The sequence below is a fragment of the Massilia sp. Bi118 genome, from assembly GCF_918697865.1.
Classification (GTDB): domain Bacteria; phylum Pseudomonadota; class Gammaproteobacteria; order Burkholderiales; family Burkholderiaceae_D; genus Telluria.
Window position 1 is genome coordinate 1 of sequence record NZ_CAKKMV010000024.1, and the last position, 54,731, is coordinate 54,731.

Genomic DNA, 54,731 nt, shown 5'->3' on the forward strand with positions numbered 1-54,731 from the left:
GCCCACGCCGTCCACCGCCGCCCAGGACCTGTACTCGGCCGCCAGGGGCGACCTGCTGCAGATCCGCATGCTGCTGAAGAATGGCCGCAGCCAGTCGACGGTGGGCTCGGGCTTCCTGGTCGGCACCGGCAACCTGGTGCTGACCAATTACCACGTGGTGTCGCAGATGGCGCTCGACCCGGACGTCTACATCGGCGAATACGTCGACACCGACGGCAAGACCGGCCCCGTGGAGCTGATGGCGGTCGACGTGCTGCACGACCTGGCCGTGGTGCGCGTGAACCGCGCCGGCACCGGTTTCTTCCAGGTGCCCGACCATCCGGTCAAGCTGACCCAGGGCCAGTACCTGTACTCGCTCGGCAACCCGCTCGATCTCGGCTTCGCGATCTCGGAAGGGTCGTACAACGGCGTGGTCAGGCGCAGCTTCTACGACCAGCTGGTCTTTACCGGCCCGATCAACTCCGGCATGAGCGGCGGCCCGAGCGTGACGGTGTCCGGCACCGTGGCCGGCGTGAACGTCTCCAAGCGCCTGGACGGCGAGTCGGTCAGCTTCCTGGTGCCGGTGCGCTATGCCCAGGAACTGCTGCGCAAGGTCGCCACGCAACCGCATCCGCCGAAGAACTTCAACCCGCTGATCGCCCAGCAGCTGCTGGCCCACCAGCGAGAGATGATAGCCCGCCTGCTGGCCGAGCCCTTGTCGATCAAGACCATGGGGCCTTATCACGTGCCGGTGCGCGAGTCGCAGCAGTTGCGCTGCTGGGGGCGCTCGAACTTCCGCCTGGAGGCCGAGTACACCGGCGATTCCGTCAGCTGCGCGATGGAGGTCGCGGTCTACGTTTCGGACAGCCAGCAGACCGGGCACGTGTCCATGTCCCACCTCTACCTGCGTTCGGCCGGCATGCATCCGCTGCAGTTTTCCGCGCTGGCCAGCGGCCGCTTCCGGGTCGACCGCATCGGCGCCTCGCGCGATACCCGCCTGACCCGCCCGTCCTGCACCGAGATGTTCGTGCACACGGCCAGCCTGCCGCTGCGCGCCGTCACCTGCGTGCGCGCCTACCGCAAGTTTGCCGGCCTGTACAACTTCACCCTGCTCACCGCCAGCACCGGCGACGCCCAGGCCAGCCTGCAGAGCCGCCTCGACCTCGCCGGCGTCTCCTTCGACAACGGCATGCGCGCCACCCGCGCCTTCCTGTCCGCGCTGGGAAGGCGTCAGCAAAAAGGACGGGCACAATGAGCAGGCGGATACAATGAGCTGGTTCATCGAGACCGTGGCGCGCAACGGCGACGTACTGCAGCGCCACTGCATCGACGCCCTGCCGATCCGCCTGGGACGCGGCTACGACAACGACTTCATCATCGACGACGACTATGTCGCCGCCAGCCACGCGCGCATCGAACTGGACGCCGCCGGACGCCTGGTGCTGCGCGACCTGGGCAGCAGGAACGGCCTGAATCACCGCGGCAAGCGGCTGCAGGAAGTGGTGCTGTCGGGCGACACCGTGGTGCGCATCGGCCATACCTCGCTGCGCGTGCGCGCGGCCAGCTTTCCGGTCGCGCCCGAACTCGAGGACCGCACTTTCCACCGCTGGGAAGGCGCGCTGCCCGGGGCGGCGGGCATCCTGCTGACCGCGGGCTTCGCCCTGTTCGCGCGCTGGCTCAGCGACACCCAGTACTTCGAATTCGTGCGCTACTTCGAAGCCCTGGCCTGGGGCGCCGGCGCGGCCCTGCTGTGGAGCGGCGGCTGGGCCTTCGCCAACCGCCTGTTCGGGCGCCACGCGCGGCTGGGCCGCCACCTGTTCGTGTTCGGCTGCGGCCTGGCCGCGCTGGCCGCCACAAGCCTGCTGGCGGCCACCATCGCCTATGCCTTCTCGCTCGAAGCCTTCACACGCTACGCCTCGCATGCGGCAACGCTGCTGGTGGCCGGCATGGTCTACTTTCACCTGGGCACGGTCGATCCGCAGAACCGGCGCCGCTACCGCTGGATCGCGGCCGGCATGGCCATGCTCGGCTCCGGCCTGATCCTGGCCTACAACCTCCAGCGCACCGGCCGCCTGTCGGACGAGCTGTACATGGCGGTGCTGCTGCCGCCCGCGGTGCGGGTCAGCCAGGACCACGGCATCGACGAATTCATGCGCGAGGTCGAAGGCATGAAGCCGGCGCTCGACCGCGGACGGGGGCGCAAGCCGGGCGAAGATGAACTCGAGAACTGAATATTGCAAAGCCTGTAAGCAGCTGTCAGGCGCGTAAGTGTTTGTAAAGTGCGTCAACAGACGGTAGCGGGCTCACGTTTGACGAAGAGTGATACCTACCGATAAACAGCTGAGGACCCTTCACCATGAAAAAAACCATCGTTACCGTGATTGCCGGCCTGTTCGCCACCGCAGCCTTTGCCCAGACGCCCGCCCCGGCCACCGCGAAACCGGCCGCCAGGCAAGCCGTGCTCGTCAACAATGCCGACCTCAAGGCTGCCAAGGCGGCGAAGGCCGATGCCAAGGCTGCACGTGCCGAGACGCCGCCGGCCCAGGCCGACATGAACATGGCGCAGGAGGACACGAAGGCGGCGAAGGCACCTGCCAAGGCGGCGAAGACCAGCGCCAAGCACACGAAGAGCAAGGCCAGGCACGTTGCGAAGGCCGACACCATGAAGGACAGCGAGGAGTCCGCCGCCCCGGCGCCGGCCATGACGCCGACGCCTGAAGCTAGCCCGGCTCCGGTTGACGCCGCCGCGCCGGCGCCCAGCCCGATGCCGACGCCGGCGCCTAGCCCGATGCCGGCGCCGGCGCCGGAGGTGACGCCGGCGCCTGCCACGCCCCCGGTCACTAACGCTACCCCTGCCGCCCCCATCACCCAGTAAGCCAGCCGTTCGCCAGTGATGAAATTGGCGCGGAGATTTTGACAAAGTAACAAGGATGGCAGATGATCCTGCCATGCCGAATCTCCGCCGCAACTTCATCTTCATCCTGGCCTGGACCCTGTTCTGGACCCTGATGGTGCTGGTGGCCATCCAGGACTTCCAGCGCAACGAGCACAGTCCCGACCTGTGGAAGCCCATCCTGTGGGAAGGCTCGTCGGCGCTGGTGGCGACGCTCATGGTGCTGCTGCAGCTGCGCTTCTCGCGCAGCCATGAGCACCTGCTCGGCAGCCCGCTGCGCTGGTTCGCGCGCGAGGCGCTGTGGCTGCCGCTGTGGTGGCTCGTGTTCACGCCGCTTGCCTTCGGCATCCGCCACGCCGTGTATGCGCTGGCCGGCGACACCTACCGGCACGACCCGTGGCCGCAGCTCTTCCTTTATGAGTCGATGAAGATCTCGATCTTCGTCGGCCTGTTCACCGCGGTCCGCTTCGGCATCAAGTCCTACCAGGCCCTGGTCGAAGCCCAGCTGCGCGCGCAGCAGGCGATCGCCCTGCAGCAGCAGGCCCAGCTGCAGCGCCTGGCCCAGCAGATGCAGCCTCACTTCCTGTTCAATTCCCTCAACACGATCTCCTCGCTGATGCACGTGGATGTCGAAAAAGCCGACGCCACCCTGATGCAGCTGGCCGGCGTGCTGCGCACCACGCTATCCCTGGGCGAGGCCATCGAGGCGCCGCTGCAGGCCGAGCTCGACATCGCGCGCGGCTATGCCGGCGTGATGGCGGAACGCTTCGCCGGCCGGGTCGAGATCGCCTGGCGCATCGACGAGGCCCTGCTGGCCCAGCCGCTGCCGGTGATGAGCCTGCAGCCGTTGCTGGAGAACGTGTTCAGGCACACGGTCGAAAAACGGCGCGGGATGACGCATATCGAAGTCTCGGCGCAGCGCGAGTCCGACAAACTGGTGCTGCGCGTCGATGACGACGGCCATCTCGACGACAGCCCGGGCGATGCCGGCAAAGGCTGCGGCATCGGCCTGTCCAACCTGCGCGCGCGCCTGGCGGCGCTGCATGGGCCGCGCGCCTCGCTGTCCCTGGCGGCCCGCGATGGCGGCGGCGTGCGTGCCGAGCTGAGGCTGCCATGCGCATCCTGATCGTCGACGACGAGAAGCCGGCGCGCGACAAGCTGCGGCGCCTGCTGGCTGCGGAAGCCGGCGTCACCGCCATCGATGAAGCGGCGGACGGCATCGAGGCGCTCGAACGGATAGCCGCATCCGAGCCGGACGCTCTCTTCCTCGACATCGCCATGCCGGAACTGTCGGGCATCGAGCTGGCGGCCTCGCTGCCGGAACCGGCGCCCGCCATCGTGTTCGTGACGGCCTGGGACCAGTACGCGATCCAGGCTTTCGACGCCGGCGCCATCGACTACCTGCTGAAACCTTATGACGCGGCGCGGCTGGCGCGGGCTGTGCAAAGACTACGCGAGCGTATGCAGTCGCCGGCGCCGCAAGCCTTGCCGGCCCTGCCCTTGCACCAGCTGCTGGTGTCGGAGCGCGGCGCCACGCGCGTGGTGCCGGTGCTCGAGATCGGCTGGATCGAAAGCGCGGACAACTACGTGGTGCTGCATACGCCGTCGGGCAGCCCGCTGCTGCGCCAGACCCTGGGCGGCCTGGCCGAGCGCCTCGGCCCCGCCTTCCTGCGCTGCCACCGGCGCGCCGCCGTACAGCTGGCCTGCATCGAGCGCGTGGTCCCGCTCGACAAGGGCGATTGCGAACTGGTGCTGCGCGGCGGCGCCCGCGTGCCCTGCAGCCGCCAGTACCGCGCCGCCGTGATGGAACGCCTGGGGATCCAGGCGACTTAAGGCTTAATGCGTGGTCGCGCCGCGTTCGCCGCGCTCGCTACGCTGGCTGGCCTGGCTGGCGGGCGGCTGCGCGCCGCTCTGGGCATGCTGCTGCCCTGCCTGGGCATCGCCGGCGCCGCCCTGGGCGCCATCGCCGCTGCGGTACTGCGAAGCGGCGCCATTGCCGGTGCGGGCAAACGGATCGGTAAACTGGCGCACGGTTTCCTGCTGGGCGCGCAGGCTGCGCTCGGTCTGCTCGGTGGCGTCGCGCGCGACTTCGTCGGCCAGGGCGCGTGCGGTACGGGCGGTGGTCTGCACGTGCTGCTCGGTGACCTTGGTCAGCTCCACCTGGGCGTCGGCGGCCAGGCGGGTGATGTGCTGCTGGTAGGCGCGCAGCTTGTCGCTGGTCGGCTGGGCGCGTGCGGTGGCGGCGCTCAACAGCTCGGTCTGGCGGTCCGCGCTCAGCATGTGCTTGCTGGCCAGCGTGGACTCCTCGATCAGGGTCTGCATCAGCTGGATGTTCAGGTCGCACATCTGCGAGAAGGACTTGAACAGCGATTTCGACATGTCGTTCAGGAAGGCAGTCTGGGCATCGACGTGGGTGCGCACTGCCGGGGTGACGTTCTGCGGAAACGGATACATAAGCTTGCCTCGTATGGTGTGGTTGGACATGAAGGTAGAAGCCTAAAGACCTGAGGCTATGCGCGTTTGATATGCGCCAAGGGTGAAGGGCTTGAAAACCCTGCGTTCAAAAAGCCGCGCCGCAGTCCTTGCAGAAGCGGGAGCTAGCCTCATGGCCGCTGCTGCCACAGGACGGGCAGTCGCGCGCGGCCAGGATGCGCGCCGCGCCATGGCGGCGGTCGGCACGGCGCGCCGACAGTTCGGCCGTCACGATGCCGGTCGGTACCGCCAGGATGCCCCAGCCCATCAGCATCATGAAGGACGCGATCGCCTTGCCGAGGTGGGTGTGCGGTGTGATGTCGCCGTAGCCGACCGTGGTCATGGTCACGGTGGCCCAGTACATCGCCACCGGAATGCTGGTGTAGCCGTTCTGCGGCCCTTCGACCACGTACATCACGGTGCCGAGGATCAGGATCGCCATCAGCACCACCGACAGGAACACCATGATCTTGCGGCGGCTGGCGGACAGGGCTTCGCCCAGGCGCGTGTATTCCTCGATGTAGAGAGTCAGCTTGAAGATGCGGAACACGCGCAGCAGGCGCAGGATGCGGATGTCGAGGAACAAATTACTGCCCGGCACCAGCAGGGAGAAATAAGTCGGCAGCACGGCAAGCAGGTCGATCACGCCGTAGAAGCCGGTGGCATAGCGCCAGGGCCGCTGTACACAGATGACGCGCGCCAGGTATTCGATGCTGAACAGCACCGTGAAGCCCCATTCGACCAGGTTCAGGGTCTTGCCGTATTCGCTGTGCAGGCCCGGCACGCTGTCCAGCACCACCACCAGGATGCTGAGCATGATGGCGAACACCAGTGCGATGTCGAAGCGGCGCCCGGCGGGGGTGTCGGCCTCGAAGATGACGTCGAACATGCGCCGCCGCAGACCCGGCGGCGGCTTGCCGTAGGAATTCGGGACTTGGGAAACGTAGTGCTGGTCGGCGCGCTGTTGCGGCTTCACTTTGCGGCAGGCCCCTTCAGTTCGATCATGTTGCCCTCCGGGTCGTGCAGGTAGATCGACGGCCCTTCACCCTCGGCGCCGAAGCGCGATTCGACCGGCCCCGCTTCCACCCCGTGCGCCGCCAGGTGAGCACGGATCGCGTCAGGGTCGAACGGCTCGACGCGGAAGCAGACATGGTCGACGTTGCGTCCTTCCTTCCCGGGCGCGGCGCCGCCTATGCGGCCCAACTTGCTGTCCACCGGCATCAGGTCCAGCATGGCGCTGCCGGCGCGCAGCTGCACCAGGCCAATCTCATCCTGGCGCCTCACCTCGGCGCAGCCCAGCACCTCATGGTAGAAGCGCTGCATGCGCGCGAGGTCGATCACGCGCAAGACCACGTGGTCGATCTCGCGGATGGCGATCGGTCCGCGCGCCGCAGTCTGCGCGTCAATCGGCATGGCGCTCGACCCAGGTGGCGAAGCATTCCATGAACTGCTGCAGGAAGCCGTTCAGCGATTCGTCGGTGAGCTTGTCGCCATCGAACTTGTTGCCGATGCCGCCGATATAGGCCTCCGGCGACTGCATGCAGGGCATGTTGAGGAACACCAGGCATTGGCGCACCGCGTGGTTGGCGCCGAAGCCGCCCAGCGCGCCCGGCGAGTTGCTGACCACGGCGCAGGGCTTGCCGCTCCAGACCGCCTTGCCGTAGGGCCGCGAGCCGACGTCGATGGCATTCTTCAGCGCGCCCGGCAGCGAGCGGTTGTACTCGGGCGTGCAGAACAGCACGCCGTCGACGTCGCGGATGCGGTCGCGGAACTCGGTCCAGCGCGGCGGCGGGGTATCGGTCTCGTCATCCTGGTTGTACATCGGCAGCCCGGCGATGTTGACGATCTCCAGCTCCAGCGTGGGCGGGGCCACCAGCATCAGCTGCTTGGCCAGCTTGCGGGTGAAGGACTCCCTGCGGAGGCTGCCGACCAGTACTGCAATCTTGCGAGTTGCCATGACGATCCTCTTGTGTTTGCGGAATGGCTACATCATAACCGTGTTGCTCCATGCAAGCTGCCGGCCTTGTGCGCCCGGCCCGGACCAGGCCTTGAATGCGCGCTCGATCAGCAGGGTCTCGCGGGCATCCAGCACCTCGTCCGCATGCACGATGTCCAGCATCGCCTTCATGACCGAGATGCGCAGCGCCGGGTCCTCGACTTCGCCGAGCAGGGTATCGAGCAGGCGGCCGTCGATCTCGACCTCCGCGCTGCAGCGCCGTGCGGCGGTGGCGAGCAGGTCTTCGCACAGGTCGCGGACCACGTCGTCGAACTCGTCCTCGTCGAGCGCGGCCCGCGGCAGCACGCTCGAGGCGCGTATGGCCTTGAGCTCCGATGGCGCCAGATGGCCGTCGACGATCATGGTCAGGGCCAGCAGTCTCGATACCGCTTTGGTGCTGTTGGTGGGATACGAACGCATTGCATGCACTCCTCAGATGTTGGAAGCCTCAGAGTAATGCCTGACTCACAAAGTTAAAACCGCAGAAACCTTGATCGTTTCTCTGGTTTTTTCGAAGTCTTATTAATGCCGCTCAAATCCGCCGGCGCCGGTATTCATCCAGGAAGGATTCCAGCTCGCGGCCCGCCAGCACCTTCACCGCATCGCCGTGATGCGCATACAGGTAAGGCGCCCCGCCCTGCCGGTCGGTCAGCTTGGCGCGGATCAGGAAGCGTGTCCCGGCCGGATACAGGTCCGGATCGCGCAGCGTGCGCGCGCACTGCACCCGCATCGAGGTCGCGTAGGCCTGGCCCGCCATCGGCCGGATCCGCAAGGCGCCGCTGCGCGGGTCGATGAAGGACTCGACAGCGACGTCGCGGTAGGCCCAGGGGTCGCGCGCCATCTCAGGCTTTCGCTGCGGCTGCGGCGGCCGTGCTGTGCGGGACCGCTTCGCGGATCGGCAGGTTGACCAGGGCTGCTGCCAGGGCCAGCAGGATGTCCGCGTACCACATCCACGAATAGTCGCCGAAGTGCACGAAGGCCAGTCCGCCCAGCCAGGCGCCGAAGAAGCCGCCGACCTGGTGCGACAGCAGGGTCAGGCCGAACAGGGTCGACAGGTAGCGCGTACCGAACAGCTTGCCGACCAGCCCGGCCGTCGGCGGCACGGTCGCAAGCCAGCTGAAGCCGAGCGCCGCCGCAAAGATATAGAAGGTCAGCGCGGTCTTCGGCGCCAGCAGGTAGATGGCGATGATGAGGGCGCGGCCGCCGTAGATCGCGGCCAGCAGCCACTTCATGCGGTAGCGCTGCCCGAGCGCGCCGGCCACCAGCGAACCGGCGATGTTGAACAGGCCGATCAGGGCCAGCGCCGTGGCGGACACGCCGGCCGGCAGGCCGCACAGGCCAACCTCGCCCGGCAGGTGGGTGACCAGGAAGGCGATGTGGAAGCCGCAGGTGAAGAAGCCGGCGTGCAGGCATAGATAACTCTTGTCGCGCATGGCGGCGCGCACCTGGCGGCCGAGCGTGAACTCGTCGGCGGCAGTCGTGGATGCATGCGCCGGCGCTTTCTGGCCGCGCATCAGGAAAGCCAGCGGGATGGTCAGCAGCGTGGTCGCCGCCAGCGAGACCATCGCCACCACCCAGCCGCTGGCCTGGATGATCGCCTGCACCAGCGGCGAGAACACGAATTGCCCGAAGGAGCCGCCTGCATTGATGAAGCCGGCCGCGAAGGGACGGCGCTCGGCGGGCAGGCGCTGGGCGGTGGCGCCGATCAGGATCGAGAAGCTGCCGGCGCCGGCCCCGGCCGCGGACAGCACGCCCAGGGTCAGCATCAGGCCGAACTGCGAGGACACGAAGGGCGTGGCGGCCAGGCCGATGGCCAGCATCACGCCGCCCAGCACGATCACGCGCGCCGGACCGTACTTGTCCGCGACGGCGCCGAAGATGGGCTGCGAGGCGCCCCACATGAACTGGCCGACCGCCATCGCCAGGCTGATCGAGGCGACGCCGAGGCCGGTGGATGTGTTGATGGGCGAAAGGAACAGGCCGGTGGTCAGGCGCGCCGCCATCGTGAGCATGAGGATCGCGCTGGCGGAGAGGATCAGGAGCCAGGCTGCGCGCGGGCTCATCGGGGTCTGGGTCGTCATTTCGACAGTGTCGCATGGAGCGGAGGATGTTGCAGACGAGACCCCAAAACCGTCGTCCCCGCGAAGGCGGGGACCCATATTGAGGAACAGAATTCGGTACATTTGAAGCAGCCGCGGCTCTTCAAACCGACTGAATCCGGAAGCCCAGCATGGGTTCCCGCTTTCGCGGGAACGACGATTTACATCTTCACCAGCAACGCAGTCGCCTGCGCCGCCATCCCCTCTTCGCGCCCGAGGAAGCCCAGCTTTTCGTTGGTCTTGGCCTTGATGTTCACCTGCTGCGGCGAGACGCCCAGGTCCTCCGCAATCCGCGACACCATCTGCGGAATATGCGGCGCCATCTTCGGCTGCTGGGCGATGATGGTGGCGTCGATGTTGCCGATGGTGTAGCCGGTGGCGATCACGCGCGAGGCGACCTCGCGCAGCAGGGTGCGCGAGTCGGCGCCGGCGAACATCGGGTCGGTATCCGGAAAGTGCTTGCCGATGTCGCCGAGCGCGGCGGCGCCCAGCAGGGAGTCGATGATGGCGTGCAGCAGCACGTCGGCATCCGAGTGGCCCAGCAGGCCGAGGCGGTGCGGGATGGTGACGCCGCCGACGATCAGCTTGCGGCCCTCGACCAGGGCGTGGCAGTCATAGCCGGTCCCGATGCGGAACGGCGGAGTGGGGTTATACGATGCAAGAGCCATGGTGTTCACACGAGTTCAGGTTGGGACACTGCCAGGTACAGCTCGGCGATCCGGATATCGTCCGGCAGCGTCACTTTCAGGTTGCGGGGATGCCCTTCGACCAACTTGGGGGTCAATCCGAGGGCTTCAACCGCACTGGCGTCATCGGTAATCGTATTCGGGTCCGTCGCCGCCGTCAGGGCTTCGCGCAGCAATTGATAGCGGAACATTTGCGGCGTTTGCGCCAGCCACAGGCCGTTGCGCGGAATGGTGCCGCAGGCTTCGCCTTCGATGCAGCGCTTGACGGTGTCGACCACCGGCAGGCCCAGCAGGCCGCCGACCGGGTGCTCGCCGGTCGTGGTGATCAGCTTTTCGATCAGCTCGGCGGTCAGGCCGGGACGGGCGGCGTCATGCACCAGCACCCAGTCCGTGGGCGCCAGCGTATTCGCCAGCACGGCCAGGCCGTTGCGCACCGATTCCATGCGGCTGTCGCCGCCGCAGCGCAGCACGGTCACGCCATGGTGCGGGGCAACGCTGTCGATGTAGGGATCGTCCGGGCTCACCACCACGAAGGTGTGGGCGATCAGGTCGCTGGACTGGAAGGCGTCCAGGGTGTGGCGCAGCATCGGCTTGCCGCCGAGTTTGAGGTACTGCTTGGGGCTGCCCGCACCCATGCGGGCGCCGACGCCCGCGGCGGGAATTAAGGCAAAGTAACGTGGTGCTTGGTTCATTTATGGGCTTGATGTTGAAGGTTCGCGTCTTGTCGATCCAATAAGAGACTGTACCTCACCTTGGCAAACTTTGCTGAGACGCGCGTACTCGCCGGGACTGTCGATGCCTGTCTGCAGAGCCTTGGCCTTGCCCATCTCCCGCTTGATGAAGGGCATCCAGCGACCGTCCAGTTCCGCCTGCACGCGCGTCAGCGCCTGGCCGCGCGCAGCGTACACCGGCCGGCCATCGAAGCGCAGTCCCAATGTTTCCCGCACCCTGCTTTCCACTTTCGGCAGGTAGGCTATGTAGGCCTTGAGATGGCGCATCTCATGCGCAAGTATCTCGCGATACGTACAGCTGCCCTGCGCGAACTCGCTCCCAACGTAGATAACGATCGGCAGGTAGGAAAGGCTGACGCCAAGTTGCGGCAGCATGCATTCTTCGCCCGTGTCCGGGTCGCTGACGATGGCCCCTTCGAGACTGATCGCCACGCGCGACTCGGCGCGCGTCAGGCCCAGCACGAAGTCGCCGGCGCGGCCGCGCTTGATGCGGGTGAGGCTGCGCCAGGACAGGCTGTTGTCGACGCGGTAGCCGCTGTCATGCGCTTCGACCCGGACCCAGGTCGGCCGGCTGTCGGTATCGAGTCCCAGCTGGCGCGCCTCGCAGCGTGCCTGGAAAGGCGTGCGCGCCGCCGCTTCGTCCGCCGCCGTGAGCAGCATCAGCGCAAGCAGCAGCGCACGTAGTCCCATCTCAGCCTGGGGTCCAGGTGCCGGCGGCGTATTTCTCCAGCCAGAAAGTGCCGATGATGGTCTTGACGTCGGTGATCTGGCCGCTGCGCACCATCTCCAGCAGCTCCGGAACGGTGGCGCTGAAGAGTTCGAGGAACTCGCCTTCGTCCAGCTTCGCTTCGCCCTTGGTCAGGTCGCGCGCCAGGAAGATGTCGAGGTGCTCGTCCGAGTAGGCGATGGCGTTGTGGATGGTGCAGACGAAGTTCCACTCTTTGGCGCTGTAGCCGGTTTCCTCTTCCAGCTCGCGTTTGGCGGTGGCCAGCGCTTCCTCGCCCGGGTCGATTTTACCGGCCGGGAATTCGATGAAGACGCGGTCGTTCGGATAGCGGAACTGGCGCTCGAGCAGCACGCGGCCGTCCGGCAGCAGCGGCAGGATGACGACGGCGCCCGGGTGGCGGATGAACTCGCGCTGGGTTTCCGAGCCGTCGGGCAGCTTGATGCGGTCGCGGGTGACTTTGAGGAAGTGGCCATCGTAGGCCAGCTCGCCGTCGATGCGCGTTTCTCTCAGATGGGAATCCTGGGTGTCCATGGTAAGGGTAGCTCCGGTGATGCTGGTTATTCAACAGCACCGGCGCCATGGACGCGGGTGCTCAGTGCCGGCGCTTGCGCAGGTAACGAAGGACGAAACCGGGGAAGGCCAGGACGACGAACATGCAAGCCGAGATTGCATAGAATTCCCAGGTTTGCGGAAACGTGTTTCCGATCCGGGATTCCAGCAGATAGGCGAGCCCGCCGACGAGGAAGTATAAAACAAACAACTCGAGAAGGCGCACGACGAAGAACTTCGCGTGCGCCCTGCCCTGCGCTGGCTTCAGGGGGATGAAGCCGAACACGCTCTCGTTCAGGAAAGGCAGGTTGGCGAACGCGATCGCGACCGCGATCACCAACCAGGTTGCCAGGGACAAGTCCACAGGTCAGGTCAACCGAGCTTACGAACCCAGGGTCTGGGTCATGGCGCTCAGGCAGGCTGCCAGCAGCGAGCCCGGCATCACGCCCAGCAGCACCACCAGCACGCCATTCAGCGATAGGGCCACGCGCATGTCCAGCGGGGTCTTGATCGGCGAGACGTCCACCGCTTCGTCGAACCAGATGGTCTTCACGACGCGCAGGTAGTAGAAGGCGCCGATCAGCGAGAACAGCACGGCGACCACGGCCAGCCAGTACTGGCCGGTGGCGACCACGGCCTGCAGGACCGCCCACTTGGCCATGAAGCCCATCATCGGCGGCACGCCGGCCAGCGAGAACATCAGTGCGGTCATGACCAGGGCGTACCACGGGCTGCGCTTGGCCAGGCCCTTGAAGTCGGCGATTTCTTCCGCTTCGAAGCCCGAGCGCGCCAGCATCATCACCAGGCCGAAGCTGCCCAGGGTGGTCAGCACGTAGGTGATGGTGTAGTACATGGCGGCGCTGTAGGCCGGCGCTGCGTTGGCGGCGCTGCCGTTGGTCACGCCGGCCATCATGCCGAGCAGGACGAAGCCGAGCTGGGCGATGGTCGAGTAGGCCAGCATACGCTTGATGTTGGTTTGCGAGATCGCGGTCAGGTTGCCGACGGCCAGCGACAGCACGGCCAGGGCCAGCAGCATCTGCTGCCAGTCGAAAGCCATCGGCAGCAGGCCTTCGACCAGGATGCGGATCATCATCGCGAACGAAGCCAGCTTCGGCGCGGCGCCCAGCAGCAGGGTCACGCCGGTCGGCGAACCCTGGTACACGTCCGGCACCCACATGTGGAAGGGCACGGCGCCCAGCTTGAAGGCCATGCCGGCGACGACGAACACCAGGCCGAACACCAGGATGGTGTGGTTGGCGGCGTTGGCGGCGGTCAGCTTGGCGATGGTGCTGATGTCCAGCGAACCGGTGGCGCCGTAGATCATCGAGATACCGTAGAGCATGAAGCCCGAGGCCAGCGAACCCAGGATGAAGTACTTCATCGCGGCTTCGGTCGAGATCGCGTGGTCGCGGCGCATTGCCACCAGCGCGTACAGCGACAGCGACATCAGTTCCAGGCCCAGGTAGATCGGCAGCATGTTGTTGCCGGAGATCATGATCATCTGGCCCAGCATGGTGAACAGGGCCAGGACGTAGAACTCGCCGCCCATGTTACCGGACATCATGCCGCGGTCGCCCGAGTACTGGCGCGAATACACCAGGGTGATGCCGACCGCCAGGTAGGTGAACAGCTTCAGCAGGTTGGCCATCGGGTCCGACACGAACATGTTGAAGAACGTGTAGGTCGTAGTGCCGGCGTTGAAATCGCCATAGGTGATCACTGCGCAGCCGACCAGGGTCAGCAGCGACAGGACGTAGGTAATGTTCCGCTTCCCTTCCTTCAGGAACATGTCGATCAGGAGAATCGCGCAGGACGCGACCACCAGGAAGATTTCCGCGGACAAGGGCGCCATGTTGATGGACGCCGCAGAAAGAGTCGTATTAATCATCGGATTCATATCTTTGTAGTTTCCTGCTTAGTGCATCGGCAGCTTGCTGACCGACACATGCTGCAGCAGGTCGGCCACCGACACTTGCAGCGAGTCGGTGAACGGCGCCGGATACAGGCCCATGTAGATGGTCAGGATCGCCAGCACGCCCAGCATGAAGAACTCGCGGCCGTTCAGGTCGGTCAGTTCGGCCACGTGCTTGTTGCCGATCTTGCCGAAGATGACGCGCTTGACCATCCACAGCGAGTAGGCCGCGCCCAGGATCAGGGCGGTGGCGGCCAGCAGGCCGGTCCAGAAGTTGAACTGGACGGCGCCGAGGATGACCATGAATTCGCCCACGAAGCCCGAGGTCGCCGGCAGGCCGCAGTTGGCCATCGCGAACAGGACCGAGAAGGCGGCGAACTTCGGCATGCGGTTCACCACGCCGCCGTAGTCGGCGATTTCGCGCGAGTGCATGCGGTCGTACAGCACGCCGATGCACAGGAACATGGCGCCCGACACGAAGCCGTGCGAGATCATCTGGACGATACCGCCCTGCACGCCGATCTCGTTGAAGATGAAGAAGCCGAGGGTGACGAAGCCCATGTGGGCGATCGACGAGTAAGCGACCAGTTTCTTCATGTCCTTCTGGACCATCGCCACCAGGCCGATGTAGATCACGGCGATCAGCGACAGCACGATGATCAGCGGCGCCAGGTAGTGCGAGGCGTCAGGGGCGATCGGCAGCGAGAATCGCAGGAAACCGTAACCGCCCAGCTTCAGCATGATCGCGGCCAGCACCACGGAACCGCCGGTCGGCGCTTCCACGTGGGCGTCCGGCAGCCAGGTGTGGACCGGGAACATCGGCACCTTGACGGCGAAGGCCATCAGGAAGGCGATGAAGATCAGGACCTGCTCCTTCATGCTCAGCGGCAGCTTGTGCCAGGCCAGGATATCGAAGGAACCGCCCGACTGGTTGTACAGGTAGATGATCGCGATCAGGGTCAGCAGCGAACCCATGAAGGTGTACAGGAAGAACTTGAATGCCGCGTACACCCGGTTCGGGCCGCCGAACACGCCGATGATGATGAACATCGGGATCAGGGTGGCTTCGAAGAAGAAGTAGAACAGCAGGCCGTCCAGCGAGACGAAGACGCCGATCATCAGGCCCGACAGCATCAGGAAGGAGCCCATGTACTGGGCCACGCGTTCCTCGATCACCTGCCAGGCGGAGATGATGACGATGATCGTGATGAAGGCGGTCAGCGGCACGAACCAGAGGCTCAGGCCGTCGATACCCAGGTAGTACTGGATGTTGAAGCGCTCGATCCAGGCCGCCTTTTCGACGAACTGGGGACCGTGGGCGGTATTGCTGAACTGGGTGAACAGCGGGATGGTCGGCAGGAAGCTGACCACCGCGCCGATCAGCGACAGCACGCGGGTGAAGCCCGCCTTGCTGTCACGGCCGACGGCCAGCACGATCACACCGAAGATGATCGGAAGCCAGACCGAAAGGCTCAGGTACGGGTAGGAGGAAATCGTGGACTGCATCTTGTTTTTCTCTCTGTTTAAGCGTGCCAGAACGGGAAGAAGTACAGCAGCGTACCCAGCACGCCCAGGATCATCACGAACGCATAGTGGTAGATATAACCAGTCTGGAACGTGCGGACGATGGTCGAGAACCAGCCCACCAGCTTGGCGGAACCGTTGACGACCAGGCCGTCGATCAGCACGCGGTCACCCACCTGCCACAAGGCCTTGCCAACACCGCGTGCGCCGCCGGCGAACACGACTTCGTTGAACTTGTCCATGTAGTACTTGTTATCCAGCAGGGTGTGGATCGGGCGCAGCGCCTTGTAGAAGGCAGCCGGCACGCGCGGGTTGATCATGTAGCAGTAGTAGGCTGCGACCACGCCGGCCAGGGCCAGCCAGAACGGCAGCGAGGTGAAGCCGTGCAGGGCCATCTGCAGCGGGCCGTGGAACTCTTCGGCCAGCTTTTCCATCGCCGGGTGACGCTCGGTGTTGATGGTGATGACCTTGTCGAAGAAGCCGCCGTACAGCATCGGCTTGATGGCGAAGAAACCGATGATGACCGACGGGATCGCCAGCAGGATCAGCGGCAGGGTCACCACCAGCGGCGACTCGTGCGGCTTCTGGCCCGGGGCCAGGCCGTGGTGGCCGTGGTCGTCTTCGTCTTCCTCGTGGTGCGCGGTGGCTTCGTGCAGCGCGGTCGGATCGTGGCCTTCATTGCCCTGGTTGGTATCCGCGTGGTGCGCGTGGTGCGCATGATCGTCGTGGTGGTCATGCGCATGCGCCTGGCCGAAACGCTCTTTACCGTGGAACACCAGGAAGTACATGCGGAAGGAGTAGAAGGCGGTGATGAACACGCCGGCCACGACCGAGAAGTAGGCAAAGCCCGAACCCCACAGGTGGGACTCGTGCACGGCCTCGATGATCGAGTCCTTCGAATAGAAACCGGCGAAGAACGGGGTACCGATCAGGGCCAGCGAACCGAGCAGCGAGGTGATCCAGGTGATCGGCATGTACTTGCGCAGGCCGCCCATGTTGCGCATGTCCTGGTCGTGGTGCATGCCGATGATGACGGAGCCCGCGCCGAGGAACAGCAGCGCCTTGAAGAAGGCGTGGGTCATCAGGTGGAACACGGCGACGTTGTACGCCGACACGCCCAGTGCGACCGTCATGTAGCCCAGCTGAGAAAGCGTGGAATAAGCAACAACGCGCTTGATGTCGTTCTGGATGATGCCCAGGAAGCCCATGAACAGCGCGGTGATCGAACCGATCACGATGATGAAGGACAGCGCGGTGTCCGACAGCTCGAACAGCGGCGACATGCGCGACACCATGAAGATACCGGCGGTCACCATGGTCGCCGCGTGGATCAGCGCCGAGATCGGGGTCGGGCCTTCCATCGAGTCCGGCAGCCAGACGTGCAGCGGGAACTGCGCCGATTTACCCATCGCGCCGATGAACAGGCAGATGCAGGCGGCGGTCAGCAGCGGCCAGTCGGTGCCCGGCACGGTCATCGCGGACAGCGCGCCGGCGTGGCGGAAGGTTTCCTGGTAATCCATCGAGCCGGTCGCGGCCAGCAGCAGGCCGATGCCGAGGATGAAGCCGAAGTCGCCGACGCGGTTCACCAGGAAGGCCTTCATGTTCGCGAAGATGGCCGTCGGGCGGGTGTACCAGAAGCCGATCAGCAGGTACGAAACCAGGCCCACCGCTTCCCAGCCGAAGAACAGCTGCAGGAAGTTGTTGGACATGACCAGCATCAGCATCGAGAACGTGAACAGCGAGATGTACGAGAAGAAGCGGTTGTAGCCGTCATCCTCGGCCATGTAGCCGATCGTGTAGATGTGGACCATCAGCGACACCGAGGTCACCACGCACATCATCATGGCGGACAGCGCGTCGATCTGGAAACCGACCGCCATCTTCATGCTGCCGATGGTCATCCAGGTGTAGACGTCGCCGTTGAAAGTCTGGCCGTCCAGCACGTCCATCAGGGTCATGATCGAGAGGACCATGGCGATGAACACGCCAGCGATGGTCGCGGTATGCGACACCTTGCGGCCGACCACGTTCCCGAAGAACTTGGTGCCGAGCAGGCCGGCGATCGCCGAGCCCGCGAGCGGTGCGAGTGGCACCGCCAGCAAGAGGTTAGGGTTAATTGGCCCCGTCATTTTCTATAGCCTTATGTCTTGTTTATCGAGGAGTTCACAGAACAAACCGATTAGCCCTTCAGGCTGTCGAGGTCTTCCACGTTGATCGTGTCCAGGTTACGGAACAGGACCACCAGGATCGCCAGGCCGATCGCCGATTCGGCGGCCGCGACAGTCAGGATGAAGAACACGAAGATCTGCCCTGCTGCATCACCCAGATAGTGCGAGAAGGCGACGAAGTTCAGGTTCACTGCCAGCAGCATCAGTTCGATGGCCATCAGCAGGATGATGATGTTCTTCCGGTTCAGGAAAATACCGACCACCGAGATCGCGAACAGGATCGCGCCCAGGATCAGATAGTGAGCGAGCGACAGAGTCATGGGTTCTCCTTGTTGGCGGCTGCGGCTGCCTCGGCCTTCGCAGCAGCGGCTGCGACAGCCGCGGCGTCGATCGCCTTCTGGTCGATGGCCTGCATCTTGACGATGCGCAGGCGGTCGTTACGCTTGACGCTGACGGCCAGGGCCGGGTCGATGGCCTTGGTGTCCTTGCGCTTGCGCAGGGTCAGGGCGACGGCGGCGATGATCGCGACCAGCAGGATCAGGCCGGCGATCTCGAAGCCGTAGATGTACTGGGTATAGATCAGGCGGCCCAGTTCGCGGGTGCCGCCGATGTGGCCGACGGCCGCTTCAGCCGGCGCCTCGGCGGTGCCGAGGAAACCGCGCCACAGGACGGCGGCCATCTCCAGCACGACCAGCGCGCCGATGCCGGAGGCGATCGGGAGATAGCCCCAGAAGCCTTCGCGCATGCGGTCGACGTTGATGTCCAGCATCATCACGACGAACAGGAACAGCACCATCACGGCGCCGACATAGACCAGCACCAGCACGATGGCCAGGAACTCGGCCTTCAGCAGCATCCAGATGCCGGCGGCGTTGAAGAACGCGAGCACCAGGAACAGCGCGGCGTGAACCGGGTTCTTGGCGGTAATGACGCGCAACCCGGCGACGATCATGATCGCCGAGAACACGTAGAACAGAACAGTTGTGAATTCCATGACTTACGCAGGAGCCCTCTTGTTATTAACGGTACTTCGCGTCGGCGTTGCGCGCCGCGGCGATCTCGTCTTCGTAGCGATCGCCCACGGCCAGGAGCATTTCCTTGGTGTAGTACAGGTCGCCGCGCTTTTCACCGTGGTATTCCAGCACCTGGGTCTCGACGATCGAATCGACCGGGCAGGATTCTTCGCAGAAGCCGCAGAAGATGCACTTGGTCAGGTCGATGTCGTAGCGCGTGGTGCGGCGGGTGCCGTCTTCGCGCTGCGCCGATTCGATCGTGATCGCCATTGCCGGGCACACCGCTTCGCACAGCTTGCAGGCGATGCAGCGCTCTTCCCCGTTGGGGTAGCGGCGCAGCGCGTGCAGGCCGCGGAAACGCGGCGAGATCGGGGTCTTTTCTTCCGGGTACTGCACCGTGATCTTGCGCGAGAACGCGTATTTTCCGGTCAGCGCCAGGCCCTTGATCAGTTCGGACAGCATCAGGCTGCCGAAAAAGTCTTTTACTCGAGTCATTTCTTGCGCCTCTTTACTTCCAGGGGTTCCACGACGTCTGCATGACGCCGGCGACCAGGACCAGATACACCAGGGTCAGCGGGATGAACACTTTCCAGCCCAGGCGCATGATCTGGTCATAGCGGTAGCGCGGGAAGGTACCGCGCACCCACACGAACAGCGACACGACCAGGAAGGCCTTCGCGAACAGCCAGAAGAAGCCGCCCAGCGCGCCGAATTCCAGGAAGGAGAACGGTGCCTGCCAGCCGCCCAGGAACATGATCGATGCCAGGGTCGCGACCAGGATCATGTTGGCGTATTCGGCCAGCATGAACATCGCGTAGGACATGCCCGAATACTCGACCATGTGGCCGGCCACGATTTCCGATTCGCCTTCCACCACGTCGAAGGGGTGGCGGTTGCACTCGGCCAGGCCGGAGGTGATGTAGACGACGAACAGCGGCAGCAGCGGCAGCCAGTTCCACGACAGCAGGTTCACGCCCATGCCGGCGAAGTAGCCGCGGGTCTGCGCGCCGACGATGTCGGAGAAGTTCAGCGAACCTGACACCATCAGGATCACGACCATCACGAAGCCCATCGGGATTTCATACGAAATCATCTGGGCCGAGGCGCGCATGGCGCCCATGAACGAGTACTTCGAGTTCGAAGCCCAGCCGGCGATGATGATGCCGTAGACTTCCATCGAGGTGATCGCCAGCAGCAGCAGCAGGCCGGCGTTGACGTTGGCCAGCGCCGATTCCGGGCCGAAAGGAATGACGGCCCATGCGGCCAGGGCCGGCATGATGGTCATGATCGGGCCGATGATGAACAGGCTCGGGGTGGCTTTCGCCGGGACCACGATTTCCTTGAGCAGCAGCTTGAGCGCGTCGGCGATCGGCTGCAGCAGGCCCAGCGGGCCCACGCGGTTCGGACCCACGCGGATGTGGATCCAGCCGATCAGCTTGCGCTCCCACAGCACCAGATAGGCCACCAGGCCCATCAGCGGCAGCAGCACGCAGACGATTTTCAGCAGCGTCCAGGCGAAGGTCCAGACGGTCGGACCCACCAGGGTTTCACCGCCGGCATAAAAACTATTGAGTACGTCAGGCATCGACATTTTGATTAAGCCTTTTCAATCGAAATCGGACCGAACATGGCGCCCAGCGACGAGGTCAGCTGGTGAGCCGCGGCCACGCGCACGACATTCGCCGGCAGGCGCTTGTCGATGGCGGCGACCAGGGTCGCACTGCCCTCCCCTTGCTGCACGGTGACCATGTCGCCGGCCTGCACGCCCAGCACCTCGGCCAGCTTGTGCGAGATGGTGGCCAGCGGGGCCTGTGCATCGGCGGTGCGCAGCAGCGGTTCCGAACGGCGCGCGATGGCGTCGGCGAAGTAGATCGGCACGTCAGCCAGACGCTCCAGCTTCAGGTCGGCTTCATGGCCGAACTTGGCCGAAGTCGGGGCCAGCTTGGCCACGTTGTTCAGCTTGGACGACAGGTCGGTGACACCCTTGCCCAGCGCTTCGTCGCGGATCGATTCCGAGTTCTCGTAATCGAAGCCCGACAGGCCCAGCAGGTTGCCCAGCACGCGCAGCACTTTCCAGGCGGGACGGGTCTCGCCCAGCGGCTTGACGGTGCCGTTGAAGCTCTGTGCGCGGCCTTCGCAGTTGACGAAGGTGCCGGCGGTCTCGCTGAACGGCGAGATCGGCAGCAACACGTCGGCGTAGTCCATGCCGTGCTTGAAGGCCGACATCGCGACGACCATCTCGGCGCCCTGCAGGGCCTTGATGGCTTGCTGCGGGTTGGCGGCGTCCAGTTCCGGCTCGGCGTTCAGCAGCACATAGGCCTTTTTCGGCTGGGCGAACAGGTTCGCGGCGTTGTTCGAGATAGCATTCACGAGGTAGCCGCCGACGGTGTTGGCGGCGTCCACGAAGTAGCCGAATTTGGCGCCGGTCTGCTCGGCGATCCACTGGGCGGCGGCGTGCAGCGCCGAGCCTTGCGGATGCTGCATGACGGCGTTACCCAGCAGGACAGCGCCCGGCAGGTCTGCGGCGTTTTCCACCACCAGGGTAGCGGCGATAGCCTTCGCCGCATCCGAAGCCTCGATGCCTTCGAAGCCGGCCGGGGCAGCGATGCCTTTCGCAGCGGCGACAGCCACCACGATGCCGGACAGCGCAGCCAGCCATTCCGACGGCGACACGATCATGCGGCCGGCGGTCGGGATCAGGTTGTCCTCGTCCGAACCGTGGACGATGTTCAGTTTGGCGCCCGACTTGACGGCGGCGCGCAGGCGGGTCGCGGCCAGCGGGTGGTCCTTGCGCAGGAAGGAACCGACGACCAGCACGCGCTTGAGCGCCGACAGTTCGGCAATCGGCATGCCCAGGTGCGGCACGACCGCGCCGTCCAGCGCGAAGTCGCTCTGGCGCAGGCGGAAGTCGACGTTCTCGATGCCGAAGCCGCGCATGGCTTTCTGCAGCAGGAACAGTTCTTCGACGGTCGAGTGCGGGGTCGCGACGGCGGCGATGCTGTCGGCGCCGTGCTCGTGACGGATGTTACGCAGGCCGTGGGCGACGTACTCGAGGGCGGTCTGCCACTCGGTCTCGATCCACTTGCCGTCCTGCTTGACCATCGGCTTGACCAGGCGGTCGGCGTTGTCCAGCGCTTCGTAAGCGAAGCGGTCCTTGTCCGAGATCCAGCACTCGTTGATGTTTTCGTTTTCCAGCGGCAGCACGCGCATCACCTTGCCGCCCTTGACCTGGACGATCAGGTTGGTGCCCAGCGAGTCGTGCGGCGACACCGATTTGCGGCGCTGCAGTTCCCACGGACGTGCGGAATAACGGAAAGGCTTGCTGGTCAGCGCGCCGACCGGGCACAGGTCGATCATGTTGCCCGACACTTCCGAGTCGACGGTCTTGCCGACGAAGGTCGTGATTTCCGAGTGCTCGCCGCGGCCGACCATGCCGAATTCCATCACGCCGGCCACTTCCTGGCCAAAGCGCACGCAACGGGTGCACTGGATGCAGCGGCTCATCTCTTCCATCGAGATCAGCGGGCCGGCTTCCTTCGGCACCACCACGCGTTTTTCTTCTTCGTAGCGCGAGTTGCTCTTGCCGTAGCCGACGGCCAGATCCTGCAGCTGGCATTCGCCGCCCTGGTCGCAGATCGGGCAATCCAGCGGGTGGTTAATCAGCAGGAATTCCATGACCGACTTCTGTGCGGCCACGGCCTTGTCGCTGTGGGTGCGCACGATCATGCCCGGCGAGACCGGGGTCGCGCAGGCGGGCATCGGCTTCGGTGCCTTTTCGACTTCGACCAGGCACATGCGGCAGTTCGCTGCGATCGACAATTTCTTGTGATAGCAGAAGTGCGGGACGTAGGTTCCCAGTTTGTTCGCGGCGTCCATCACCATGGAACCTGGCGGGACTTCTACTTTCTTGCCGTCTAATTCAATTTCAACCATTTGATCGTTACCTGACCTGGTTTAAAGGTATGCGGGCACCAAGCATTGCTTGTGCTCGATGTGATGAATGAATTCCTCACGGAAGTTCTTGATCATGGCTTCCACAGGCATCGCGGCGGCTTCGCCGAGCGCGCAAATGGTACGGCCCTTGATGTTGAACGCGACATTGTTCAGCAGCTCGATGTCGTCCGGACGGCCCTGGCCGTTTTCGATACGGTGCACCATGCGGTACAGCCAGCCGGTGCCTTCACGGCATGGCGTGCACTGGCCGCAGGATTCTTCGTAATAGAAGTACGACAGGCGCAGCAGCGACTTGACCATGCAGCGGGTCTCGTCCATGACGATCACCGCGCCCGAACCGAGCATCGAACCGGCTTTCGCGATCGAGTCGTAGTCCATGTCGGTTTCCATCATGACTTCGCCGCGAATCACCGGCGCGGAGGAACCGCCAGGAATGACTGCCTTGATCTTCTTGCCGCCACGCATGCCACCGGCGAGTTCCAGCAGCTTCGCAAATGGCGTGCCGAGCGGGATTTCGTAGTTGCCTGGACGCTCGACGTCGCCCGAGATCGAGAAGATCTTGGTGCCGCCGTTGTTCGGCTTGCCGAGGGCCATGTAGTTTTCCGGGCCCATGTTCAGCAGGAAGGGCACGGCCGCGAAGGTCTCGGTGTTGTTGATCGTGGTCGGCTTGCCGTACAGTCCGAACGAGGCCGGGAACGGCGGCTTGAAGCGCGGCTGGCCCTTCTTGCCTTCCAGCGATTCCAGCAGTGCGGTTTCTTCGCCGCAGATGTAGGCGCCGTAACCGTGGTGCGCGTGCAGCTGGAAGCTGAACTGCGAACCCATGATGTTATCGCCCAGGAAACCGGCGGCGCGCGCCTCTTCCAGCGCCTCTTCGAAGCGCAGGTATTCCTGGAAGATCTCGCCGTGGATGTAGTTGTAGCCCACGGTGATGCCCATGGCGTACGCGCCGATGGCCATGCCTTCGATCAGCGAATGCGGGTTGTAGCGGATGATGTCGCGGTCCTTGAAGGTGCCCGGCTCGCCTTCGTCGGTGTTGCAGACGAGGTATTTCTGGCCCGGGAACTGGCGCGGCATGAAGCTCCACTTCAGGCCGGTCGGGAAACCGGCGCCGCCGCGGCCGCGCAGGCCCGAGGCCTTCAGGTCGGCAATGACCTGCTCCGGGGCGATGCCCTCTTCCAGGATCTTGCGCAGGGCCGAGTAGCCGCCGCGCTTGACGTAGTCCGCCAGGTGCCAGTTCTCGCCGTCCAGGTCCTTCAGGATCAGCGGATTGATGTGACGGTTGTGCAGGCTGGTCATTTGTTCAGTTCCTCCAGCAGGGCATCGATTTTCTCGTCGCTCATGAACGAGCACATCTGGTGATTATTCAGCAGCATGACGGGTGCGTCGCCGCAGGCGCCCATGCACTCGCCTTCCAGCAGGGTGAACTTGCCGTCTTCGGTGGTGCCGCGGAAATCGATGCCGAGCGCGTCCTTGATGCGCTGGGCGGCGCGCTCGCCACCCGACAGGGCGCACGGCAGGTTGGTGCACACGGTGATCTTGTGCTTGCCGACCGGCTTCAGGTTGTACATGTTGTAGAAGGTGGCCACTTCCTGGACCGCGATCGCCGGCATGCCGATGTAGTCGGCAACTTCCTGCATCGTTTCCGGCGCCAGCCATCCCTTTTCGACCTGGGCGTGGGCCAGCGCGGCCATCACGGCCGACTGGCGCTGGTCAGCCGGGTACTTGGCCAGCTCGCGGTCGATTTTTTGTAAGCACTGCTCAGATAACATTTTTCTCTTCCTTACGTCGCTTATCGACCGGTTCAGCGGTCGATCGAACCGAACACGATGTCCTGCGTACCGATGATGGTCACGGCGTCGGCGATCATGTGGCCGCGCGCCATTTCATCCAGGCTCTGCAGGTGAACGTAGTCCGGGGTGCGGATCTTCAGGCGGTAGGGCTTGTTGGCGCCGTCCGACACGATGTAGATGCCGAACTCGCCCTTCGGGTGCTCGACGGCGGCATACGCCTCGCCCGGCGGCACGTGGAAGCCTTCGGTGAACAGCTTGAAGTGGTGGATCAGCGATTCCATGTTCGACTTCATGTCGACGCGCGACGGCGGCGCAATCTTGTGGTTGTCGATCATGACCGGGCCCGGATTCGCACGCAGCCAGGCGATGCACTGCTTGATGATGCGGTTCGACTGGCGCAGCTCTTCGATACGGACCAGGTAGCGGTCGTAGGAGTCGCCGTTGGTGCCGACCGGGATGTCGAAGTCCAGCTTGTCGTACACCGCGTACGGCTGGGTCTTGCGCAGGTCCCAGGCGATGCCCGAGCCGCGCAGCATCGGGCCCGAGAAGCCCATGCCCTTCGCGTCTTCCGGGGTCACCACGCCGATGCCGACGGTACGCTGTTTCCAGATCCGGTTGTCGGTCAGCAGGGTCTCGTACTCGTCCACGTAGCCGTCGAAGCGCTTGGTGAAGCCGTCGATGAAGTCGAGCACCGAACCCTTGCGAATTTCGTTCAGCTCGTCCACTGCGCGCTGGCTGCGCACCAGCGAAGGCTTGTGCTGCGGCATGACGTCCGGCAGGTCGCGGTACACGCCGCCCGGGCGGTAATAGGCCGCGTGCATGCGCGCGCCCGACACCGCTTCATAGACGTCGAACAGGTCTTCGCGGTCGCGGAAGGCGTACAGGAAGGGACCCATCGCGCCGATGTCCAGCGCGTGCGCGCCCAGCCACATCAGGTGATTCAGGATGCGGGTGATCTCGTCGAACATCACGCGGATGTACTGTGCGCGGATCGGAGCTTCGATGCCCAGCAGCTTCTCGATCGCCAGCACATAGCCGTGCTCGTTGCACATCATCGACACGTAGTCGAGGCGGTCCATGTAGGGCACCGACTGCAGGTAGGTGCGGGTCTCGGCCAGCTTCTCGGTGCCGCGGTGCAGCAGGCCGATGTGCGGGTCGGCGCGCTGGATGACCTCGCCGTCCAGTTCCAGCACGAGGCGCAGCACGCCGTGCGCTGCCGGGTGCTGCGGACCAAAGTTCAGGGTGTAATTCTTAAGCTCAGCCATTATTTCATCCCGTAGGTTTCTTCGCGGATCACGCGCGGAATGTTTTCACGCGGTTCGATCGTGACCGGTTGGTAGATCACGCGCTTCTGCTCGGGGTCGTAGCGCATCTCGACATAGCCCGAAATCGGGAAGTCCTTGCGGAACGGGTGGCCGATGAAGCCATAGTCGGTCAGGATGCGGCGCAGGTCGCCGTGGCCTTCGAACAGGATGCCGAACAGGTCGAACGCTTCGCGCTCGAACCAGTTGGCGTTGCGCCAGATGCCGGTGATGGACTGCACCAGCGGCATCTCGTCGTCCGGGCAGAACACGCGGACGCGCACGCGCCAGTTGTGCTCGATCGACAGCAGGTGGGTCACCACCGCGAAGCGCAGGCCGTCCCAGGTACCTTCGCCGTAGTTCAGGTAGTCGACGCCGCACAGGTCGATCATTTCTTCGAAAGCGAGCGACTTGTCGTCGCGCAGGGTCTGCATCGCTGCAAGATAGTCGGCGGCCTTGACTACCACGGTTACTTCGCCGAGCGCCGACGAAATGGCAGCGCGCTCGCCGAGCGCATTCTTCAGGGCGAGCTCAAGGACTTCGAGTTTTGTCGTCATGGTGTTAGCTGCTTGGTTTTATCGCGCGATGGTGTTGGTGCGCTTGATCTTGTTCTGGAGCTGGATGATGCCGTACAGCAGAGCTTCAGCGGTCGGCGGGCAGCCCGGGACGTAGACGTCGACCGGCACGATGCGGTCGCAGCCGCGCACGACGGAGTACGAGTAGTGGTAGTAGCCGCCGCCGTTGGCGCAGGAACCCATCGAGATCACCCAGCGCGGCTCGGCCATCTGGTCGTAGACCTTGCGCAGCGCCGGCGCCATCTTGTTGCACAGGGTGCCGGCGACGATCATCACGTCGGACTGGCGCGGCGACGGACGGAACACGACGCCGAAGCGGTCCAGATCGTAGCGGGCCGCGCCCGCGTGCATCATTTCGACCGCGCAGCAGGCCAGGCCGAACGTCATCGGCCACATCGAACCGGTGCGGGCCCAGTTGATCAGCTTATCGGCTGTGGTGGTAACAAAACCTTCGTTTAAAACGCCTTCAATAGCCATGGCTTATTCCCAATCAAGGGCACCTTTCTTCCAGATGTACCAGAAACCGACGACGAATTCGGCGATGAACACCATCATCGTGACGAACGCAGGCCAGCCCAGGTCGCGCATCGAGACGCCCCATGGGAAGAAGAATGCCGTTTCCAGATCAAACAAAATAAACAGGATCGCGACCAGGTAGTACCGGACGTCGAATTTCATGCGCGCATCTTCGAATGCTTCGAAACCGCATTCGTACGGCGACAGCTTGGCGGCGTCGGGACGGTGCGGCGCAATGATGCGGCCAAGAACTTGCGGAGCGACGCCAACGCCGATGCCGACAAGAAGGAACAAAAGGACGGGGAAGTAATTCTCGAGGTTCACAGCAGAGAAGCCTTATTGAACGATCGGTTGATAAAACACTGCAGGGGTGCAGCACCGCATCGGACAATCCTGGCTTTGGGCCTACCACCAGGATCGTACGACCGGAGGCCCAGGCAAACCCACTGCGTGCTGCGGCAGGCTTTCCAGGACCCCCAGAGATCCTCGTAAAAAAAGCCAGCTAAGGCAAGGAGCGGAGCTCATGCGCCCTAGCTGGCTTCTGTATCTTGGTGCCGACGGCGAGACTCGAACTCGCACAGCTTGCGCCACTACCCCCTCAAGATAGCGTGTCTACCAATTTCACCACGTCGGCTGGAGACCAGTATTCTACCCTGCCTTAGCACTATTTTTCAATGCTCAAATTGCGCTAGCACAAGGAAAATACTGTTTTTCTCTACTTACTTTTCGCTGTATTCACAGCCTGGCGGGTCGAGAAGCCGCCAGGGCTTGCTGGCGGAGAGAACCCGCCGATACTACACCACCCCGCGCAAGCCTGCACGGAGGGGTCCGCTTTTGCCGTGCGGATCGGAAGCTTGCCTTACTTGGCCGGCGCCGGAGCAGCCGGGACTGCGGCAGCCGGAGCCGACGGCACGTCCTGGGTCGCAGCCGGAGCGGCGGCCGGCGCCGCCGGAGCCGGCGCCGTGTTCGGAACGGCATTGCCCGCATTGTTCGCCGGAGCGGTGGCCGGAGCACGCTCCATCACGCCGCCGCCCACATTGGCCGCCGGACGGTTGGTGCCGAAGTAGGCCAGCGCCAGGGTCGAGGCGAAGAAGATCGCTGCGGCGACGGCGGTGGACTTCGACAGGAAGTTCGAAGAACCGCTGGCGCCGAACAGGCTGCCGGAAGCGCCGGAACCGAAAGCGGCGCCCATGTCGGCGCCCTTACCGTGCTGGACGAGCACCAGGCCAATGATGGCCAGTGCGGACAGGACCTGCAGGACAACGATCAGATTGAACAACACGTTCATTATTATTCCATTCCAAGGTTAACTACGTTGCAAATACTTTATTCATGCGGCATTCCGGAGGCGTGAATGATAGCGAGAAAATCCTGCGCCTTCAACGCTGCCCCGCCGATCAGCCCGCCATCGATATCGGGCTGCGCCAGCAGTTCGCGCGCATTGTCCGGCTTCATGCTGCCGCCGTAGAGGATGGCCACTTTTTCCGCCGCCTCTGCGCTGCGCGCCTTCAACTGTTCGCGCAGGCATGCATGCACTTCCTGCGCCATCTCCGGCGTCGCCGTCTTGCCGGTACCGATCGCCCACACAGGTTCGTAGGCAACCACGATCTTCGCCACCGCTTCCAGCGGCAGCAGCTCGAGCACCGTGCCGAGCTGGTCACCGACCACATCGAAGGTCTGTCCTGCTTCGCGCTCTTCGAGCGTTTCGCCGACGCAGATGATCGGGGTCATGCCTTCCTTCAGCACCGCCAGCGTCTTCCGCGCCACCAGTTCGCTGCTCTCCAGATGGTAGGCGCGGCGTTCCGAGTGACCGACGATCACGTAGCGGCAGGCGAAGTCGGACAGCATCTTCGCGCACACTTCACCCGTGTAGGCGCCGCCTTCGTACGCGGACACATCCTGCGCGCCCCAGGTGATCGGGCTGCCTTTCAGCGCCTCTTCGCACTGCTGCAGGTAGGGCGCCGGCACGCACACGGCACATTCCGCCTTCGCGCCATCCAGTCCCGCCACGATGCCCTCGAGCAGCGCTGCGTTGACTGCGCGGCTGCCGTTCATCTTCCAGTTGCCTACGATGAGCTTGGGCCGCATCAGAACCTCACGGTCAAATAACCCGCTATTTTAGCGGTCGTTGATAGGACGGTCAAACGATGCTTGACCAGGTGCATGTTATTCATGGTTGCTTCCAGAGTAGTGGGTATTTTTTGTCAGGGCCTAGGCACCGAGGTCGAGCATGATCTTGCCGACGTGGGCGCTGCTTTCCATCAGCGCGTGGGCCTCGGCCGCCTGGGCGAGCGGGAACACGCGGTGGATCACCGGCCTGATCTTGCCGGCCTCGATCAGCGGCCAGACGCGTTCGCGCAATTCGCGTGCGATCTGCGCCTTGAAGGCGACCGGACGCGGGCGCAGGGTCGAGCCGGTGATGGTCAGGCGGCGGCGCAGCACCTGACCGAGGTCGACCTCGGCGCGGGCGCCGCCCAGCAAGGCGATCAGGTTGAGGCGGCCGTCGTCGGCCAGGCAGGCGATCTCGCGCTTGATGTAGTCGCCGCCGACCATGTCGAGGATGACGTCGACGCCCTTCCCGCCCGTCAGTTCCTTGACGATGCCCGAGAAATCTTCGGTCTTGTAATTGATGGCGCGTTCTGCGCCCAGCTGTTCGCAGGCGCGGCATTTGTCCTCGCTGCCGGCGGTGGCGAACACGCGGTGGCCCATGGCCGCGGCCAGCTGGATCGCGGTCACGCCGATGCCCGAGCTGCCGCCCTGCACCAGCAGGGTCTCGCCGGGCTGCAGGGCCGAGCGCTGAAACACATTGCTCCACACGGTAAAGAAAGTCTCGGGCAGCGAGGCAGCCTCGATCGGGCTCAGGCCCTTCGGCGCCGGCAGGCATTGTTCGAGCGGCGCCGCGCAGTACTCGGCATAGCCGCCGCCCTGCACCAATGCGCAGACCAGGTCGCCCTTCTTGAACCCGCTTTCCTGCAGGTCGCCGTCAACGATCTCGCCGGCCACTTCGAGGCCCGGCAGGTCGGAGGCACCCGGCGGCACCGGGTACTGGCCGAGCCGCTGGAACACGTCCGGGCGATTGACGCCGGCGGCCAGCACGCGAATCAATACTTCGCCGGCCTTCAGGACGGGCAGCGGGCGCTCGCAGGGCTGCAGGACTTCCGGACCGCCGGACTGGGTGATTTCGATGGCACGCATGGCTGGGCTCTCGACCTGGAAAGGCTTGTTGAACAAGTGGCAATTGTACGCCACCGGCAACCTGCGACCAAGCGAACAGCCGCGCAAAGATTGCTGATAACGCTATCATTGCGCAACTTAATGCTGAGTTGCATCCAAAATGCGACGCGGGTTAGCGCCAGCTCAACAAACCGGTTTTGCCGCCTTGTTGTCACAGTCGAGACTGCTAGATTGGCTCAGCGGGCTCATGCATATTGCATTGCCCATTTCCAAGGAGCTAGACATGAAGTTGAGCTTTCCTGCCCTGCTGGACGCCGGGCGCCGCACCTTCCTCGTCGCCGGCCTCGCGCTGGCGACCACCCTCACCATCGCTCCCATCGGCGCCCAGGCCCAGAACTGGACCACCGAGCGCTGGGTCGGCACCTGGGGCGCGGGCCCGGGCGGTCCGCCACTGCCGGCCAACACCCAGACCTTCACCGACCAGACCCTGCGCCTGATCGTACACTCCAGTATCGGAGGGAATCGGGTCCGGATTCGTGTATCGAACGAGATGGGCAGCACGCCGCTGCGCATCGGTGCCGCCCATATCGCCTTGCGCGCCGGCGGCGCTGACATCCAGGCCGGCACCGACCGTCCGCTGACCTTCAGCGGCAATACCTCGATCACGATCCCGCCCGGCGCGCCGGCGCTGTCCGACCCGGTCGACCTGAACGTGCCGGCGCTGTCCGACCTGGCGGTCAGCATCTACCTGCCGGGTACGGTGGGCGCGACCACCATCCACGGCACCGCGAGCCAGACGAATTACGTCTCGCTGCCGGGCGACTTCACGGGCGCCGCCTCGCTGCCGACCCAGCGCACCATCCTGTCCTGGCCGCACCTAGCCGAAGTGGACGTCGACGGCGGCCAGGCCGCGGGCGGCGCCGCCATCGTCACCCTGGGCGACTCGATCACCGACGGCACCCGCAGCACGCCCGACACCAACAACCGCTGGCCCGACTGGCTGGCGCGCCGCCTGCAGACCGTGCGCGACCCGATCCTGGGCATCAACACCCGCCTGGGCGTGATCAACCGCGGCATCAGCGGCAACCGCCTGCTGTCGAATCCGGCGGAAGGCTCGCTGGCCGGGCGCAGCATCCAGGAACGCTTCGACCGCGACGTGCTGGCCGCGGCAGGCGTGCGCTACATGACCCTGATGATCGGCATCAACGACATCGGCAACAGCTCGGCCACCAATCCGGTCTCCGCCGACGACCTGATCGCCGGCTACCGCCAGGTGATCGCGCGCGCGCACGCCAAGGGCATCGCCGTGTACGGCGCGACCCTGACGCCGTTCGAAGGCGCCGGTTATTACTCGCCGGAGAAGGATGTGGTGCGCCAGGCCGTCAACAACTGGATCCGCTCCAGCGACGAGTTCGACGGCGTGATCGACTTCGACCGCGTGACCCGCGATCCTGCGCACCCGACGCGCTTTTTGCCGGCGTACGACAGTGGGGATCACCTGCATCCGAACGATCTGGGGTATCAGGCGATGGGGGGTGCGGTGCCGCTGGAGTTGTTCAGGTCGGTGGGAGGGGCTTACTTGAAAGCTGAGCAGAAGCAGGTGCAATAAAACCCGTTTGCTCAAGGCCGTCGTTCCCGCGAAGGCGGGAACCCAAGTTTGCGCAAGCGTTTCGATAGCTCACGCAGAACTTGGGTCCCCGCCTTCGCGGGGACAACGATGCTGTGGTTATTTCTTGTCGTTCTTGTGACTCTGCTGCCCAGCCTTCGCATGCTGCTCCGAAGAACCACCGCGAGTCCCGCCGCCGCTCTGCTGGCTGCCGCCCTTGCCGCCGCCCTGCCCGCCCTGGTTACCCTGGCTCTGGCTGTTGCCGTCGTTCTTGTGGCTCATCGAGCCTGCACGGCGTGCTTCTTCCGAATTGAACTCGTGGGCGTTGCCGGAAGCGTGGGCGGCCTTGCCGCCTTCGGATGCGATTTCGCGCTGCCTCTGCGGGTCCATCGAGGCGAATCCGCGGTTGCTGGTGTCGCTCTGGTTGTTGCCTTTGTTGCCGCCACCTTGGTTATCCGATGCCATGATTACCTCCACTAATAGTCGGTTTATGCTCCAGCTCGTATCAAAACTAGCTGAGACATCATCATGGTAGACGCCATGGCCGCGCCCGCCCACCAACAAAGCGCCACGCGTTTGTAGGACCAGGCCTGAGTGGATTGTCGTCCTGGTCTTTGCATCGAAAAGCCACTCAGGAGCTGGCGCCGCCCGTCTTCGACTGGGTCGGCAGCGCCGTCCCGGGCTTCCAGTTGCGCGACAGCGACTGGGCTTCCTCGATCTGCTCCTGGGTCATCTGGCGCGCAATGATGGCGCGCTGTTCGGTGGCGCTGCGGTGGCCGTTGGCGGCCGCCAGGTTCCACAGCATGTAGGCAAGCACCATGTCCTGCGGCATGCCGGCGACGTGGTAGCGGTACATCAGGCCGAGCGCATGCTGGGCATCCGGGTGGCCCTGCTCGGCCGCCTTGCGAAACCAGGTGACAGCCAGCTTCTGGTCCTGCGGCACCGCGTTGCCGGTGTAGTACATGGCGCCGATCACGTACTGCGCGTCGGCCTTGCCCTGCACCGCCGCCTTGTAGTGCCAGGCGAAGGCCTGCTTGTAGTCGCGCTGCACGCCGCGGCCCATGTAGTACATCAGGCCCAGCAAATGCTGCGCGTCCGCGTTGCCGGCCTTGGCAAGCGGCGTGATCTCCTTCAGCGCCAGCGCGTAATTGCGGGCGTTGTAGGCATTGGCGCCTTCCGTGAAGCCTGCCATCGCACTGCTGTGCAGCCCCAGGGCCAGCAGGATGGCAACGATGTGTTTTCTCATTGTCTCGTTTGGAACGGGTCTTCTTATTGTTGTTCTGTGTTGTCGGTGTCTTACTTCCAGCTGACCTTGCCCAGCCCGTCGACAGCCACCTTGCGGTTCAGGGGCTTGCCGTATACCGTCACCGAGCCCATGCCGGACAGGTTCAGGCTGGCGTTCTGGTGCGCCGTGACGCTGGCGTTGCCCAGGCCGGAGAGGTCGACGTTGACGCTGTCGGTGACGAACTCCTTCGCATCCAGGCTGCCCAGTCCGCCAAGGTCGGCCTTCAGCCATTTGGCGCGCCCGCTGATGTTCACGAAGCCGGCGCCGCGCAGGTTCAGGTCCACGCCCTCGCCGTTCAGGCTCTGCAGGTGCATGCTGCCGATGCCGCCCAGGCTGGCCGACACCAGCTTGTAATTACAGGATATCCGCATCGATCCGGCCCCATCCAGGCTCAGTTCGAGCTCGTCGCCGGAGAAGCCGGAGACGTCGGTCGAGCCCACGCTTTCCGAGCTCACTTCGCGCAGGGCCGGCAGGGTCAGCTCGGCATGCAGGGAACCCAGGCGCACGCGGCCGTGGATGTCGGTATCGATGTTCAGCGTATCGCCGCTCTGCACGGTGACGGTCTTGGCCAGCCAGCGCGGATCGCCGCTCAGGGTCAGCGTGGCGGTGCTGCCCTGCCGGATCCGCAGATCGACCGCGCCGTCGAGCTTGACGCGCACCACGCGCGCATCGATGGGCCGTGTCTCGGTAGCGACCTCGGGCGCTGCCTGCGCCAGTCCGAAGCCGGCCCAGAAGATGGCGGCCGCCGTGCCGAGAGTGAAAACCTTGTTCATCCAAATCTCCGATTCATGTTCTTGTAAAGCAAGCTTAGCATTTACACATGATCAGGGTAATCCCCCCGCTCGTCCATGCCCACGGGATTGCGACGAACTGCAGAAATCGCGCCCCCAGCGACGCATAGCCCGGATTGGCATGCAGACGAATAAACGGCGAAACTGCCAATTATGCATATAAGTTACGGTTAAAACTGTACTTATTTGTCATCAAATCGTCATCGTCCGCAGTTTCTGCTAAACAAAACGTTACTTATTTGCATGACATTGCGCTAATATGAACTGCTGCCCGGATACCATCCGGGCAGATGAACGCAGTTTCGAACCAGCCTAAAACCAGAGGTTATCAATGCGCATGCGCCTATTACCCGCCCTGCTGGCCGGAGTATCGCTCTCGATGTCCGCGTACGCCGCGAACAGCGACCAGTGGACCCTGCCGGTCAACGTCAAGAAGCTCGACAACGGCCTGACGGTCATTGTCTCCGAAGACCACACTTCGCCCACCGTCGGCGTTTCGGTCGTCTACCATGTCGGCATGCGCCTCGAGCCGCGCAACCGCACCGGCTTCGCCCACCTGTTCGAACACCTGATGTTCCAGGGCACCCCGAATGCGCCGAAGGGCGTGTTCGACCGCACCATCACCGGCGGCGGCGGCCAGAACAACGGCTCGACCCGTCCCGACTTCACCAACTACATCGAGACCGCGCCGGTGTCCTCGCTCGAGCCCATCCTGTGGCTGGAAGCGGACCGCATGAAGACCCTCGACTTCAACCCGGCCACGCTGAAGAACCAGCAGGACGTGGTGAAGGAAGAGATCCGCGTGAACGTGAAGAACCAGCCTTACGGCGGCTTCAACTGGATCGACATCAGCAAGCTCGCCTTCAACAAGTGGGAGAACAACCACGACGGCTACGGCAGCTTCGAAGACCTCGAAGGCGCCAGCCTGGACGACGTGCGCGGCTTCCATCGCGACTACTACGGCCCGAACAATGCGGTGCTGGCTATCGCCGGCGACGTGACCCCGGCCCAGGGCTTTGCGCTGGCCCAGAAATACTTCGGCGGCATCGCCAGGCGCGCGACGCCGAAGGCCACCGACTTCGCCGAAGGCCTGAACACCCAGGAAAAACGCATCGAGCAGAGCGACGCCCTGGCCCAGGTGCCGGCCGTGGCGGCCGCCTGGAAAGTGCCGGCACGCGGTTCGGCCGACCAGGCCCCGATGGCCGTGCTGGCCGAACTGCTGGCAGGCAGCGACGCTTCCCTGTTCTACCAGGGCATGGTGAAGGGCCGCGAGATCGCGCTGAACATCTCCGGCGGCTTCGGCCTGACCGGCCCGTTCGAATACGATGGCCCGACCCTGTTCACGGTCACCGGCCTGTACAAGCCGAACAGCAGCGCCGACGCCATGCTGGCCGCGATGGACGAAGAGATCGCCAAGGTCGCGAAGGACGGCGTCGACGAAGCCACGCTGAAGCGTGTCAAGACCAGCATGGTCGCCGACTGGAACAACAGCCTGGAAAATATCCTGCGCCGCGCCGACACCCTGGCCAAGCTGCAGACCCTGTGGGGCGACGCCAACGTCGTCAACAAGGTGCCGGGCTGGATCGAAGGCGTGACCTCCAAGGATATCCAGCGCGTCGCCGCCACCTACCTGGTGAAGAGCAACCGTACCGTGATCGACCGGAAGCCGGTGGCGAAACCCGCACCGGCGGCCGCGCCGCAGCCGGCCAACAAGGCCGTCACCACCCCGGCTCCGGCCGACAAGAAATAAGGAGCCGCATCATGAAAAAACTGATGCTCATCGCCGCCATCTCGGCGGCCTTCACGACTTCGGCTTTCGCCGCCGAAGCCGCCGCCCCGGCCAAGCCGGCCGGCATGCCCGCCTACGGCAAGGACAAGCCGCTGCCGTCCCCGCACATCGCCAAGAAGACCCTGGCCAACGGCCTGCAGGTCTGGGTGGTGCCGCGCAACGGCGTGCCGCGCGTCGACATGGTGCTGGCCGTGCGCAACGCCGGCTACATCGCCGACGACGCCGCCCACCCGGGCTTCGCCAGCATGCTGGCGGGCCTGCTGAACGAAGGCACCGCGAAGCATGACTCGCGCGCCATCGCCGAACTGGCCCAGGGCCTGGGCGGCTCGGTGGGCGGCGGCGGCGGCGCCGACGGCATCACCGTCAGCGCCAACGCACTGGCCTCGCAGGCCGGCCCCATGATGCAGCTGCTGGCCGAAGTCGCACGCACTCCGTCCTTCCCGGCCAAGGAAGTGGCGCTGGCCAAGGCGAATGCGCTGCAGGCCCTGCGCGTGCAGGAGACCCAGCCGCGCTTCCGCGCCGAGCGAGCCCTCAACCGCGCCGTGTTCGGCGAGCACCCCTACGGCCACACCACGCCGACCGTCGAAGGCATCAATTCGGTTGACGAAGCGCTGCTGAAGGCCGAACACGCCAAGCGCTTCCGTCCGGACCGGGCCCTGCTGGTGATCGCCGGCCGCATCAAGGAAGCCGACGCCATGAAACTGGCCCAGCAAGCCTTCGGCGACTGGAAGGCCGAAGGCGCCGCGCCGGCAGCCAGCGCCAAGGCGCCGGCCGCGGCCAAGCCGGTCCATGTCCTGCTGGAGCGTCCGGGCAGCGTGCAGTCGACCATCCGCCTGGGCGGTTCCGGCATCGCCGCCACCGCCGACGACCAGGTGCCGCTGCGTCTGGCCAGCACCATCCTGGGCGGCGGCTTCTCGAGCCGCGTCAACATCAAGCTGCGCGAAGAAAAGGGCTACACCTACGGCGCCTCGGCCGGCGCGCGCATGATGCGCGAAGGCGGCAGCATCGTCGGCGGCGCCGACGTGCGCAACGAAGTCACCGGCGCGGCCCTGACCGAGTACTTCAACGAGTACAAGCGCATCGGCGGCGAGCTGATCTCGCCGCAGGAAATGGAGATGCACAAGCGCTACGTGGCCGGCGGCTACGTGCTGGCCAACCAGATGCAGCGCGCAGTGGCGGCGACCCTGGCGTCGAACTGGCTGGTCGGCCTGCCGCCCGAGTACCTGTCGCAGTATGTGCCGCTGATCCAGAAGGTCACGCCGGAACAGGTGCGCGACGTGTCGAAGAAGTATTTCGCGCCCGAGAACCAGTCCATCGTGGTGGTTGGCGACAGCAAGGCGGTCGGCGAGCAGCTGAAGGCCTTCGGCGACTTCACCGTCACCGACAAGTAATCACGCTGTACCGGCGTGCAAGAACCTCCCGGGTGCGAATCCGGGAGGTTTTTTTTTACATCTGGCAAAAGATTATTTTTTGGCGGACTGCTTGTTGCCGCTGTGCGCAGACTGCTTGGTCTCGCCATGCTCGGCGCGCTGCTTGTTGACGACGCGCGCCGCGACCTCTTCCTCGCGGCCGGGATAGCGGTGTTCCTTCTTGAACTCGGTCTCGAGCTTCTTGAATTCGCGCTCGCGCTTCGGGCTGGCTCCCTTGGGCATGTTGGCCTCCGTCTGGTGGTTGACGGTGCCAGATTAGTCCCGTTGCGGACGCCGGTTCGGTGCGTTGACGCACGCATGGTGGGCACGGGGTGCCCACCCTACCTTACCCTTGCAACGCCTTCTCCAGGTCATCCAGCTCCGCCGGCTTCACCAGATGCGCATCGAACCCCGCCTCCTGCGCCTTGCGCCGGTCTTCCGGCGAACCGTAGCCGGTATGCGCCACCAGGCGGATAGCCTGCAGCGCCGGATGGCGCTTGATCATGCGCGCGACCTCGTAGCCGTCGACGTTCGGCAGGCCGATGTCGAGGACGATCACATCGGGCTGCTGCGCCAGCGCCAGCTCGACGATATCGGCGGCGTCGGCGGTGGTGTGGGCGTCGTAGCCCATCTCGGCCAGCAGAAAGGCCATCATCTCCATGGCGTCGACGTTGTCGTCCACCAGCAGCACGCGGCGGCCTTTCTGCCCCGGCTGGCCGGCATCGGCGTTGCCGGCGGGCGCCGGATGCTGGGGCGCCGAGGTGCGCAGCACCGGCAGCTCGACCGTGAAGGTGCTGCCCATGCCGATCCCGGGGCTATTCGCCACCAGGCGTCCGCCGTGCATTTCGAGCAGGCGCGAGACCAGCGACAGGCCGATGCCCAGGCCTTCCGGCGCACGGTCCGGCGGCACGGCGGCCTGCGCGAACATGCCGAAGATGCGCGGCAGGTTGTCCTCGGCGATGCCGATGCCGTTGTCCTGGACCGCAATGCGCACGGTGTCGCCATCCAGCTTCACTTCGACCCGGATATGGCCGCCCTTCGGCGTGAACTTGGCGGCGTTGTGCAGCAGGTTGCCCATCGACTGGGCCAGGCGTACCGGGTCGCCCGAGACCCAGATCTGGCGCTCCGGCTGGATGACTTCGAGGCGGTGCTCGCGCGCCGCGATCAGCGGGCCGGCGGTCTCGATCGCCTGCGCGATCACGCCGTTCATGTCGACTTCTTCCTTGCGCAGCGCGATCTTGCCTTCCGAGATGCGCGCCACGTCCAGCAGGTCGTCCACCAGGTGCGCCAGATGGTCGACCTGGCGCGTGATGACCTCGCGGGCCCTTGCCTGGCGCTCGGCCGCGCCGGCGCCGCTCGCGCCCAGCAGTGCGGCCGCATTGCGGATCGGCGACAGCGGATTGCGCAGCTCGTGCGCCAGCGTCGCCAGGAACTCGTTCTTGTTGCTGTCGGCCGCGCGCAGCAGGCTTTCCATTTCCTTGCGGCGGGTGATGTCGCTGGTCACGCGCGCCACCCGGTAGACCTCGTCGCGCGCATCGCGCACCGGGAACAGGCGGTCGCGCACCCAGCGCGTCGAACCGTCGCCCAGGACGATGCGGAATTCGGCTTCGTAATGCGGGTGGTCCTGCAGGCCGCTCCACATGCCCTCGACGTAGGCGCGGTCTTCGGGATGCACGGCGTCCAGCCAGCTGCCCGGCTCGCGTTCCAGCGACTCGGCGCTGCGGCCCCAGTTCCTGGCATAGGCCGGGCTGACGTATTCGAGCGCGCGCGCCGGCACCGAGAACATCCAGAACACGTCTTCGATGTTGTCGGTCAGCTGGCGGAAGCGCTCCTCGCTGTCGCGCAGCGCGTTCTGGGTCTGGCGCATGCGCAGCAGCGCGTTGACGTTGGCGATCAGTTCGTCGGCCTCGATCGGCGCCGCCAGGTAGTTGTCGGCGCCGCCTTCCAGGCCGCGGATCTTGTCGGCACGGCCGGTCAGCGCGGCCGAGGTCTGCAGCACCAGCACCAGGGCGCTGTCGGGGTCGGCCTTGATGCGGCGGCAAACTTCGATGCCGTTGATGTCCGGGAGCTTGACGTCCAGCAGCACCAGCGCGATGGCATGGCGCTTGACGGCCGCCAGCGCATCGGTGCCGTTGGTGGCTTCCACGACCTCGAACCCCGCGCTCTGCAGGATCCGGGTCTTGGCGTAGCGGGCGCCATCGTTGTCGTCGACGTTGAGGATCAGGGTTGGGGTCGTCATGGGTCTATCCATCAATATGCGGGAAGCTGCGCGGCAGGATCAGGCTGAAGGTGGAGCCGGCGCCGACCTGGCTCTCCACTTCGACCCGCCCGCCGAGCAGTTCGGCCAGCTTGCGGCACAGCGGCAGGCCGAGTCCCGTGCCCTTGCTGCGGCGCTGCAGCGGGTGCTCGATCTGGCTGAATTCTTCGAAAATCAGTTGCAGGTTGTCCGGGCTGATGCCGATTCCGGTGTCGGTCACCGCAAAGGTGATGGTATCGCGCTCGCGGTCCCAGTGGGCGCGCACGCGGACCGCGCCCTGCTCTGTGAACTTCAGCGCGTTCGAGATGAAGTTGCGCAGCACCTGGGAGATCTTGCCCTCGTCCGACTCGAAGGCGTCCTCGACCTCCGGGGTCTCGAACACCAGCTCGACGCGCGACTCGTCCACCAGCGGGCGCAGCATGCCCTTGAGCGCGCGGAACAGGTTCTCGGGCACCACCGGCGCCAGCTGCAGCTCGACCTTGCCGGCCTCGATCTTGGCCAGGTCGAGCAGGTCGTTGACCAGTTCCGACAGGTCGTTGGCGGCCTTCTCGATGAACTTCACCTGGCGCTCCTGCTCCGGGGTCAGGTCACCGTCCAGGCGCGCCAGCAGCAGCCCCGCCAGCGCGCGGATCGAGGACAGCGGCGTGCGCAGCTCGTGGCTGGTGTTCGACAGGAAGCGCGACTTCATCTCGTCCGCCTTGCGCAGGCGCTCGGCCTTGTCTTCGATCTCGGCGTACAGCGCGACGATGCCGCGGTTGGTGTCTTCCAGTTCGCGCGTCAGCTCCAGCAGGTCTTCCTGGCGTTCGCGCAGCTCGGCCAGGGTGGCCACCAGCTCCTGGTTCTGCTGGTGCACCTCGAGGTAGCTGTTGGCGACCGGGCTGTCCTTGGCCAGCTGGGCGCCCAGCTCCGCCAGGCGCGCCCCGTCGACCCAGGCCTGGAGCGGCACCAGCTTGCACATCGTGACCGTCGGCGCGCCATGGGCGTCGGCGCCGATGATGCACTCGTCCATCAGGCGGTGCGCCGTCACCACCGCGTCGTCCGGCAGGGTCTTGCCCGACGAGGCGCCGCCGGCGTTGATCGTCATTTCCAGGCACTGGCGCTTGGCGTCGTGGTCGCGCAACTGAAAGACCGCGCGCCCGCCGAAGCCCAACTGGCAGGCGCCGCGCGCGACTTCCGACACCGCGGTCGCGATGCGCACTTGGTCCTGCTGCGAAAAGCCGAGCAGCTTTGACACCTGGCGCGCGCGCTGGCGCACCAGCACCACGTCCTGCTCGCCCGACAGGCCGACATTGAGAATCCGTTGTGTATTCATGCGTGCTCCTCGCGGCGCCGGCCGACCAGCACCAGCGCATCGTCGCGGCCGCGGACGAAGTCGCGCATCAGGATGCCGGCCACCAGCACCGGTGCGCGCCCGTGCAGGCCGGGATACGCGTTCAGGTCCCACTGGGTCTGCACGCCGTCCGAATGCATGATGACCAGCGCGCCCGGCGGGCACTCGGCCGAGAATTCCTGCACCTTGCGCATGTTGGCGCCGACGATGCCGTTGTGCGATACCAGCGCGCGGCGCGCGGCGCCGTCGTGGACCACGCAGCTGACGTTGCCGATGCCGGCGAAACGCACCTCGTTGCCCGAGTAGTCGATGCGCGCCACCGACAGCGCCGCGCCGCGCGTGATGCGCAGCGCCTCGTGCGCGGTGTGCAGCACCTCGGACGGGCTTGAAGCCGGCCGGCGCTCGAGCGCGTGGACGGCCGCGCGCGCGGCCTTGGCCGCTTCCGGGCCGTGGCCCAGGCCGTCGACGCCGAGCAGTGTGGCGCCGTCGAGGTCGCAACTGGCGGCCCAGCCGTCGCCGCTGGCTTCTTCGCCGGCCAGCGGCACGTACAGCGCCCCGACCTCGATCCCGCAGGGGACCGGCGGCGGGCTGCCGCGCCACAGGCGCATGAAGAAAGCGGCGCCCTTGCCGGGCATGGACCAGACGTCGAATTCGTCGGACTGGCGCTGCAGCGCGCCGAGGCCGTTGCCGGCGGTGCCGGCGGTCGAGACGCCGTCGCGCAGGCTGGCCTCGAAGTCCAGGATGCCGGGCCCCTTGTCGATTGCCAGCACGTCGATGCCCGCCATCGCCGCGCCGGATTGCGCGCGCATGACGTAGAGCGTGCCGTCGGCCGCGTGCTTGAGGATGTTGGTGCCGGCCTCGGTGATCACGATCGCCAGGCGGCCCGCCTGGACGTCGTCGAAGCCCAGTTCGTCGGCCAGCTTCTGGCCGGCGCGCCGGGCGGCGGCGATGTCACTGGCGTGATTGATCGGGAAGACGAGTTGCGGGTGCAGAGAACTGATCAGCGTTTCCATTTGACGACAGACACTGCCGTGCCCTCTCCCGGACGGGAATCGACCTCGAACTCGTCGACCAGGCGCCTGGAACCGCCCAGGCCGAGGCCCAGGCCGCCGCCGGTCGTGTAACCGTCGCGCAGGGCCATGTCGAGGTCGGCGATGCCCGGCCCATTATCCACGAAGATCAGGCCGACCCCGCGTTTGAATCCATCTTCCAGCGCGTCGAGATGCACTTCGCCGCCGCCGCCGTACTTGATCGTGTTGCGCGCCAGTTCGCTGGCGGCGGTCACCAGCTTGGTCTGGTCGACCAGCGACAGTGCGATCGCCACCGCGCGCTCGCGCACGTGCTTGCGCAGCCCGACCACGTCCTCGTCGGAACGCAGGGGCAGCGTCAGGCGCGCCGTGCGCAGCCGGGCATTCAGCTCGAGCAGCGCGGTATCGTAAGCCACTGTGGAATTGAGAGCCGCGCTCATCAAAAATGGGTCTTTCCTAACAGGGTCATGCCCTTTTCGACGTTCAGCGCCGTCTTCACGCCGTGCAGGGTCAGGCCAAGCTCCACCAGCGTGATCGCAACCGCCGGCTGCATGCCGACCACCACGGTCTGGGCGTCCAGCACCCGCGCCATCGCGGCGGTGTTGCTGATCATACGCCCGATGAAGGAGTCGACCAGGTCCAGCGCCGAGATATCGATCAGCACGCCCTTGGCATTATCGCGCACGATGCGCTCGGTCAGGTCGTCCTGCAGGGTCATGGCCAGGCGGTCATGCATGTCGACCTGGATCGTCACCAGCAGCAGGTCGCCCATGCGGAGAATCGGGATGCGTTCCATGCGGATCTCAGCCCTTCTTCACGATCGCGGTGCCGGTGCGCTCGAGCGCGACCACGAAGGCGTCGGCCAGGCTGGCCTTGGTGGTCACGTCTTCCAGGTTGACGCCGAGGTGGACGATGGTCTGGGCGATCTGCGGGCGGATGCCGCTGATGATGCAGTCCGCGCCCATCAGGCGGGCGGCGGCGATGGTCTTCATCAGGTGCTGGGCGACCAGGGTGTCCACGGTCGGCACGCCGGTGATGTCGATGATCGCGATGGCCGCGCCGGTATCGACGATCTTCTGCAGGATGTTTTCCATCACCACCTGGGTACGCGCCGAGTCCAGGGTGCCGATCAGCGGCAGCGCCAGGATGCCGTTCCACAGTTTCACGACCGGGGTCGACAGCTCCAGCAGTTCCTGCTGCTGGCGCACGATGATCTGGTCGCGCGCGCGCTGGAACACTTCGATGGTGTACAGGCCGAACTTGTCGAGCAGCGAGCTGATGACCCAGGAAGCGTTGGCCAGGACCGCCGGCTCGCTGGCGAAGCCCGCGTTCAGTCGCGTGAACAGCGGCTGCTTGAGCGAGAAGACGAAGGTTGCGGTTTCGCTCGGGGTCGAGCCGCCCTTGGCGCGCGAGGAGGAGATTTCGGACAGGATGTCGCGCGCTTCGTCCCAGGAGCGGTGCTCGATGTTTTGCAGCTCACCGCCGCGGGTGCCCTTGGCGAAGGCGGTCAGGAATTGCTGGCAGTGCCTGCGCAACTGCTCCTTCGAGACCACGTTCGAGCGGACCGTCAGCGCTTCCAGCTGCGCCACCCATTCCGCGCCGATATCGGCCTCGTGCTCCTGGATGATCTGGCTGATGCGGGTCGCGTAGTCCTGAGTGGTCATCTTGCTTTCCTTTGTCTTGGAAGGTGGTTAAGGCCCTTTCAATGTTGCAGCTAGGGCCATTCTGTTAAATGGCCCACTATACCATTCATTTCCCAATTGCTACGGCACGTTTGCATTGCGCGCGCCGGCTTCGTGCTGCGTTGAACGCGAGCACGCAAATGGATTTGGTGGAAGTGAGCGGGATGACTCGGTTTTCCCGGGACACGGGGATTAGGTGCCCAGGATTTGAGGGATATGATTGTACTAAGATTATCCGATTTGAGCAGCAGTAATTTGTATGCATGTCGCTAAATTTGCTGCGTATCGAACCAGGCGCGCCACCCGGCAGTGTTACAGTCGGACATGCCTGAGCATTCGATGGGAAACTTACATGAGTCTACAAAACCTGGCGGACATCGGCAGTCTCGACGAGGCCAAGCCGGACCGCGCCGACATCCAGCGACTATTGGACGCAGCCGAGCGCAACCTGGATGATGCCGGCGTTACCGCCATCAGCAACGAAAACCGCTTCGACGCCGCTTACAAGTGCGTCATGCAATGCGCCATCGCCGGATTGCTTGCGAACGGCTACCGCACTTCGACCAGCAAACCCGGACATCATCAGACCGCGATCCAGTCGCTGCAGATTTCGATTGGCCTCGACAAGAGCACCGTGGTGAAACTCGACGATTTGCGGCAGCTTCGTAACTGCGACGATTATGAAGGTGCGCCGGTCAGTGCCGGTGCGGTGGAGGATGCGCAGAGGCATGCCGGTGCGCTGCTCGACCATTTCAAGGGCTGGCTCAGGGAGCATCATCCGGAAATGGCTTGATGTGTGAAAAGTTCTCCCGATGCAGAATGGGGCATCGAGATATGCTTAACTCTGCTTGTCCGGCACAGGTGGGACCAGAATGACTTCGCGAACTTTTCCGCTATTTTTATCCGTGATGAAGACCCACAGATAGCCGTGGCCATACTCCGTCGTCACCGCGCGCGGCCCAACGAGATAGGCCGGATATTCGTCGTAATCGTAGTAGCCTGTCGAAGGCCCAAGCAAATCCTTCACCTGTTTAGCGGTAAGCTCGGTAACGGCATGTTTGCCGAGGAAGGACGCGATCATTTGACCGCGCTCTTCCTGGGTCCCAGCCCTCCATGCTTGCGCAGTAAATTCTCGTGCACCCAGCTTTTTCGCCTGCTTCTCGATGGATTCACCCGAACATCCAGATAGCACAGCAATCGATAACACGGCCACAGACAGGAAACGCATCTTCGCCCTCATTCGTCGAGCACTTTAAGCTGCCCTGAGTTCAATGCAGCCATGCATCGATGACTCAAGGCAAAGTCCGATCCTTTGCTCCGGGATGAAGACGCTAACTCCTGAGGTCGATTTGACCTGACAAGTCTTCCACAGCGTTACTGCACCATATTGCCGCGCCTCAACGGCTCGGCCACCCAATCAACTAACGCCATCACTTTCGCCGTAAGCTCGCTCGCGATTCGATCGAAAATAAAAAACCGCCAGGCTCACGCACTGGCGGTTTTTATTGAGCCAGCCGCCGAAGCGGCCAAAGCAGGCAGAATTACTGCGCAGCACCCGCCGCAGCATCGTCCGCGGCAGCAGCCTTCATCGACAGCTTCAGGCGGCCGCGCTCGTCGGTCTCGAGGACCTTCACGCGCACTTGCTGGCCTTCCTTCAGGTAGTCGGCGACGGCGTTGACGCGCTCGTTGGCGATCTGCGAGATGTGCAGCAGGCCGTCCTTGCCCGGCATGACCTGCACGATGGCGCCGAAGTCCAGCAGCTTCAGCACGGTGCCGTCGTAGGTCTTGCCCACTTCGACCGATGCGGTCAGCTCTTCGATGCGGCGCTTGGCTTCCTGGCCGGCGGCGGCGTCGACCGAAGCGATGGTCACGATGCCTTCGTCGGTGATGTCGATCTGGGTGCCGGTTTCTTCGGTCAGCGCGCGGATGACGGCGCCGCCCTTGCCGATCACGTCACGGATCTTTTCCGGGTTGATGCGGATGGTGATCAGGCGCGGGGCGAAGTCCGACAGCTCGGTCTTCACGGTCGGCATGGCCTTCTGCATCTCGCCCAGGATGTGCTGGCGGGCTTCCTTGGCCTGCGCCAGCGCCACCTGCATGATTTCCTTGGTGATGCCCTGGATCTTGATGTCCATCTGCAGCGCGGTGATGCCCGAGGTGGTGCCGGCGACCTTGAAGTCCATGTCGCCCAGGTGGTCTTCATCGCCCAGGATGTCGGTCAGGACCGCGAACTTGCCGCCTTCCTTGATCAGGCCCATGGCGATGCCGGCCACGTGCGCCTTCATCGGCACGCCGGCGTCCATCAGCGCCAGGCAGCCGCCGCAGACGGATGCCATCGACGACGAACCGTTCGACTCGGTGATTTCCGAGACCAGGCGCACCGAGTAGCTGAAATCTTCCGGGTTGGGCAGCGCAGCGACCAGCGCGCGCTTGGCCAGGCGGCCGTGGCCGATTTCGCGGCGCTTCGGGGTGCCCACACGGCCGGTTTCGCCGGTGGCGAACGGCGGCATGTTGTAGTGCATCATGAAGTCGTCGGTGTACTCGCCCATCAGCGCGTCGATCTTCTGGCTGTCGCGGCCGGTGCCGAGGGTAGCAATCACCAATGCCTGCGTTTCACCGCGGGTGAACAGGGCCGAACCGTGGGTACGCGGCAGGACGCTGGTGCGGATCTCGATCGGGCGCACGGTGCGGGTGTCGCGGCCGTCGATGCGCGGCTCGCCTTCCAAGATCTGCGAACGCACGACCTTGGCTTCCATGTCGAACAGGATGTTGCCGACTTCGGCTGCATCGGCGGCGATGCCTTGCTCGGTCAGGCCGGCCATGACTTCGCCCGACAGCGACTTCAGCTTCTGCTGGCGCGCCGATTTTTCGCGGGTCTGGTAAGCGTCACGGACCTTGGCTTCAGCCAGTTGCGACACCTGGGCGATCAGGGTTTCGTTCTTCGGTGCCGGGCTCCACTCGACTTCCGGCTTGCCGCCTTCTTCGACCAGGGCGTGGATCGCGTCGATCACGGCCTTCATCTGCTCGTGGCCGTAGACGACCGCGCCCAGCATGACTTCTTCCGACAGCTGCTGCGCTTCCGATTCGACCATCAGCACGGCGTGCTCGGTACCGGCGACAACCAGGTCCATCTGCGAGGTCTTCAGCTGGGTGGTGGTCGGGTTCAGGATGTACTGGCCATTGGCGTAGCCGACGCGGGCGGCGCCGATCGGGCCGCTGAACGGGATGCCGGCCACGCACAGGGCGGCCGAGGCGCCGATCATCGCAGGGATGTCCGGATCGATTTCAGGGTTCACGGACAGGACGTGGATGATGACCTGGACTTCGTTCAGGTAACCTTCCGGGAACAGCGGGCGGATCGGACGGTCGATCAGGCGCGAGGTCAGGGTCTCCTTCTCCGACGGACGGCCTTCGCGCTTGAAGAAGCCACCCGGGATCTTGCCGGCGGCGTAGCTCTTCTCGATGTAGTCGACGGTCAGCGGGAAGAAGTCCTGGCCCGGCTTGGCGTCTTTCTTCGCCACCACGGTTGCCAGGACGACGGTGTCCTCGACCGACACGACGACGGCGCCGCTGGCCTGGCGAGCGATTTCGCCGGTCTCCAGGGTCACGGTGTGATCGCCGTACTGGAAGGTTTTCGTAACTTTGTTAAACATGGGTAATCCCTTTCTATTTGCCGACAGATTTTCAGGCGCTGTCGTTCACCTCACCACAGTTTTCGTTTTTGGAATTCGGGGTCAGACCCCATTCTTTTAACTTCGGGGTCTGACCCCGAATTCCAAAAACGAAAACAAAAAATGCCTGCGGCAGTCGGGCTGACGCAGGCATTTCGTGATCAAGCCGTTTGGCTCAATGCGTAGATTACTTACGCAGACCGAGCTTGGCGATCAGATCGCGGTAACGGTTCAGATCCTTGTTCTTCAGGTAAGCCAGCAGGCTCTTACGACGGTTGACCATCATGATCAGGCCGCGGCGCGAGTGGTGGTCTTTCTTGTGTTCCTTGAAGTGACCGTTCAGTTCGTTGATGCGTGCGGTCAGCAGTGCAACCTGGACTTCCGGGGAGCCGGTGTCTTTGTCGCCACGTGCGTTGTCGGCGATGATGGCTGCTTTGTTGATGTGTTCTACGGACATGATGTTACCTTTCACATGCGGTGCAAGAGTCGGAACCCAGCGCACCGTGAGTTATCAAAAACCTGGCCTCGAAAGCCAAGACCGGGAAGTATAGGCGAAAACCTCGGGTGAGGCCAGTGTTTCGTGGACTTCGCTACAATGCATTGCATCGACATTGTTTTTTTGACACTCATGAAAACATCCAACTACGCCCTCGTCCTGGCCCTTGGCATGGCCCTCTCCGCCTGCGGCCATTTGATGCCCAAGGCGCCCGCCGCCGGCACGCCGCTGGCCGAGGTCACGGCGAAGCTCGGCAAGCCTAGCGCCGTGTATCCGGAACCGGACGGCGGCCAGGTGCTCGAATACCGCGGCCAGCCCATGGGCCAGTTCCAGCACATGGCGCGCTTCAAGGCCGATGGCACGCTGCTATCCTACGAACAGGTGCTGACCACCGAGAATTTCGCCAGGATCGAGCCGAATCGCTGGACCCGCGATGATGTGCTGCGCAACTTCGGCCGCCCGGCAGAGGTCGTGCGCTCGCGCCTCGAGGACGGCGAAATCTGGTCCTACCGCTACAAGGAAAAAGGCGTGTGGGATTCGCTGATGAACGTGGACTTCAATGCCCGCGGTACGGTGCTGCGCGTCTTCAACAGCGCGGACCCGCTGCTCGACGACCGTTTCAAGGGACTGTGAGGATGCGATGTCTTACCTGATGAGAAGCTGCGCGCTGGCGGCGCTCGTGCTGTCGCTGTCGGCCTGCGCCCCACTGTTCCGCCAGCCGCCGCCCATCGGCGCTTCGGTGGGCGAAGTCACGGCGGCGCTGGGCCAGCCGGCCGCCAGCTATCCGCTCCCGGACGGCGGCCAGGTGCTCGAATACCGCGGCCAGCCCATGGGCCAGTTCCAGCACATGGCGCGCATCGGGCCGGACGGCCGCCTGCTCTCCTTTGAACAGGTGCTGACCAGCGAGAATTTCGCGAAGGTGAAGATCGGCCAGTGGACCAAGGACGACATCCTGCGCAACTACGGCCGCCCGGCCGAGATCTCGCGCGTGGCCTTCCACAACTACGAAGTCTGGTCCTACCGCTACAAGGAAGCGGGCGTGTGGAATTCGATGATGAGCGTGCACTTCGACCAGAACGGCGTCGTGCAGCAGATGCTCAACGGCCCGGACCCGATGTACGACGACCGTTTCCGGCATCGTTAAGTCATCTTTAAGCCGCCGGTGAGGAAGTGTGAGAAATCCGCCCATGCGGATGGCTATACTCTTCCGCATGGACCTTGCCTACCGCACACCCGTCTCCGATCGCCGTTATGGACTGCTGCTGACTGTCCTCGTGCACGTGGCACTGGTGATCGGCTGGCAGGCGGCGCGCAACTTGCCCGCGCCCGCGGCACAGCCTGACGGACCGCGCACCCGCATCCTGTGGATTCCGCTGCAGCTGCCCAAGCTGAGGCAGCGTGAGCCAGAGCCAGAGCCAGAGCTGCAGCCGGCAGCGCCGCGCAGGGAGGCCACGGCGCCGGGCCTGCATGCGCGCCCTGCCCTCCCACTGCCGCCGCTGCCTGCCGTGACGGCCTCGCCGGCGCCGGCCGACAGCACCACGCCTTCGACGGCGCCCACCGCAAACGCGGACGCATCGCCGCAAGTTGCACCGCAAAAAGCCAGCGCCGCGCAGATCCTGCAGCAGGCCAAGCGCGACATCGGCAGCATCGCCAAGGCCCTGCGCAAGGAGAACAATCCGTATATCGCCGCGCCGCTGGACAGCCCCGTCATCCGCATGCAGCGCGGCATGGAGCAGGCCCACGCGCTGGCGGCGCCGCGCCTGTGGGAAGCGCCCAAGGTGGAGGAACTGGTGAACAACACCGGCGACGGCGCCCGGCGCACGCGCGTCATCACCGGCAACGGCACTTACTGCGTTACGGAGCGCGCGACCAATACCGATGTCGAAATGATCGAGCATCACGGCAAGCTGCGCCTCACCAACTGCCCGACGCACGAGGAGCCGGCGAAGCAGCAGACCTGGCGCACCTTGCGCGATTAAAAAAGATCAGCGCCGCTCGCTCGGATCGATCGGCTCTTCCTCGGTCTGCACGATGCTGACCGGCTTGCCCTTGGCCAGGCGCCACAGGTAGACCGCGTAGCCCGACAGGCCATACACCACGAACAGCGGCCACAGCACCTTTGGCGGGTCGATTGCCAGCAGGGCGAAGAACAGCGCGATCAGGAACACCACGATGAAGGGCACCGACTTGCGGAAGTTGACGTCCTTGAAGCTGTAGAAAGGCACGTTGGTGACCATGGTGATACCGGCGAACAGCGCCAGTCCCCACGAGATCCAGTCGACGCTGCGCGCGCTGACGTTGATGTCCGGGTCGGTCATCATCATCACGAAGCCCACCACCAGCGCCGCCGCGGCCGGGCTGGGCAAGCCCTGGAAGAAGCGCTTGTCGACGACTTCGATGTTGGTGTTGAAGCGGGCCAGGCGCAGCGCGGCGCCGGCGCAGTAGACGAAGGCGGCGATCCACCCGAGTTTGCCCAGGCCGCGCAGCGACCATTCGTAGATCACCAGCGCCGGCGCGGCGCCGAAGGAAACCATGTCGGACAGCGAGTCGTACTGGGCGCCGAATTCGGACTGCGTGTTGGTCAGGCGCGCCACGCGGCCGTCCAGGCCGTCGAGGACCATGGCGATGAACACGGCCCAGCAGGCGTGGTCGAAGCGCTGGTTCATCGCCATCACGATCGCGTAGAAGCCGCCGAACAGGGCGGCGGTGGTGAAGGCATTCGGCAGCAGGTAGATGCCGCGGCGCGGACGGCCGCCGGCATCGGCTTTGCGGGGAGCACGGCTGAAGCGGCTGAAGCGGCCGAAGCGGCCCGCCTTGGGCGCGCCGTTTTTTCTGCGGCGTGGGAATGTTGGCATAAGTATTGTTATTCGGAAACTGCGCACGCGGGCGCGGATGACGCCATTATATGGGCGCGCGCGGCAGTTAGCGAACCGATACTGTTACCGGAATTTCACCTTGCCCACCAGGCGCATTTCCAGGCGGGTTTCGCCGGGCTCGAAGCTGGGTTCCGGGGTCTCGGCCATATCCGCGCGCTTGCCGCGCATCATCGCCATCGGCGCGGCCGCCATCTCGGCCTGCCCGCCCGCGTAATGGCCGCTGCCTTCGAAATCGACGGTGTCGATCACGGCGTCGTTCACATTACGCCCCATCGCACGCGCGATCGAGCCGATGCGCTCGTTCAGGTTGCGGTAGGTGGCGGCAATGCGCTCATCGTCGAGCTTGCGGGTCAGCTCGGGGCTGAGGTGGTAGTCGATGCCGGTGATGCCGAGCACCTTCTGGGCCGCGGCGGCGGTCTTCGGCAGGTTCTCGAGATTGCGCGTCTTGACTTCCAGGTACTGGCCGGCGCGCCAGCCGATCGGCACGCGGCGCGCAGCCTGGGTGGCCAGCGGGCGCTGCGGATTGTCCGGCACCTCCGGATACACCGGGTAGCTGTAGTAATTGACGGTCTTCAGCTCGGCGCGCGGATCTTCGCGGCGCACGATGTCCGTGCCCTGTTTCATCTTCTGGTTCACGCGCGCCTGCGCGGCGGCGCGGTCCTTGTCCTGCTCTTCGACCGAGAAGGTGACGGTGGCTTCGTCGTTGGCGTGCTTCACTTCGCCATAGGCCGGGACGATGATCAGGGTGCCGCTCGTTGTTGCGGCCGCTACCGGCGTCGTTTGCGCCTGGGCGTTCAGTGCCAAGGCGAGGCTGGCGGCGAGGATGAGGCGGGATGGGCGCATTGTGGTTCTCCTGTTGGGTTGCAGGGGGAACGATAGCGCTTTTTGGGGGAGGTGGGGGATGGATGTAATGGACTTTTGCAAATGGTTGCATCTCATTACGTCGTTCCCGCACCTACCCGTCGTTCCCGCGAAGGCGGGAACCCAAGTTCACGTAGCGAAGCCGGACAAATCGGCATCTAGCTGGCCTGTCCGGCTTCCGGTAAAAACTTGGGTTCCCGCCTGCGCGGGAACGACGAGGTAGTAGCCGAGCTTAGTTCTTCGACTGATCCACCAGCTTGTTCTTGGCAATCCACGGCATCATCGCGCGCAGCTTGCCGCCCACCTGTTCGATCTGGTGCTCGGCGTTCAGGCGGCGGCGCGAGATCAGGGTCGGGGCGCCGGCCTTGTTCTCGAGGATGAAGGACTTGGCGTATTCGCCGGTCTGGATGTCCTTCAGGCACTGGCGCATCGCGTTCTTGGTGTCTTCGGTCACGATGCGCGGGCCGGTCACGTATTCGCCGTATTCCGCGTTGTTCGAGATCGAGTAGTTCATGTTGGCGATGCCGCCTTCGTAGATCAGGTCGACGATCAGCTTCAGCTCGTGCAGGCACTCGAAGTAGGCCATTTCCGGCGCGTAGCCCGCTTCGGTCAGGGTCTCGAAGCCGGCCTTGATCAGCTCGACGGCGCCGCCGCACAGCACGGCCTGCTCGCCGAACAGGTCGGTCTCGGTCTCTTCGCGGAAGTTGGTCTCGATGATGCCGGCGCGGCCGCCGCCGTTGGCCATCGAATACGACAGAGCGATGTCGCGCGCTGCGCCCGACTTGTCCTGGTAGACGGCCACCAGGTGCGGCACGCCGCCGCCCTGCTTGTAGGTGTTGCGCACGGTGTGACCCGGGGCCTTCGGTGCGATCATGATGACGTCGAGGTCGGCGCGCGGCACGACCTGGCCGTAGTGGACATTGAAGCCGTGGGCGAAGGCCAGCACCGCGCCCTGCTTGATGTTCGGCTCGACGTTTTCCTTGTAGACCTGGGCGATATTCTCGTCCGGCAGCAGGATCATCACGACGTCCGCGGCCTGCACTGCCTCGTTGACTTCGGCAACCTTGATGCCGGCCTGCTCGACCTTGTTCCAGGACGCGCCGCCGCGGCGCAGGCCGACGGTGACGTTGACGCCCGATTCGCTCAGGTTCTGGGCGTGGGCATGGCCTTGCGAGCCGTAGCCGATGATGGCGACGTTCTTGCCTTTGATGAGGGAGAGGTCGCAGTCTTTGTCGTAGAAAACTTTCATTTTGTATCCTGTGTTTTGGTGTGTTTGGTTGGTGGGCACGGGGTGCCCACCCTACATTTCATGGCGTAGGGTGGGCTCCCCGAGCCCACCGCAACTTCAAACTTTCAATATGCGCTCGCCGCGGCCGATGCCGCTGCCGCCAGTACGCACCGTCTCGAGAATCGAAGCCCGGTCGATCGCATCGATAAAGGCATCCAGCTTGGACTTCGCCCCCGTCAGCTCGATCGTGTAGGTCTTCTCGGTCACGTCGATGACGCGGCCGCGGAAGATGTCGGCGGTGCGCTTCATCTCTTCGCGCTCCTTGCCGACCGCCCTCACCTTGATCAGCATGAGCTCGCGCTCGATGTGCTGGCCTTCGGTCAGGTCGACCACCTTCACGACTTCGATCAGCCGGTTCAGGTGCTTGGTGATCTGCTCGATGATGTCGTCCGAGCCGGTGGTGACGATGGTCATGCGCGACAGCGTCGGGTCTTCGGTCGGCGCCACCGTCAGCGTCTCGATGTTGTAGCCGCGCGCGGAGAACAGGCCGACCACGCGCGACAGGGCGCCCGCTTCGTTCTCGAGCAGGACAGAGATAATGTGGCGCATTACAGGTCCTCCGAGCTCAGCAGCATCTCCGACAGGCCCTTGCCCGTCTTGACCATCGGCCAGACGTTCTCGCTGCGGTCGGTGATGAAGTTCATGAACACCAGGCGGTCCTTCATGGCGAAGGCATCGCGCAGCGCGCCCTCGACGTCGCCCGGCTTCTCGATGCGCATGCCCACGTGGCCATAGGCCTCGGCCAGCTTCTCGAAATCGGGCAGCGCATCCATGTAGGACTCGGCATAGCGCGAGTTGTAGTCGAGCTCCTGCCACTGGCGCACCATGCCCAGGAAGCGGTTGTTCAGGAGGATGATCTTCGGCGTCAGGTGGTACTGCTTGCAGGTCGCCAGTTCCTGGATGTTCATCTGGATCGAGCCCTCGCCCGTAACGCAGGCGACCGTCGCGCCGGGGTTCGCCATCTGCACGCCCATCGCGTACGGCAGGCCCACGCCCATCGTGCCCAGGCCGCCCGAATTGATCCAGCGGCGCGGCTGGTTGAACGGGTAATACTGCGCGGCCCACATCTGGTGCTGGCCGACGTCGGAGGTGACGAAGGCGTCGCCGCCGGTGACCTGCCACAGGGTCTCGACCACCGACTGCGGCTTGATGACTTCGTCGGACGGCGCGTACTTCAGGCATTCGCGGCCGCGCCATTCGCCGATCTGGCCCCACCACTTCTGCAGCGCCTGCTCATTCGGTTTCTGCTCGGCCGCGTCCAGCTGGGACAGCAGCTCGACCAGCACGTCCTTGACGTTGCCGACGATCGGGATGTCGACCTTCACCCGCTTCGAGATCGACGAAGGATCGATGTCGATGTGGATGATCTTGCGCGGATTGCTGGCGAAGTGTTTCGGGTTGCCGATCACGCGGTCGTCGAAGCGGGCGCCGATCGCGACCAGGACGTCGCAATGCTGCATCGCCATGTTCGCTTCATAGGTGCCGTGCATGCCCGGCATGCCGACGAAGTGGCCGCTGGAGGCGCGGTAGGCGCCCAGGCCCATCAGCGTGTTGGTGACCGGGTAGCCGAGCTTGTCGACCAGGCGGTTCAACTCGTTCGAGGCGTTCGCCAGGATCACGCCGCCGCCGGTGTAGATCATCGGGCGCTCGGCGGCCAGCAGCAGCTGCACGGCCTTGCGGATCTGGCCCGCGTGGCCCTTGTCGACCGGCTTGTACGAGCGCATCTCGATCTCGCGAGGATAGTCGTACAGGGCCTTCTGCATGCTGATGTCCTTCGGGATATCGACCAGCACCGGGCCCGGACGGCCGGTACGTGCGATATAGAAGGCTTTCTTGATCGTCGCGGCGACGTCGCGCACGTCCTTGACGAGGAAGTTGTGCTTGACCACAGGCCGGGTGATGCCGACCGTGTCGCATTCCTGGAAGGCGTCCTGGCCGATCGCGTGGGTCGGCACCTGGCCCGAAATCACCACCATCGGAATCGAATCCATATAGGCGGTGGAGAGGCCGGTGACGGCATTGGTGACGCCCGGACCGGAGGTGACGAGGGCCACGCCGACCTGGTTCGAGCTGCGCGAATAGGCGTCGGCCGCGTGGATGGCCGCCTGCTCGTGGCGCACCAGGATATGCTGGAATTTGTCCTGCTTGAAGATGGCGTCGTAGATATACAGGACGGCGCCGCCGGGATAGCCGAAGACGTGTTTGACGCCCTCCTCGGCCAGGCAACGGACCAGTATTTCAGCGCCCGTGATGGGAACTGCCGTGTCGTGACTCATTACGTTTTCCTTTCAAGACCCATAGGG

Annotated in this window: 59 protein-coding genes and 1 tRNA gene; 12 read left to right on the forward strand and 48 right to left on the reverse strand. The window is 64.6% G+C overall.

The window, feature by feature from the left end; genetic code table 11:
• The 5 genes from LQV39_RS24530 to LQV39_RS24550 form a co-directional block, all read left to right on the forward strand.
• Positions 1–1,234 (forward strand): serine protease (locus LQV39_RS24530; RefSeq protein ID WP_230029812.1); only part of this gene is annotated, 1,234 nt, incomplete at its 5' end.
• 13 nt (positions 1,235–1,247) lie between these two features.
• Positions 1,248–2,210: an FHA domain-containing protein gene (locus LQV39_RS24535; protein WP_230029813.1), complete on the forward strand. Its 963-nt coding sequence runs from the start codon at positions 1,248–1,250 to the stop codon at positions 2,208–2,210.
• Between the two features lie 125 nt (positions 2,211–2,335).
• Positions 2,336–2,854: a hypothetical protein gene (locus tag LQV39_RS24540; RefSeq protein ID WP_307727872.1), complete on the forward strand. Its 519-nt coding sequence runs from the start codon at positions 2,336–2,338 to the stop codon at positions 2,852–2,854.
• 73 nt (positions 2,855–2,927) lie between these two features.
• Positions 2,928–3,998, forward strand: coding sequence for a sensor histidine kinase (locus LQV39_RS24545; RefSeq protein WP_230029814.1), 1,071 nt, complete (start codon positions 2,928–2,930; stop codon positions 3,996–3,998).
• Positions 3,986–4,705, forward strand: coding sequence for a LytTR family DNA-binding domain-containing protein (locus LQV39_RS24550; protein WP_230029815.1), 720 nt, complete (start codon positions 3,986–3,988; stop codon positions 4,703–4,705). Before LQV39_RS24545 ends, LQV39_RS24550 begins: the two co-directional genes overlap by 13 nt.
• A 3-nt stretch (positions 4,706–4,708) precedes the next feature.
• On the opposite strand, the gene LQV39_RS24555 is transcribed toward LQV39_RS24550, so the two are convergent.
• The 30 genes from LQV39_RS24555 to LQV39_RS24700 all read right to left on the reverse strand — a co-directional run bounded on the left by LQV39_RS24555 (position 4,709) and on the right by LQV39_RS24700 (position 30,080).
• Positions 4,709–5,326 (reverse strand): phasin family protein, encoded by a 618-nt coding sequence (locus LQV39_RS24555; RefSeq protein ID WP_230029816.1) that lies wholly within the window; start codon positions 5,324–5,326, stop codon positions 4,709–4,711.
• Between the two features lie 106 nt (positions 5,327–5,432).
• Positions 5,433–6,320 (reverse strand): ion transporter, encoded by an 888-nt coding sequence (locus LQV39_RS24560; protein ID WP_374199483.1) that lies wholly within the window; start codon positions 6,318–6,320, stop codon positions 5,433–5,435.
• On the reverse strand, positions 6,317–6,757 hold the full coding sequence (locus LQV39_RS24565; protein WP_230029817.1) for a VOC family protein: 441 nt from the start codon (positions 6,755–6,757) through the stop codon (positions 6,317–6,319). Before LQV39_RS24565 ends, LQV39_RS24560 begins: the two co-directional genes overlap by 4 nt.
• On the reverse strand, positions 6,747–7,301 hold the full coding sequence (locus tag LQV39_RS24570) for an NADPH-dependent FMN reductase (RefSeq protein ID WP_230029818.1): 555 nt from the start codon (positions 7,299–7,301) through the stop codon (positions 6,747–6,749). Before LQV39_RS24570 ends, LQV39_RS24565 begins: the two co-directional genes overlap by 11 nt.
• Before the next feature lie 27 nt (positions 7,302–7,328).
• The gene (locus tag LQV39_RS24575; protein ID WP_230029819.1) at positions 7,329–7,760 is read right to left on the reverse strand and encodes a TerB family tellurite resistance protein; all 432 of its coding nucleotides are present in this window, start codon (positions 7,758–7,760) and stop codon (positions 7,329–7,331) included.
• 112 nt (positions 7,761–7,872) lie between these two features.
• A complete protein-coding gene (locus LQV39_RS24580) occupies positions 7,873–8,181 on the reverse strand; it encodes a hypothetical protein (protein WP_230029820.1) in 309 nt (102 codons plus the stop codon).
• Between the two features lies 1 nt (position 8,182).
• Positions 8,183–9,421, reverse strand: coding sequence for an MFS transporter (locus tag LQV39_RS24585; protein ID WP_230029821.1), 1,239 nt, complete (start codon positions 9,419–9,421; stop codon positions 8,183–8,185).
• 179 nt (positions 9,422–9,600) lie between these two features.
• The gene (ispF, locus tag LQV39_RS24590; RefSeq protein ID WP_230029822.1) at positions 9,601–10,107 is read right to left on the reverse strand and encodes a 2-C-methyl-D-erythritol 2,4-cyclodiphosphate synthase; all 507 of its coding nucleotides are present in this window, start codon (positions 10,105–10,107) and stop codon (positions 9,601–9,603) included.
• A 5-nt stretch (positions 10,108–10,112) separates the two neighbouring features.
• Positions 10,113–10,817: a 2-C-methyl-D-erythritol 4-phosphate cytidylyltransferase gene (gene ispD / locus LQV39_RS24595; RefSeq protein WP_230029823.1), complete on the reverse strand. Its 705-nt coding sequence runs from the start codon at positions 10,815–10,817 to the stop codon at positions 10,113–10,115.
• The gene (locus tag LQV39_RS24600) at positions 10,818–11,546 is read right to left on the reverse strand and encodes a hypothetical protein (protein WP_230029824.1); all 729 of its coding nucleotides are present in this window, start codon (positions 11,544–11,546) and stop codon (positions 10,818–10,820) included.
• A gap of 1 nt (position 11,547) precedes the next feature.
• Positions 11,548–12,114: an NUDIX domain-containing protein gene (locus tag LQV39_RS24605; protein ID WP_230029825.1), complete on the reverse strand. Its 567-nt coding sequence runs from the start codon at positions 12,112–12,114 to the stop codon at positions 11,548–11,550.
• 61 nt (positions 12,115–12,175) lie between these two features.
• Entirely contained in the window at positions 12,176–12,496 is a 321-nt protein-coding gene (locus tag LQV39_RS24610) for a DUF2818 family protein (protein WP_230029826.1), read from the reverse strand.
• Between the two features lie 18 nt (positions 12,497–12,514).
• Positions 12,515–14,029: an NADH-quinone oxidoreductase subunit NuoN gene (gene nuoN, locus LQV39_RS24615; protein ID WP_230029827.1), complete on the reverse strand. Its 1,515-nt coding sequence runs from the start codon at positions 14,027–14,029 to the stop codon at positions 12,515–12,517.
• 18 nt (positions 14,030–14,047) lie between these two features.
• Positions 14,048–15,550 (reverse strand): NADH-quinone oxidoreductase subunit M, encoded by a 1,503-nt coding sequence (locus LQV39_RS24620; RefSeq protein ID WP_230029828.1) that lies wholly within the window; start codon positions 15,548–15,550, stop codon positions 14,048–14,050.
• A 17-nt stretch (positions 15,551–15,567) separates the two neighbouring features.
• Positions 15,568–17,697: an NADH-quinone oxidoreductase subunit L gene (nuoL, locus tag LQV39_RS24625; protein ID WP_230029829.1), complete on the reverse strand. Its 2,130-nt coding sequence runs from the start codon at positions 17,695–17,697 to the stop codon at positions 15,568–15,570.
• Between the two features lie 50 nt (positions 17,698–17,747).
• On the reverse strand, positions 17,748–18,056 hold the full coding sequence (gene nuoK / locus LQV39_RS24630) for an NADH-quinone oxidoreductase subunit NuoK (protein WP_036168632.1): 309 nt from the start codon (positions 18,054–18,056) through the stop codon (positions 17,748–17,750).
• Positions 18,053–18,730, reverse strand: a complete 678-nt coding sequence (locus LQV39_RS24635; RefSeq protein ID WP_230029830.1) for an NADH-quinone oxidoreductase subunit J — start codon at positions 18,728–18,730, stop codon at positions 18,053–18,055. Before LQV39_RS24635 ends, nuoK begins: the two co-directional genes overlap by 4 nt.
• Before the next feature lie 25 nt (positions 18,731–18,755).
• Positions 18,756–19,244 (reverse strand): NADH-quinone oxidoreductase subunit NuoI, encoded by a 489-nt coding sequence (gene nuoI, locus LQV39_RS24640; RefSeq protein WP_230029831.1) that lies wholly within the window; start codon positions 19,242–19,244, stop codon positions 18,756–18,758.
• Between the two features lie 13 nt (positions 19,245–19,257).
• Entirely contained in the window at positions 19,258–20,340 is a 1,083-nt protein-coding gene (gene nuoH / locus LQV39_RS24645; protein WP_230029832.1) for an NADH-quinone oxidoreductase subunit NuoH, read from the reverse strand.
• 5 nt (positions 20,341–20,345) lie between these two features.
• Entirely contained in the window at positions 20,346–22,682 is a 2,337-nt protein-coding gene (gene nuoG / locus LQV39_RS24650) for an NADH-quinone oxidoreductase subunit NuoG (RefSeq protein WP_230029833.1), read from the reverse strand.
• Between the two features lie 21 nt (positions 22,683–22,703).
• Positions 22,704–23,999, reverse strand: coding sequence for an NADH-quinone oxidoreductase subunit NuoF (gene nuoF / locus LQV39_RS24655; protein WP_230029834.1), 1,296 nt, complete (start codon positions 23,997–23,999; stop codon positions 22,704–22,706).
• The gene (nuoE, locus tag LQV39_RS24660; protein ID WP_230029835.1) at positions 23,996–24,472 is read right to left on the reverse strand and encodes an NADH-quinone oxidoreductase subunit NuoE; all 477 of its coding nucleotides are present in this window, start codon (positions 24,470–24,472) and stop codon (positions 23,996–23,998) included. The genes nuoF and nuoE overlap by 4 nt, the downstream gene beginning before the upstream one ends.
• A gap of 32 nt (positions 24,473–24,504) precedes the next feature.
• Positions 24,505–25,758: an NADH-quinone oxidoreductase subunit D gene (locus LQV39_RS24665; protein ID WP_230029836.1), complete on the reverse strand. Its 1,254-nt coding sequence runs from the start codon at positions 25,756–25,758 to the stop codon at positions 24,505–24,507.
• Entirely contained in the window at positions 25,758–26,351 is a 594-nt protein-coding gene (locus LQV39_RS24670; protein ID WP_230029837.1) for an NADH-quinone oxidoreductase subunit C, read from the reverse strand. The genes LQV39_RS24665 and LQV39_RS24670 overlap by 1 nt, the downstream gene beginning before the upstream one ends.
• A gap of 18 nt (positions 26,352–26,369) precedes the next feature.
• Entirely contained in the window at positions 26,370–26,846 is a 477-nt protein-coding gene (locus LQV39_RS24675; protein WP_135190173.1) for an NADH-quinone oxidoreductase subunit B family protein, read from the reverse strand.
• A gap of 3 nt (positions 26,847–26,849) precedes the next feature.
• Positions 26,850–27,209 (reverse strand): NADH-quinone oxidoreductase subunit A, encoded by a 360-nt coding sequence (locus tag LQV39_RS24680; RefSeq protein ID WP_230029838.1) that lies wholly within the window; start codon positions 27,207–27,209, stop codon positions 26,850–26,852.
• A gap of 225 nt (positions 27,210–27,434) precedes the next feature.
• Positions 27,435–27,519: transfer RNA gene (locus tag LQV39_RS24685), tRNA-Leu, on the reverse strand.
• 225 nt (positions 27,520–27,744) lie between these two features.
• Entirely contained in the window at positions 27,745–28,173 is a 429-nt protein-coding gene (secG, locus tag LQV39_RS24690; protein WP_230029839.1) for a preprotein translocase subunit SecG, read from the reverse strand.
• 38 nt (positions 28,174–28,211) lie between these two features.
• Positions 28,212–28,973, reverse strand: coding sequence for a triose-phosphate isomerase (gene tpiA, locus LQV39_RS24695; RefSeq protein WP_230029840.1), 762 nt, complete (start codon positions 28,971–28,973; stop codon positions 28,212–28,214).
• A gap of 123 nt (positions 28,974–29,096) precedes the next feature.
• A complete protein-coding gene (locus LQV39_RS24700) occupies positions 29,097–30,080 on the reverse strand; it encodes an NAD(P)H-quinone oxidoreductase (RefSeq protein ID WP_230029841.1) in 984 nt (327 codons plus the stop codon).
• Between the two features lie 262 nt (positions 30,081–30,342).
• On the opposite strand from LQV39_RS24700, the gene LQV39_RS24705 reads away from it, so the two are divergent.
• Entirely contained in the window at positions 30,343–31,668 is a 1,326-nt protein-coding gene (locus LQV39_RS24705) for an SGNH/GDSL hydrolase family protein (RefSeq protein ID WP_230029842.1), read from the forward strand.
• Positions 31,669–31,785: 117 nt separating this feature from the next.
• On the opposite strand, the gene LQV39_RS24710 is transcribed toward LQV39_RS24705, so the two are convergent.
• From LQV39_RS24710 to LQV39_RS24720, 3 genes are all read right to left on the reverse strand, one after another.
• Entirely contained in the window at positions 31,786–32,130 is a 345-nt protein-coding gene (locus LQV39_RS24710; protein WP_230029843.1) for a KGG domain-containing protein, read from the reverse strand.
• A gap of 166 nt (positions 32,131–32,296) precedes the next feature.
• Positions 32,297–32,911 carry a tetratricopeptide repeat protein gene (locus LQV39_RS24715; RefSeq protein WP_230029844.1) on the reverse strand — a complete coding sequence of 205 codons (615 nt, stop codon included), beginning with the start codon at positions 32,909–32,911 and terminating at the stop codon, positions 32,297–32,299.
• Positions 32,912–32,961: 50 nt separating this feature from the next.
• Entirely contained in the window at positions 32,962–33,723 is a 762-nt protein-coding gene (locus LQV39_RS24720) for a GIN domain-containing protein (protein WP_230029845.1), read from the reverse strand.
• A gap of 355 nt (positions 33,724–34,078) precedes the next feature.
• Here LQV39_RS24720 and LQV39_RS24725 point away from each other — a divergent pair, with 355 nt between their 5' ends.
• Together LQV39_RS24725 and LQV39_RS24730 are read left to right on the forward strand one after the other, a co-directional pair.
• Positions 34,079–35,491, forward strand: a complete 1,413-nt coding sequence (locus tag LQV39_RS24725; protein WP_230029846.1) for a pitrilysin family protein — start codon at positions 34,079–34,081, stop codon at positions 35,489–35,491.
• Positions 35,492–35,502: 11 nt separating this feature from the next.
• Positions 35,503–36,921 carry a pitrilysin family protein gene (locus LQV39_RS24730; RefSeq protein ID WP_230029847.1) on the forward strand — a complete coding sequence of 473 codons (1,419 nt, stop codon included), beginning with the start codon at positions 35,503–35,505 and terminating at the stop codon, positions 36,919–36,921.
• A 72-nt stretch (positions 36,922–36,993) separates the two neighbouring features.
• Here the strand turns inward: LQV39_RS24730 and LQV39_RS24735 are convergent, their stop codons facing one another.
• The 7 genes from LQV39_RS24735 to LQV39_RS24765 form a co-directional block, all read right to left on the reverse strand.
• The gene (locus LQV39_RS24735) at positions 36,994–37,182 is read right to left on the reverse strand and encodes a hypothetical protein (RefSeq protein ID WP_230029848.1); all 189 of its coding nucleotides are present in this window, start codon (positions 37,180–37,182) and stop codon (positions 36,994–36,996) included.
• 103 nt (positions 37,183–37,285) lie between these two features.
• Entirely contained in the window at positions 37,286–39,178 is a 1,893-nt protein-coding gene (locus LQV39_RS24740) for a response regulator (protein WP_230029849.1), read from the reverse strand.
• 4 nt (positions 39,179–39,182) lie between these two features.
• A complete protein-coding gene (locus LQV39_RS24745; protein ID WP_230029850.1) occupies positions 39,183–40,508 on the reverse strand; it encodes a sensor histidine kinase in 1,326 nt (441 codons plus the stop codon).
• On the reverse strand, positions 40,505–41,539 hold the full coding sequence (locus tag LQV39_RS24750) for a SpoIIE family protein phosphatase (protein WP_230029851.1): 1,035 nt from the start codon (positions 41,537–41,539) through the stop codon (positions 40,505–40,507). Before LQV39_RS24750 ends, LQV39_RS24745 begins: the two co-directional genes overlap by 4 nt.
• Positions 41,527–41,994 (reverse strand): anti-sigma regulatory factor, encoded by a 468-nt coding sequence (locus LQV39_RS24755; RefSeq protein WP_230029852.1) that lies wholly within the window; start codon positions 41,992–41,994, stop codon positions 41,527–41,529. Before LQV39_RS24755 ends, LQV39_RS24750 begins: the two co-directional genes overlap by 13 nt.
• On the reverse strand, positions 41,994–42,350 hold the full coding sequence (locus LQV39_RS24760) for an STAS domain-containing protein (protein WP_230029853.1): 357 nt from the start codon (positions 42,348–42,350) through the stop codon (positions 41,994–41,996). Before LQV39_RS24760 ends, LQV39_RS24755 begins: the two co-directional genes overlap by 1 nt.
• A 7-nt stretch (positions 42,351–42,357) precedes the next feature.
• Positions 42,358–43,218 (reverse strand): STAS domain-containing protein, encoded by an 861-nt coding sequence (locus LQV39_RS24765; RefSeq protein WP_230029854.1) that lies wholly within the window; start codon positions 43,216–43,218, stop codon positions 42,358–42,360.
• 370 nt (positions 43,219–43,588) lie between these two features.
• Here LQV39_RS24765 and LQV39_RS24770 point away from each other — a divergent pair, with 370 nt between their 5' ends.
• Positions 43,589–44,029 carry a DNA-binding protein gene (locus LQV39_RS24770; RefSeq protein WP_230029855.1) on the forward strand — a complete coding sequence of 147 codons (441 nt, stop codon included), beginning with the start codon at positions 43,589–43,591 and terminating at the stop codon, positions 44,027–44,029.
• 45 nt (positions 44,030–44,074) lie between these two features.
• Here LQV39_RS24770 and LQV39_RS24775 read toward each other — a convergent pair whose 3' ends face one another.
• The 3 genes from LQV39_RS24775 to rpsO form a co-directional block, all read right to left on the reverse strand.
• Positions 44,075–44,464: a hypothetical protein gene (locus LQV39_RS24775; RefSeq protein ID WP_230029856.1), complete on the reverse strand. Its 390-nt coding sequence runs from the start codon at positions 44,462–44,464 to the stop codon at positions 44,075–44,077.
• Positions 44,465–44,777: 313 nt separating this feature from the next.
• Positions 44,778–46,889, reverse strand: a complete 2,112-nt coding sequence (gene pnp / locus LQV39_RS24780) for a polyribonucleotide nucleotidyltransferase (RefSeq protein WP_230029857.1) — start codon at positions 46,887–46,889, stop codon at positions 44,778–44,780.
• 205 nt (positions 46,890–47,094) lie between these two features.
• Positions 47,095–47,364, reverse strand: coding sequence for a 30S ribosomal protein S15 (rpsO, locus tag LQV39_RS24785; protein ID WP_047826294.1), 270 nt, complete (start codon positions 47,362–47,364; stop codon positions 47,095–47,097).
• Between the two features lie 171 nt (positions 47,365–47,535).
• Here rpsO and LQV39_RS24790 point away from each other — a divergent pair, with 171 nt between their 5' ends.
• The 3 genes from LQV39_RS24790 to LQV39_RS24800 are packed head-to-tail and all read left to right on the forward strand — an operon-like array spanning position 47,536 to position 49,382.
• Positions 47,536–48,036 (forward strand): hypothetical protein, encoded by a 501-nt coding sequence (locus LQV39_RS24790; protein ID WP_230029858.1) that lies wholly within the window; start codon positions 47,536–47,538, stop codon positions 48,034–48,036.
• Between the two features lie 7 nt (positions 48,037–48,043).
• Positions 48,044–48,547: a hypothetical protein gene (locus LQV39_RS24795; RefSeq protein WP_230029859.1), complete on the forward strand. Its 504-nt coding sequence runs from the start codon at positions 48,044–48,046 to the stop codon at positions 48,545–48,547.
• A gap of 49 nt (positions 48,548–48,596) precedes the next feature.
• Complete coding sequence (locus tag LQV39_RS24800) at positions 48,597–49,382, forward strand: hypothetical protein (protein WP_230029860.1); 786 nt, start codon at positions 48,597–48,599, stop codon at positions 49,380–49,382.
• Between the two features lie 6 nt (positions 49,383–49,388).
• Here the strand turns inward: LQV39_RS24800 and pssA are convergent, their stop codons facing one another.
• The 5 genes from pssA to LQV39_RS24825 all read right to left on the reverse strand — a co-directional run bounded on the left by pssA (position 49,389) and on the right by LQV39_RS24825 (position 54,704).
• Entirely contained in the window at positions 49,389–50,258 is an 870-nt protein-coding gene (gene pssA / locus LQV39_RS24805; RefSeq protein WP_230029861.1) for a CDP-diacylglycerol--serine O-phosphatidyltransferase, read from the reverse strand.
• An 84-nt stretch (positions 50,259–50,342) separates the two neighbouring features.
• Positions 50,343–51,122 carry an SIMPL domain-containing protein gene (locus LQV39_RS24810; RefSeq protein WP_230029862.1) on the reverse strand — a complete coding sequence of 260 codons (780 nt, stop codon included), beginning with the start codon at positions 51,120–51,122 and terminating at the stop codon, positions 50,343–50,345.
• 250 nt (positions 51,123–51,372) lie between these two features.
• Positions 51,373–52,389, reverse strand: coding sequence for a ketol-acid reductoisomerase (gene ilvC, locus LQV39_RS24815; RefSeq protein ID WP_230029863.1), 1,017 nt, complete (start codon positions 52,387–52,389; stop codon positions 51,373–51,375).
• A gap of 96 nt (positions 52,390–52,485) precedes the next feature.
• Positions 52,486–52,977, reverse strand: a complete 492-nt coding sequence (gene ilvN / locus LQV39_RS24820) for an acetolactate synthase small subunit (RefSeq protein ID WP_230029864.1) — start codon at positions 52,975–52,977, stop codon at positions 52,486–52,488.
• Positions 52,977–54,704: an acetolactate synthase 3 catalytic subunit gene (locus tag LQV39_RS24825; protein ID WP_230029865.1), complete on the reverse strand. Its 1,728-nt coding sequence runs from the start codon at positions 54,702–54,704 to the stop codon at positions 52,977–52,979. The genes ilvN and LQV39_RS24825 overlap by 1 nt, the downstream gene beginning before the upstream one ends.
• Between the last annotated feature and the right edge of the window lie 27 nt (positions 54,705–54,731).

Excerpts from the sequence above, each read along its gene's own strand:
- LQV39_RS24585 (WP_230029821.1), bottom strand. The coding sequence starts at position 9,421 with ATGACGACCCAGACCCCGATGAGCCCGCGCGCAGCCTGGCTCCTGATC.
- LQV39_RS24600 (WP_230029824.1), bottom strand. The coding sequence starts at position 11,546 with ATGGGACTACGTGCGCTGCTGCTTGCGCTGATGCTGCTCACGGCGGCG.
- nuoK (WP_036168632.1), bottom strand. The coding sequence starts at position 18,056 with ATGACTCTGTCGCTCGCTCACTATCTGATCCTGGGCGCGATCCTGTTC.
- LQV39_RS24635 (WP_230029830.1), bottom strand. The coding sequence starts at position 18,730 with ATGGAATTCACAACTGTTCTGTTCTACGTGTTCTCGGCGATCATGATC.
- LQV39_RS24730 (WP_230029847.1), top strand. The coding sequence starts at position 35,503 with ATGAAAAAACTGATGCTCATCGCCGCCATCTCGGCGGCCTTCACGACT.
- nuoN (WP_230029827.1), bottom strand. The coding sequence starts at position 14,029 with ATGAATCCGATGATTAATACGACTCTTTCTGCGGCGTCCATCAACATG.
- LQV39_RS24740 (WP_230029849.1), bottom strand. The coding sequence starts at position 39,178 with ATGACGACCCCAACCCTGATCCTCAACGTCGACGACAACGATGGCGCC.
- nuoF (WP_230029834.1), bottom strand. The coding sequence starts at position 23,999 with ATGACCAGCCTGCACAACCGTCACATCAATCCGCTGATCCTGAAGGAC.
- secG (WP_230029839.1), bottom strand. The coding sequence starts at position 28,173 with ATGAACGTGTTGTTCAATCTGATCGTTGTCCTGCAGGTCCTGTCCGCA.
- nuoH (WP_230029832.1), bottom strand. The coding sequence starts at position 20,340 with ATGTCGATGCCTGACGTACTCAATAGTTTTTATGCCGGCGGTGAAACC.
- LQV39_RS24605 (WP_230029825.1), bottom strand. The coding sequence starts at position 12,114 with ATGGACACCCAGGATTCCCATCTGAGAGAAACGCGCATCGACGGCGAG.
- LQV39_RS24825 (WP_230029865.1), bottom strand. The coding sequence starts at position 54,704 with ATGAGTCACGACACGGCAGTTCCCATCACGGGCGCTGAAATACTGGTC.
- ilvN (WP_230029864.1), bottom strand. The coding sequence starts at position 52,977 with ATGCGCCACATTATCTCTGTCCTGCTCGAGAACGAAGCGGGCGCCCTG.
- ilvC (WP_230029863.1), bottom strand. The coding sequence starts at position 52,389 with ATGAAAGTTTTCTACGACAAAGACTGCGACCTCTCCCTCATCAAAGGC.
- LQV39_RS24565 (WP_230029817.1), bottom strand. The coding sequence starts at position 6,757 with ATGCCGATTGACGCGCAGACTGCGGCGCGCGGACCGATCGCCATCCGC.
- nuoG (WP_230029833.1), bottom strand. The coding sequence starts at position 22,682 with ATGGTTGAAATTGAATTAGACGGCAAGAAAGTAGAAGTCCCGCCAGGT.
- nuoL (WP_230029829.1), bottom strand. The coding sequence starts at position 17,697 with ATGACGGGGCCAATTAACCCTAACCTCTTGCTGGCGGTGCCACTCGCA.
- LQV39_RS24735 (WP_230029848.1), bottom strand. The coding sequence starts at position 37,182 with ATGCCCAAGGGAGCCAGCCCGAAGCGCGAGCGCGAATTCAAGAAGCTC.
- pssA (WP_230029861.1), bottom strand. The coding sequence starts at position 50,258 with ATGCCAACATTCCCACGCCGCAGAAAAAACGGCGCGCCCAAGGCGGGC.
- LQV39_RS24575 (WP_230029819.1), bottom strand. The coding sequence starts at position 7,760 with ATGCGTTCGTATCCCACCAACAGCACCAAAGCGGTATCGAGACTGCTG.
- LQV39_RS24580 (WP_230029820.1), bottom strand. The coding sequence starts at position 8,181 with ATGGCGCGCGACCCCTGGGCCTACCGCGACGTCGCTGTCGAGTCCTTC.
- LQV39_RS24760 (WP_230029853.1), bottom strand. The coding sequence starts at position 42,350 with ATGGAACGCATCCCGATTCTCCGCATGGGCGACCTGCTGCTGGTGACG.
- LQV39_RS24675 (WP_135190173.1), bottom strand. The coding sequence starts at position 26,846 with ATGGCTATTGAAGGCGTTTTAAACGAAGGTTTTGTTACCACCACAGCC.
- LQV39_RS24540 (WP_307727872.1), top strand. The coding sequence starts at position 2,336 with ATGAAAAAAACCATCGTTACCGTGATTGCCGGCCTGTTCGCCACCGCA.
- LQV39_RS24725 (WP_230029846.1), top strand. The coding sequence starts at position 34,079 with ATGCGCCTATTACCCGCCCTGCTGGCCGGAGTATCGCTCTCGATGTCC.
- LQV39_RS24745 (WP_230029850.1), bottom strand. The coding sequence starts at position 40,508 with ATGAATACACAACGGATTCTCAATGTCGGCCTGTCGGGCGAGCAGGAC.
- LQV39_RS24790 (WP_230029858.1), top strand. The coding sequence starts at position 47,536 with ATGAAAACATCCAACTACGCCCTCGTCCTGGCCCTTGGCATGGCCCTC.
- LQV39_RS24795 (WP_230029859.1), top strand. The coding sequence starts at position 48,044 with ATGTCTTACCTGATGAGAAGCTGCGCGCTGGCGGCGCTCGTGCTGTCG.
- LQV39_RS24620 (WP_230029828.1), bottom strand. The coding sequence starts at position 15,550 with ATGCAGTCCACGATTTCCTCCTACCCGTACCTGAGCCTTTCGGTCTGG.
- ispF (WP_230029822.1), bottom strand. The coding sequence starts at position 10,107 with ATGGCTCTTGCATCGTATAACCCCACTCCGCCGTTCCGCATCGGGACC.
- LQV39_RS24715 (WP_230029844.1), bottom strand. The coding sequence starts at position 32,911 with ATGAGAAAACACATCGTTGCCATCCTGCTGGCCCTGGGGCTGCACAGC.
- rpsO (WP_047826294.1), bottom strand. The coding sequence starts at position 47,364 with ATGTCCGTAGAACACATCAACAAAGCAGCCATCATCGCCGACAACGCA.
- LQV39_RS24670 (WP_230029837.1), bottom strand. The coding sequence starts at position 26,351 with ATGACGACAAAACTCGAAGTCCTTGAGCTCGCCCTGAAGAATGCGCTC.
- LQV39_RS24535 (WP_230029813.1), top strand. The coding sequence starts at position 1,248 with ATGAGCTGGTTCATCGAGACCGTGGCGCGCAACGGCGACGTACTGCAG.
- LQV39_RS24665 (WP_230029836.1), bottom strand. The coding sequence starts at position 25,758 with ATGGCTGAGCTTAAGAATTACACCCTGAACTTTGGTCCGCAGCACCCG.
- nuoI (WP_230029831.1), bottom strand. The coding sequence starts at position 19,244 with ATGACTCGAGTAAAAGACTTTTTCGGCAGCCTGATGCTGTCCGAACTG.
- tpiA (WP_230029840.1), bottom strand. The coding sequence starts at position 28,973 with ATGCGGCCCAAGCTCATCGTAGGCAACTGGAAGATGAACGGCAGCCGC.
- LQV39_RS24800 (WP_230029860.1), top strand. The coding sequence starts at position 48,597 with ATGGCTATACTCTTCCGCATGGACCTTGCCTACCGCACACCCGTCTCC.
- LQV39_RS24705 (WP_230029842.1), top strand. The coding sequence starts at position 30,343 with ATGAAGTTGAGCTTTCCTGCCCTGCTGGACGCCGGGCGCCGCACCTTC.
- LQV39_RS24755 (WP_230029852.1), bottom strand. The coding sequence starts at position 41,994 with ATGAGCGCGGCTCTCAATTCCACAGTGGCTTACGATACCGCGCTGCTC.
- LQV39_RS24555 (WP_230029816.1), bottom strand. The coding sequence starts at position 5,326 with ATGTATCCGTTTCCGCAGAACGTCACCCCGGCAGTGCGCACCCACGTC.
- LQV39_RS24550 (WP_230029815.1), top strand. The coding sequence starts at position 3,986 with ATGCGCATCCTGATCGTCGACGACGAGAAGCCGGCGCGCGACAAGCTG.
- LQV39_RS24770 (WP_230029855.1), top strand. The coding sequence starts at position 43,589 with ATGAGTCTACAAAACCTGGCGGACATCGGCAGTCTCGACGAGGCCAAG.
- LQV39_RS24750 (WP_230029851.1), bottom strand. The coding sequence starts at position 41,539 with ATGGAAACGCTGATCAGTTCTCTGCACCCGCAACTCGTCTTCCCGATC.
- LQV39_RS24570 (WP_230029818.1), bottom strand. The coding sequence starts at position 7,301 with ATGGCAACTCGCAAGATTGCAGTACTGGTCGGCAGCCTCCGCAGGGAG.
- LQV39_RS24545 (WP_230029814.1), top strand. The coding sequence starts at position 2,928 with ATGCCGAATCTCCGCCGCAACTTCATCTTCATCCTGGCCTGGACCCTG.
- LQV39_RS24765 (WP_230029854.1), bottom strand. The coding sequence starts at position 43,218 with ATGACCACTCAGGACTACGCGACCCGCATCAGCCAGATCATCCAGGAG.
- LQV39_RS24700 (WP_230029841.1), bottom strand. The coding sequence starts at position 30,080 with ATGCGTGCCATCGAAATCACCCAGTCCGGCGGTCCGGAAGTCCTGCAG.
- pnp (WP_230029857.1), bottom strand. The coding sequence starts at position 46,889 with ATGTTTAACAAAGTTACGAAAACCTTCCAGTACGGCGATCACACCGTG.
- nuoE (WP_230029835.1), bottom strand. The coding sequence starts at position 24,472 with ATGTTATCTGAGCAGTGCTTACAAAAAATCGACCGCGAGCTGGCCAAG.
- LQV39_RS24720 (WP_230029845.1), bottom strand. The coding sequence starts at position 33,723 with ATGAACAAGGTTTTCACTCTCGGCACGGCGGCCGCCATCTTCTGGGCC.
- LQV39_RS24775 (WP_230029856.1), bottom strand. The coding sequence starts at position 44,464 with ATGCGTTTCCTGTCTGTGGCCGTGTTATCGATTGCTGTGCTATCTGGA.
- ispD (WP_230029823.1), bottom strand. The coding sequence starts at position 10,817 with ATGAACCAAGCACCACGTTACTTTGCCTTAATTCCCGCCGCGGGCGTC.
- LQV39_RS24810 (WP_230029862.1), bottom strand. The coding sequence starts at position 51,122 with ATGCGCCCATCCCGCCTCATCCTCGCCGCCAGCCTCGCCTTGGCACTG.
- LQV39_RS24710 (WP_230029843.1), bottom strand. The coding sequence starts at position 32,130 with ATGGCATCGGATAACCAAGGTGGCGGCAACAAAGGCAACAACCAGAGC.